Below are 56599 nucleotides of genomic sequence, written 5' to 3' on the forward strand. Positions count from 1 at the left end.
AGCTCTTCTGGAAGAGAAGGCTGGCAAAGTACGTGAATATGCAGGGGATTTGTTCAAGACTGTTGAACTGGATCCAAACCATGTGCCGGCGCAGGTGCGTATCGGCAAATTGATGCTGTTCTCAGGCCGTCTGCCGGAGGCTGAAGAGAAATCCAACATGGCCATGCGTCTGGACCCTTCGAACCCCGATGTGTGGTCCTTGCGGTCAGCGCTTCTACTGCGTCAGGAACAACATGAAGAAGCCACGAAAGCGGCGATGAAGGCGCTTGAGCTTGAAGCCGGTCATGTGGAAGGGTCGCTTATTCTGGCAGCGCAAGCTCTGACAAAAAAAGATGCTGAGACCGCGATCAAATATGTTGAAGAGGCATTGAAAATCCATCCAGACAATGTGTCTTTGCATTTGACCAAAATGCGTTCTTTGGAATCCGTTGGGGATTTGGATGGTATTGAAGCCGTTTTTAGAACGCTGATTGAACAGAATCCGGATAATCGCGAGTTCAGAAATAACCTAGTTCGTTTCTATCTAACGCGGGATGAGAAGGGCAAGGCGGAAGCAGAGGTACGCAAGATCGTTGCGGATAATCCAGATGATCAGGATGCGAAAATTGATTTGATCCGCTTCCTCCAGGTGGTGAACGGAACAGACGACGCCATTGCCGAACTTGATAAAATCATTGCCGCCAACCCAAGCGGGTACGTGTATCAACTTGCCAAAGCGGAACTGGTTCTCTCAACAAGGGATGTTGCTGGGGCAAAAGAGATTCTCAATCAGGTTATTCAACAGGCAGGAACTGAAGAAGATGGTCTTAGTGCGCGTGTGAATTTGGCAGAGATGTTGTTGAGAGAACAGGATCGCGCTGGGGCGGAAAAGCTGATTGAAGAGACTATTGCGGCTGATCCTTTTCACACTAATGCGCTTTTGATCCGCGCCGGTTTGAAACTGGATGACGGTAAAGTAGAAGACGGCATCACAGATCTTAGATCTGCGTTGAAGGATCAGCCGGATTCGGTCCAGGCAACATTATTGTTGGCCCGTGCCCACGAAATGAACGGCGCGGTAGAGCTTGCGGAAGATCGTTTTGATGCAGCTTATAAAATCTCCAACGCTGGTGCGCTGGCTTCTATGCAGTATGCTCAGTTCCTGGGTCGGCGCGGTGAATATGAACGTGCCGAGGATATCTTGAAAAGAGCCCTGCGCGCTTCTCCACGTGATACAGGGCTGCTAACCGCGTTGGCGCAGGCAAAACTCATTCAAAAGGACTGGGACGGCGCTGCGGAGGTTGCGGAACAGTTACGCAAGCTGGATAAAGACAATGTGGTGTCTGACCAGATTCTTGCGCGTTCTTACGCAGGGCAGCAGGATTTCGATAAGAGTATCGAGAGTTTCCGTCAGGCTTATGAAAATGTACCAAACGGGGCCAATACCATTGTCTCCTTGGTGAGGCTCTATATGTCTCAGGGAAAGCCTGAAGAGGCTGAGAAATTCTTGAGAGATATTGTGGCACAGGACCAAGGGAATTTACCTGCCCGTATCCTGTTGGCGCAATTGCTCATCGTGCTGGACCGGGAAGATGAGGCGGTTCAGGAATATGAAAAACTGGTCGCCGAAGCGCCAAAAGAGCAAAATGTCTACTACACATATGTCACCTATAAAATCCGCAAAAAAGATTTTGAGGGTGCAAAGACTGTGTTGGATAAAGGGCGTGCCGTACTGCCCGAAAGCTTCACGCTGTTGCTGACTGAAGCTGGTATTTATGAACTTCTAAAAGACTATCCAAAAGCCATTGCTGTGTATGAAGAAGCATTGAAAACTAGACCGAATTCGGATGTCGTAGCAAATAATCTGGCAAGTCTGATCTCTCAGGTTTATGACGATGAAGAAAATCTGCGTAAAGCGTACACTTATGCGAAGCGCTTCCGGTCTTCTACAGTGCCACATTTTCAGGATACTCTAGGGTGGATCCATTATCGCCTGGGTGAATACCAACTTGCAGTGACGCTTTTGGAAGATGCGGTGGAGAAAGCACCTGACTTTGGGCTTTTAAGGTATCATTTGGGGATGTCTTATAAGGCACAAAATGACAAAAAACAGGCGATTGAACATTTGAGCAAAGCCGTTGAGATTGCGAAACAACGGCCGTTTGAAGAGGCAAAAGAGGCCCAAAAAGCTCTTGATGCCTTGAAAGCGTCTTAAAAAAGTAGTTACCGGTCGTTATTTGTTAACAGATCAACTATATAGCTGGAAGAAGATTTCGTTTGAAGGCGATCGGTAAACCAACTCATGTATGAAGAGTTTTACGGCTTAGAAAACAAGCCTTTTTCAATCCAACCAGACCCCGATTTTCTATATTGGGGCCGCACCCATTCTATGGCTTATGCCATGTTGGAGTATGGGGTGATGAACCACGCGGGTTTTACTGTTATTACCGGTGAGATCGGCTGCGGGAAAACAACACTTATTCGTCACCTCCTTAATCGTTTGGCGGATGAGTATACGGTTGGATTGGTCTCAAATATTCAAGGGGGAGAACTCCTTCAATGGGTTCTGTCCGCCTTTGATCAGCCATATGATGGGCTTAGCCAGGTTGCCTTACATGATCGTCTGCAGGATTTTCTAATCGAGCAATATGCGCTGGGAAAAAGAACGATATTGATCGTTGATGAGGCTCAAAATCTTGGCCCAAAATTGTTGGAACAACTGCGCTTGTTGTCCAATATTAATGCCGATAGCGATCAACTGTTACAGTTGATCCTGGTGGGGCAGCCGCAGTTGAAAGATCTTCTTCAGTCTCCAGAGTTGATCCAGTTTGCACAGCGTGTTGCATCTGACTTTCATGTGGTGCCACTGAGCTTGGAAGATGTGAAAGATTACATCAAGCACCGTTTGGAAGTCGCGGGACGACATGAGCCGTTATTTACCGATGTAGCGTGTGAACATATTCACGAGGCAAGTCGGGGAGTACCACGTATCATCAATATTCTATGTGATACTTGTCTTGTGTATGGTTTTGCTCAGATGTCGGAAGAAATCGACAGTAGTATTGTCGATGAAGTCATTGAAGACAAAAAAGAACATGGCGTTTTCAAGCTGGGGGAAAGCGTCTCCGCACCCAAGACGGCCCCGATAGAGATCCGGGAATCCGAGGAAGAGGCTGCCCTTATCATCCGTGACAAAGATCTAGCCAAAATGTTGTTGGAGAAATTGCAGGGTTGACCGCTGGAGGGTGTATGACTGGTTTCAAAGTGGCTCTAGTTGTTGGGCTTTTTTTATTCTCCACCTTTGCCAATGCAAAAGATATCTATGTTGACCCCTCCGCCACGTCGGGGGGAGATGGCAGTCAAGCACATCCTTTTAATGATCTCAAACGGGTCGTAAAATCGGGTTCCATAATGGATGGAAGGCTTTATTTGGCTCCGGGGAATTATGGAAATTTGGTAATTTCTAAAAAAGTGCCATCTCAAGGCGTAGAGATTATTTCCATACAAAAACACCAAGCCGTGTTTTCTAGTATAAAAATACTTTCATCAAAAAACTGGAAAATTGATGGCGTGAAAGTACGCTACGATAGTGAAACACCAAAAAAAGTTAAGTATCTAGTGGAAGTTGGATACAATTCAAGAAACATTACTGTTCAGAATGTACTTGTCACCTCTTCCGAAAATATTGAAGCTTGGAACAAAAGTGATTGGAATAATAAAACAAAATCTGGAATTGGTTCTTACGCGCCAGGAGTGAAGATTCTTGATAATATTGTCGAGAATATTGACTTCGGTATTCTAGCGCTGGGCCAGAACTCGGTGGTCTCAGGAAACTTAATAAACCATTTTTCTGGAGATGGGTTGCGTGGGTTAGGAGATAATTCACTGTTTGAAAAAAACGTGGTGAAGAATTGCCATGCTGTGAATGACAATCATGATGACGGTTTCCAATCCTGGTCTCTTGGAGACGATCTTAAATCTGGTGGTGGTGTTATCCGAAATGTCAGCCTGAGAGATAACTTATTCATTGGAAATGAAACTGAGGATAATTCACCCAAATGTTACATGCAGGGAATAGGACTTTATGATGGTATGTATGAGGGATGGGAAATATCAAATAACATAGTTGTCGTAGACCATTGGCATGGCATTATTGTGGCTGGTGCTAAAAATGTCAGAATAACGAATAACACTGTGTTTGACCCAACAGGCCGAAAGCCGGGACCAGCGTGGATCAGAGTTGAAGACCATAAGAACGGTAAGAAATCCACAGGTAATCTGGTTGCCAATAATCTCGCAAATTCGTTTCAATTTCCCGATGGGGGTGTTCTGCAGTTACAGAACCAGATTATCCGAAATCCACATTTATTATTTGTCGATCCGGATAATCATGATTACCGCCTAAAGCCAGGCGCCCGGGCGATCGATGCCGGGATGGATGGCGTTGGGCCCAAGGTTGATTTTTATGGCAATCCCCGACCATCTGGTGAGAAAACCGATGTAGGGGCGGCTGAGTTTGTGAAGTAAACTCTAGAAGGTTTTTCGAATGGAGAGAGTGAAAGCATTTTCCTCCACATTGCCACCGATTTTTTCGTCGCGCAGCAAGTAGTTATACGCCGCAGAGGCGGCTAAGCCGCGACTGAACTCATACCGATAATCCACACCAAAACTATATGTTGTTATTTCGTCTGTTGGCAATTGACCGTCAATCACGTCACTGTAATTGCCGGACAGCGAAAGGTCCGCGCGAGGCGTCAGTTGCCGAGAGAAATTACCGCCGATGGAAAGCACTTTATCCTTGGCTCCATCGCTGAGTACTTCTCTGTCAATGAAGCTCACATTGGCACCGTAACTGTTGCGACGACGCTCTCCGCGCCAGGCGAGTGTAAAGCGAGACGACTTGGTGACATCATCAACGTAGGCAGCTGTTGAGAAATCTGGCCGGATAAGTTCATCATCTGCGTTGAGGATATCTGTATTTGCAAGACTTGTATCTGAGTTTTGAATATTCACAGAGTATTCTGCGGTAAGCGTGTCCAGACTGGTTGGAGCATACTCCATCTTCAGATCATAAATCAGATCATCAAAACGATAGCCGATCTGTAAACTTGCATCAGTCCTGGAGTTTGGATGGAAACGCACTCCGCCGCCACCGTAGAAGCCACTAATGGCTTCGTCGTCGACATTATCAATGTCAAAATCGTCATACCCCACGGCACCAATAATGGAAAATAACCGATTTATAGGGATTTCAGCACTCGCCTGCCCATTGAAATGATTGAACTTTTCATCGTCATCGGACTCGGACATTGTATAATTTGCAAGCGTTTGCCATTGCAGATTTGCAAATCTGGATCCGCTATTTGCCTGCACTTCAAACTCATTGGTGCGCTGGTCAGCGGGCGGGTTGCTACCATTACCAACATCTGTTTCGAGGAAACGTGTTTCTGAATATCCGTATCTTGCAACACCGGTTACCCAGTTTCCAAAATTTTGAACAAAATAAGGGCTGATGCGACCGTTAAAGACCTGCGTTCGATCAGTGGACAGGGTTCTGTTGCCGGCAGAAGTCCGTCCTACATCTTCCAGGGTTTCTTCGGTGAAGGTGATGCGACCATCGATAAAGAAGCGATCTTCAAAGATCTCAATTTGTCCGCCACCGACTAGATTTTGTCGAAAACCGTTCAACTCGTCAAAATCCAGATAGATATCCTGTGAAAAATCGTAGGCCAGATTAATTTGTGTACGCCTTGTTTCCCCTGTGATCGCAAAACCTAAATCCAGGCTGGTGACCAGATCACCATCTTTGCCATCACCGGTCGATAGCACATTATCCGTATATTGAATGCTACTGCCAATATAGGGATCAATGGTCCATTCAGCGGCGATTGCTGATGACGAGATCGTTGAAAAAGCGCAAGCGACACCAAGCGCGATGTAGGAACAACGCGACAACGGCCGAAAGCGGGATGCTTGAAACTGCTTTTTCACGAATAAACTCACCTGATAAATCAGAGGATCCTAGAACCAGCTCTCTGGAATAATGATAATGTCACCAGGTAGAAGGGGAACATTCGCGGAGACGTCACCATCTAGCAGAAGATCATCGAGCCTAATCCGATAAGATTTTTCCTGCCCGTTTTCTTTCCTCACGATGATAGACCGATTGCCAGCAGCAAATTCAGTAATACCGCCAACTGCAATCATGGCATCAAGAAGTGTCATCCGGTCATTAAAAGCGATAGCCATTGGTTCTACCGCCTGACCAACAATACGAACCTGTCGGGAGTAGGGGCCTGCAAATCGTGTAACAGAAACGGTTACGACGGGATCCACAATATAGGCGGTCAGCTTCTGAGCAATTTCCTTACCCAGCTCTTCTGGTGTCTTTTGTGCCGCGACCACATCTCCAATAAGAGGCGTAGAGACTTTTCCGTCCGGACGCACTGGAACGGTGACGGAAAGATCGGGGTTTTGCCAGACGAAAACCTTTAATTCGTCTCGGGGACCAATGACGTAGTCCGGCGTCTCTTTCAAGGTTGCCGGAGCGGAGCCAGCAAGTTCCGGCGGTGTGGCGCAAGCGGCCAGCAGAAATACGCTGAGCGCGGCCAGCAGGCTTGCGCCCGTTTTAATAATTGAACGGTTATTTTTCACTTCTGCCTCCCGCAGGAAAAATTCAGCAAAGTTAAAGCAATATTCACTAACGCGAGACTATAACCAAACACAGGAAATTGTAAAAGTTTATGTCCGCACTAAATCAGTTCTTGCAGGAGCCAAGTTGTTAATTGGCAACGACTGATGGAAGGCGAATTAATCATATTTTTTGGGTGCTTTCGCGTAATTCCGGGCCTTCCGGGTAAACAGGACGTTTGATAGAACAGTGAAAGATAAAGGTAAAGACGTACTAAGGGAAACCATTGGTAAGTGTAAGCGTGTCTTTTTGCTTATCGCGATTTTTGGTTTGTGTATCAATATGTTGATGCTGACGGCACCACTTTACATGATGCAGGTGTTTGATCGCGTTATTTCCAGTCACAATACGGACACCTTGATCATGTTGTTTCTGATCGCCACCCTGGCGCTGGTAACCATGGCGATGCTGGAGGGGGTTCGTACGTTTATTCTTGTGCGATTAAGCAGCTGGATTGACCGCCAGCTTGGCCCCGGATCGTTGAATAGCAGTATTTTCTCTCAATTGAAGCAGGGGGAAAATCCCAATACGCAAGGGTTGAGAGATTTAGGTACGTTCCGTGGCTTCTTGACGGGTGCAGGGATTTTTCCGATTCTTGACGCTCCATTTGCCCCGCTATTTTTAGGCATCATGTTTCTCCTCCACCCCCTGTTGGGAGGAATTGCCCTGGCGGGTGCCGGAATACTGTTTTCCTTTGCGCTGATGAATGAGATTTTAACCCGGCGCCCTCTTGCGATGTCAGGGCAATATACGATCAAAGCGATGGAACAGGCAGAAGCCTCAGCAAGAAATGCGGATGTTATTGAGGCAATGGGCATGATGCCGGCCCTGACAGCGCGGTGGAATAAAATCAATCACGAAGCCATGATATTGCAGGCGAAAGCGAGTGACCGTGGCGGTATCATCTCTTCATTCTCAAAATTTTTCCGGATGATCTTGCAGATCGGGATCTCTACCGCTGCAGCTTGGTTGGTGATACAGGGCGACTTAACTGCAGGCGCCATGATAGCGGCATCGCTGATCATGGGGCGGGCGTTGGCGCCCGTGGAACAGGCCATCGGAACCTGGAAAGGATTTGTCGGGGCGCGGGCAGCATATGGGCGTTTGAAAAGCCGGATTGAGAAAGTGGAGGAGGATGAGCCCGGGATGCCGTTACCTCGTCCGAAAGGGGCAATTTCCGTTGAAAATGTGAGTTTTGTCCATCCAGGTGCGAAGAAACCAGTTTTAAAAAATATCAGCTTCAAGATTAATCCTGGTGAAATTGTTGGTCTGATCGGACCAACGGCAGCGGGGAAGTCTACCCTCTCCAGAATTATGATCGGCAATCTCCATCCCACTTCTGGTCATTCCCGATTGGACAATATGGATGTAAGCGAGTGGCCTTCTTCGGATCGTGGACAGTATGTCGGTTATTTGCCTCAGGATATTGAGCTTTTTGCAGGTACCATTAAAGATAACATTTCCCGTATGAGGGAAGGTGATCCTGATCTAGTGGTGGAAGCCGCAAAGAAAGCCGGTGTCCATGAGATGATCCTTCGCATGGAAAAGGGATATGAGACAGAAATCGGTGAAGGCGGGGCGGCACTCTCCGGAGGACAGCGTCAGCGAATAGCCTTGGCACGTGCGATTTATGGGAACCCTTGCCTGCTTGTTCTGGATGAGCCGAACGCCAATCTGGATAGCGATGGGGAAGCTGCCTTGATGAAAGCGATGGACGCCCTCGCTAATGATGGAATGACCATCATAATCGTGGCGCATCGCCCGAATGTTCTAAGATATGCGGACAAGATTATTGTTCTGAGAGACGGAATGCTTGATGATTACGGCTTTAGAGATGATATCCTTGATAAACTTCAGGGAGCGTCCCGGCCGGTTCTGCAAAAACTCACCAAGCCAAGTGAAGAAAAAGTGTCTGCGCAGCCACATGCGCTCCCTTCCGAGAAAGATGATAACCAGAACTCGGAAACGATAAAAACCAAAGAAGAGGGGGTGAACAGTAATATTGCCCGCATTCAAAGGTTGAAATCTATTCAAAACAAAGCAGCGCGACGTTCAAGGCAGGCAGGCAACCTCAAAAATTCCGAAGATAAAGTTGTGGGAATGAAGCCTGAGCAGGAATCCGGAAAAATACGTTCTGAAGAGCGACGGTCATCCACACCACCTCCGATAACCGAGGCGGTGAGGGAAGAGATTATTTCTTTGGCAGATCGTGATCTGAGTGAACAGGAAATTCAAGAGATCTATGGCTTCTACGCTTCTGGAGACAGAAATTCTATGCTGAAAAAACTCAAGGGGCTTGGATAAATGGTGCCACAATCAGGTCTTGCTAAAGATAAAATCGGTATTGGAAAACCTGTGTTTTTCGGCGTTCTTGTTATCGCGTTGTTTTTTGGTGGTCTCGGGGGCTGGGCAGCGTTGGCACCGCTTGGAAGCGCTGCTATAGCCCAGGGCACCGTCAGTGTGGAAGGTAGCAGGAAAACTGTACAACATCTGGAAGGTGGTATCGTTGCCGAAATCCTTGTGAAAGATGGAGATCAGGTCAAAAAAGGAGAGCCTCTGCTCAGATTGGAACGCACTCAGGCAGAAGCCTCGCTTAAACTGATTTATGGCCGCAAAATGATCACGCTTGCAGAAATTGCAAGGCTTACCGCTGAGCAAAATGGGGATGCGACCCTCGTTTTTCCAAAATGGTTGTTAGATCGTAAAGAGGATCCTAGCGTTCAAAAAACGATGGAAAGTCAGCAGAATATTTTCGCTGCCCGTCTGCAGGCCCGCAAAAGTCAGGCAACCATCCTCCAACAAAAAGTCGCTCAGTTGGAGGAGGAGATCAAAGGTTTGTCGGGACAGGTCGCTTCCACACGAGAGCAAATAAAACTGATCCGTCTTGAGCTAAAAGATGTGGAAGTATTGGTGAAGAAAAAACTCGCCAAAAGGACGCGGTTGCGGTCCCTTGAGCGGAATGAGGCTGAACTTGCCGGACGCATCAGCCAAAGTGTGGCACGAATTGCACAATCGCGTCAGGCAATTGGAGAAATTCAGCTTCAAATTGCAGAAATTGATAACGCTGTTCTTAATGAAGCAGTGGCTGGCCTTCGCGATATGCAGGCACAACTCTATGATCTGGAAGAGCAGGAGCGGGCGTCAATCGATATTCTGGAGCGAACGGAAATTCTTGCCCCAACAAACGGCATTATTGTGAATATGCAGGTGACGACAACTGGTGGTGTGATTTCAAGTGGGCAGGAGTTGATGGATATTCTGCCTGTAGACCAGAAACTTATCGTCGAAGCGCAGGTGGATCCATCTGATATTGACGTGGTTAATATCGGTGCTCAGGCGAGAATTACCTTCCCTGCCTTTAGTCAAAGAACAACATCTCCCGCCGTGGGGTCAGTGATCGGAGTGTCGGCAGATAGCCTTGTTAATGAAAGAACCGGGGCAACTTACTATCAGGCGACAGTCCAAATTGACAATCTTGAGCAAGCTAATCTGACCCTTGATCAGCTAAAGCCTGGAATGCAGGCGGATGTCATGATTTCAACAGGTGAGAGAACGGCACTTGAATATATCATGAACCCGGTGATCGCGAGTTTCAATCGCGCCATGACAGAACAATAAACACATAAAAAAGCCGCCAGCTTGGCGGCTTTTTTTACTTGAAATGAAATCCCTCATTCATCTGGTACATATTTCGGAAGGACTTTGAATAGCTCAGTTGCAAAGTCATTAAGGCGTTTGTCTGCAACAACTTCCGACATTTCAGTGTCAACAGGCATGGAGAGGCGGACCAAAGCACCATCAGTTCTGTTCGATGTCAGGCCCCCCAGCAGAAGGTTAAATTTGGCGGCATATTCATTGGCAATAAACTTACCGCGTTGCTGGAACCAGTAATAAACAAGCAGTCTTTGTTCGCCCTTGCCGATCATAACGCGGTTCACAGGGACGGATTGGCCGCCTTTGGTTAGCTGAATGGTCTGCAGATCCTCTATTTGCCAGCCGCCGGATGGGATGCAGACACGAGGGCTATGGGGTGTTTTTCCCGCTGACTGAACGTCATAATATCCAATAAACAGAGAGATCGGTGACAGGCCATCCTCACGGTAATGCCCGAGAAAATAATCTGACATTTGCAGAATTTCCTGCTCGATCCCGGGTATTTGATCCTCTTCCGCAATCATATTGTTAATCTGAAGTGGAAAACTTGCAAAAGATGCGCGCTCGGGGATAACCGGATCAATTGAGCGCAGTAAAAATGTCAGTGGGATCAGAAGAACACATAGACCAACGGCGGCATAAAGCGCCCCTTTTTTTGATGTTCTTCCTGCGGGGTTAGGTTTGGCAGGCGGGTGAGTGACGAGCATCCCGTTACCGACAGTAGCTTTTTCTTTCTTTGTCAGCGTGAGCCAACAAACCCCGAGTGTCACAGCGAACGAAATCAGGAAGAACACCCAACCTTCAAACAAGTGGAAGAAGCCTTCAGAGACGCCCATATCCGTAAACTCAACAAAGGCACCAGTTAGGAAGATACGCACTGAGTTCATAAAGATCGAAATGCCGGCTGCCAGGATAAGGAACAGACCACGTTTCCACATGGGAATGTCAAATAGCATTCCCGACAGGGCACCAAGACCCACCATTGGATAAAGATAACGAAGGCCACTACAGGCTTCCGCAACTTCGAGCTTCATTTTTCCAAGGTCAATGATGTTGCCATCTTGAAAAACGGTTACCCCAATCGCTCTCAGTCCAAAGACACTGACGTCGGTAGAGAATAACTGCAATCCGTATGACAGGTTCGAGTTTAGAAAACTTGGGGGAGGGACCACAAATGGCAACAGGAAAAGCGCAGGAAAGACGTAACGTGCGTAAGTAAACCCGCCAAATGTCAAAAACAGGCCGAAAATAAGGGAAAGCGTCGCGATTTGGCGCATGTTTTGTACGCCAGCCTTGATTGCCAAAGCATAGATCAGGATGCTGACAAAAAGGGTGAGGACACCAAGTGTTCTTCCCCGGTCATCAGGATAATTGAGCAGATCTTTTCTTTTCCACAAAAGAAAAAGAGAGACGGCAAACATTAAAGGACCGTGGCTGAACTCTTCCTGTTCCATCCAGGCTGTCCAGATAAAATCAGCGTCAGGAATATAGAAAATCGCCACAAGTAACAGGCCGAGTGGTAGCAGCCATTTTGATAAATCAAAACCCCCTAAAGGCATGCTTTCAACTTTTGTCACTTTTTAGTCCTTATTCGTTAGCTCATTTTTATTACTTTATACTAAACCATAACCGCATTGAAAATCACATAAACTTGCACTCGTAGATGTTGTTAATAGTAATATCGCTTTTGTTTTTCAGCGGATTTATTAAGAACTACACCAAGAAGATTGGCGGATTGAAGTTGTCGCCTTGCTTCTTTTATTTCAACTGGTTTGGTCTGATTACTGGCGACAACCAGCAGCACACAATCCACTTGAGGCATAAAGGCAATGGCATCATCCCCCGCCATAAGCGGTGGCAGATCAAAGATGATAATGCGCTCCTGATATCTGTCTCTCAAGTCAGATACCAGATTTTTTACCTTACGCGAGGTCAATGTTTCCGCAGAATTTCGAATGGGCACCCGGTTGGGTAACAACACAAGACGAGGGAAGCTCGGATTGACCAGAATATCTTTGATTTCTGTGTCGTGCTCCAGATAATCCACAAGACCTTTTTGTGTTTTAAGGCCCATATAATCGGCGACCTTTGGCTTCTTCAGGTCAAAATCGACAACCAAAGCTGTTTTGTCTGTTTGTTTGGCAATACTCATCGCCAGATTTAAGGACAGAACAGTTTTCCCGCACTCAGGTGTTGGACTTGTAATGGCGATTGTTTTCCAACCATTTTCTTCCATTTTGCTCAAGACCTGAGTTCTTAAGACATCGAAAGAGATTGAGTCAGGATCCTCGCTGTCAAAAGTGACAATGCGATGGGCTTCCAGATGTTTGGTGTCCAATTCAACGACCTGGGTCTGGTCATATGCAATGGGTTCATTTTCCTGCAGCTTCCTGCGAGGAGCTTCGATGTTTTTTCGCGGGCGCGAACCTTCAGGTTTATTCGGCCGTTCCTGTTTGGCTTTGGAAATGGCCTGTTTGATACGTTCCATCTCTCTCTCCTAGTAAGGCAGGACGCCCAATTTTTGTAAGTGGGCCCAGATCTGATAGAAAAGAAGATCCAGTGGTTTGTAAAAACTATGTATGGCGACTAACCCCAGAAGGCCAATCGTTGTAGGGATGGCCAAAACCGCCAAAAGCTTATAGCGTTTCTTTTGGATATCACGCCGCGTCTTGATGTAGGGAATGGTTGCCAAAGGGGGATGCTTTAAAAGCGATTCCAGTTCTCTTGCGGTTCGAACCCTTCGATCTACAAGCTCCATCAAGACAGCGGTTCCAATTCCCATTGCAAAGGCAATGAAAGCGCCAATACCATAGAATTTTGGTTTGTTGGGCCAAACAGGTTCTGTTGGTGCGACAGGGGGTTCCAACAGAATAAAGCGTTCTGCCTTCTTCTCTTCTTCCAGGTTTTGGGCTAGTTGGGCTTTACCTTGCTTTGCTTCCAGTTCTTGGTATTTGGCAAAAATTTCCTGATGGTTTCTGATCAGAACTCTCAAATCCCTCTCAACTTCGGGGGTTTTGAGAATTTGACCTTCAATTTCTAGAGCTTCCTTTTTTAATCGTGCCAGTTCGTTTTGCGCTGTCGCTTGAGCTTTTTCATTTGAACTCATGCGCAATTGCAATTGTTGCACGAGACGTTTCAAGGCCGGGGTCAGGCCAGATGTATTTGGATCAACCTCATCGCCGCTCGCATCTGCCTGTTCCTGCAGTAGTTTTTCTTCTAAAGCCGCGATACGGCGCTTCAGCGCCTTGATATCCGGGTGGCGATCCGTAAGACGTGTTGAGAGTTGAATTAAACTATCTTTTGCTTTTTCAAGTTCAAGTTCAGTCGTGTTGTCTGGAGTTTCTACATTCTTAGTTGTGTCTTGGCCTGAGCGAGCGGATGAAAGTTCAATTTCCAGATAACGCTTTTCATCCCGAAGCGTGGAAATTTGCTGAGTATATCCTTTAATCTCTGCCTTGGTGCGCTCCAAAATACTCATCTTGATTTCAAGCTGCTCAGGCAAACTGTCACGATATTCCTGTTTGAAGTCGGAGATGGCCTTCTCTGCTTTGTCTAGTCCTTCACGAAGTTTCTGGGCTTCTTGCTCCAAAAACTCAGTGGTTTCTGAGGCGCGAGCTGTTCTGGTTTTGACGTTTTCACTCAGAAATAATGTAACCAGCTCATTTGCCACCTTTGCCGCAATTGCTGGATTTTCATGCTGGAAGCCAACTTTAAATGCAATGGTTGTTGCGTTCCTGCGGTGACCGCCAATATTCGCTGTGATGACATCAACCCGGATAAGTTTTTCCATTTCCTCTATCAGTTTGCTGACTGACAGTTTTTTCCGTTCTTCTTTGAAAACCTCGTATTTATCGATGATCTTCAACAGATTGTTTCGTGTCATGACCCGTTGCTTGATAATGGTAATGCGCTGGTTTGGGTCTGAAGTGACGGTTGATTGGACAAGCTCTACAGGGATCTGTTGGGATTCCACCAGGACAGTTGCTAATGACTCATACCGCGGCGGAATGAGATAGACCACAGCCACAGCAATGATGGCTCCCAATATAGTGGGTATAAGGAAAAACAGGAAACGGCGTTTGGCAATATCGATGATCTGAGTCAGATCAAAGCCCTGCCCTTCCTCTTCTTCTTGCTGATAATAGTCCGCGGTCATTGCGATATGCTCTTTTCACTCATCCAGTTTTTGACATTTGTTACGCCGCGATTGTGACGAAACTACGGTTACAGCCCACTGACACTAACTTGCTGGTTGAATGTTTTTACGTTGAATAGGTAAACAAAAGGTGGCTGTACCTGAAGTATTTGCTTTTCACACAAGTCCTTTCAAAAATGAAATACGCTTTAGAAAATATATGATTGCGGTTGAGAACAGGGTTGCAACAACTGCGATTATCAAGTTCGAAGAGAATTCCCCTAAAGACTTAGAAATCACCCAAATGACAGCTGGATGAATCAGGTAAATTCCTAAGGCCAAGTTACTCAATGTTCCTGATTGGCTGAATTTAATGTCAGGCAACAAAAAACATAAAGCAATAACTGCAATGCCAACGTAGTATTGCAAAATTAAGCCACTTCCAAACAACAAAGCAATGAAACAAATTGGAACTTGCACATAAAAAAGGAGCGCCAATAATTTTCTATTGTTTCTAACAAAGTATAACGCCAATCCTGTAATCGTAGATGGCAGAACAGCAAGCCACTGAATGTAAGGGGTAGGTATAGAAAACTTGGAAATGTTAAAGGCGATCAAGCTGGCTAATGCCCCAACGGTCAAGATTGCCATTATCAGGATCGTGTTATTGCCGCTCTTCAGATTTACAATGTCATTGAAGACTTTCATTAAAATCGAGCAGCAAAACGCATAGGGAAGAAACCAAAGGTGAATTGCTGGTCCTGTTAGCAACATCCAAGGTTCAAAAAAATTAAGAGCTTTGCCTTCTATTGCTTTGATAATGATCAATCCGAAAGCGTAGACAATTGACCAAGCTATCCAAGGTAAAACTATTCTGTTAAATCTGTTGAATATAAATTCACCCAGCTTTAGCTTCTCACCTGACACAAGAGAAAAATAAATTGTCAAAGCTGTAAAGGTTTGAAGTGCTGCATATCCAATAAAATCCCCGGGTGCTTGGGCGTGGAACCACAAGATACCGATTGCTCCAACAAAGCGAGCAAGTTCAATATTTAAGTTTCTGTTGTTTGATTTAGTACGCATTCTTGTTCAAGAAACCCACAAATGCAGTCATCACAAGTATTTTCAGATCAAAGAAAAGAGACCAATGTTCGCAATAGTATGAATCATACTCTACACGGGATTCCATCTTCTCCAAGGTATCGGTTTCACCTCTTAACCCGTTCACCTGGGCCCATCCTGTGATACCGGGTTTCATGCGGTGCCGGGCAAAATAGCCGTCGATCAATGCAGAATATTCTTCATTATGGTCAACAGCGTGAGGGCGGGGGCCTACCAATGACATGCTGCCTAAAAACACATTGAACAGCTGGGGGAGTTCATCAAGGCTCGTCCGGCGGATAAACTTACCAACCCGCGTGATGCGAGGGTCATCTTTCGTGGCCTGTACCGTTTTTTTCGGGACCTCTCCATTGTGGTACATGGATCTGAATTTGTAGATCTCGAAAACGTGGTTGTTATACCCATATCGTTTTTGTTTGAACAGCACAGGACCCCGGCTCTCCAGCTTAATGGCAAGGGCTACGCATAATAAGACGGGTCCAAAAATCAGAATAAGGAGGGTGCTGAGGATCCTGTCTTCGAGCCATTTTCCCATGACACTCCAGTCAGAGAGGGGGCTGTCGACCACTTCTATCATGGGCAAGTTGCCAAAATGATCCGGGGATGGTTTGTTTGGAAAGCGAAAACCAACAAGATCTGACACCAGATGGACGTGGGCAGGAAGTTCCCTTAGTTTGGACACCAGATGACTTTGGCGTTCGTCCGCATTCCAGGGTAGGGCGACAATTACATCGTCAACATTGTTCTGACGGCAGAATTTCATCATGTCTTTGAGGTTCCCTTGAACCTCCAGCCCTTCAATTTCGGTCGAGCCACGGGTTTTGCGATCATCAAAGATGCCGACAATCCGGTTTAGTGGCGCGCGGCGACTGTCATTGAGGAGAGTAACAAGGCGTTTGGTTTGCTCACCTGCCCCAAAAATCACAATATTCCGGGAAAAAACTCCCTTTTTTGCAAAGAAATAGATAATCCCAAAGCCGGTCAGGCGAACGGTGAATAAAGATGCAACTGTTATCAGAAAATAGCTGTAAAGCCAAACACGGGAATATTCTTCGGAAATACTGATGGAGAAACCAAGCGCCATAAGTAGTAGAAAAATGGTGAGGACGGCCCCGGCTATTCGGATGAGATGCATCCCCGGTGACATCAGCGCGCTGAAAGTATAGAGGCCCGCGTAACGCCCGATGAAGAAAAAGGAAGTAAACGCAAAAATCATCGCAAAGTAATAAATATCCCGCATATAAAACGGGTTTCCGATGACTATTTTGTAAGCGATAAATCCGGCGATTGCGATCGCAAGCGTATCGAAAATACTGAACAAACCGATGATAACAGGGGAAGAAAGCGGATAGTTGGTTCCAACTTTCCCTGAATGCTGAGTGGTTGCCATTATGTCTGCAGGTTTGTTCATTGCGTAGCTGATGTAGAAATTAGTCCAATCCCCAAAGGTGGATAACTGATGCCATTTAAAAATGAATTTATGATTACCTTAATCCGGTAAAATGATATCAATGTTTCCCAAGGCCCATTGGGTTGAACCTGAACAATACCATGAGAGCGGATAGTTAAGCCAATTCTCAAGCGTGGTGGATCAGAATTAGAGGACAGTGTGACAAAATTAAATCGCTATGCGCTGAATGCCTGGTTGCTGAGTCTGACTGCTGTCGCTGTGGGCTCTTTGCTGCCCCTGAACAAAGTTCCTTCCGATGTCTTTATGTTGGGGGATAAATTTCTCCATGCCGGTGGCTATGCAGTTGTCTCCATTTTTGCCCTTGGAGCCTCAATGAAAAACAGTAGACAAGTTACGCTTCTGCTTGTGACTTTTGGGGCTTCTGTGGTCATTGAATTCCTGCAGCCCTATTCCGGGAGATCCTTTGAGATTTGGGACATTCTGGCAAATGGGTTTGGCGTAATACTCGCTGTTTTCATATTTCAGTATGCTATCTTTCCTTTGGTTGAAAAATATAAATTGAACAAAATCTAAAGTAGATTAAATCCACTCTCCCTATTGCAAAAGGAGAGGGTCGATGAATTTAAAGAAAATGGCCATTGCCGGTTTGGCCTTATTTGTAGTCGTTGCCGGGGGTGGGTCTTATTGGTTTCTCAAAAGTAAGGCGCGTTCCTTTGAGACAGTCGTCCAACAACAGCTGGCGCAAGCAACCGGGCGGAATGTCCAGTTGGAGGATGTTTCCTTTGACATGGCATCGACGACAGGCCGGATTGGAAAGCTGAAAATCTATGACAGCGTTGGTGCTGATAAGCCGCTTTTCACCTTTTCTGATGTGACAGTTGATATCGTGCCCAATACGATTTTTATGGGTGTCGTTCGGGTGAGGAGCATTACCGCCAGTGCCATCGCAGTTAATATCTCCGGGAATGGGGCGCGGGTGCTTGATCTTGCAAAATCAGCTACAAATGCCTCTAAGAATATTTCCACGTTGGCGTCAAAACCTCTTGTTATTGTTGAAAGTGTTTCCTTCCCTGCGGGGGTTGTTACTGTTGGCGGAAGTATGTTTGGTATGTCCGTTGAACAGAAATTTAACTTTGCCCCGTTGAAGATGGCGGCACTCGGTGAAAGTTCCGGCGGTCAACCTCTTCCAAGGATTCTCAACCAGATCACCGGTAATATGACAGGCCGCGTGCTCAGTCTGCCTCATTTCAGATCCATTCTTCGATAACGCATATATCTGGATCGTCAGGGCAATAAAATGGACGGGATATGACCTCACCTCTTGCCCTAACCCACAGAGACCATTAAATGTAGGGGAAACTTACCAACAAGCGGGGTAACTATGGTCTCAGTGGTAACTTTGATCAGTATGATTATCCAGATTTTTATCTGGTTGTTAATTGCAAATGCCATCCTAAGCTGGCTTGTGGCCTTTAATGTGGTCAACACAAGAAACCAGTTTGTCGCAACAGTGGGCACGTTTCTGTATAAAATTACAGAACCCTTGTTGCGGCCGCTTCGAAATATTATTCCCAATTTCGGGGGGATTGATATTTCTCCGATTGTTTTGATTCTGCTACTCATATTTGTGCAGAATCTCATGTGGGAATATTTGGTCCGATGACAAAAACGCCTCTTGATGACATATCAGGGGGCGTTTGTCTTTTTATACGTTTGCAGCCGGGCGCTTCTTCCAACAAATTCGACGGGCTTATGGAAGATGCCTCGGGTAAGGTTTGGTTGAAGGCGCGCGTGACGGCGGTGCCGGAAAAAGGAAAAGCGAACAAGGCTCTTTTGAAGCTGTTATCCAAAAGTTTCAAAATCGCAGCCTCTCATATGAAGATCATCGCCGGTGAGACGGACCGGAACAAAACAATTCTCATCGCGCCGGAGGCGGACAGGGCGCTGATGATGAAAGAGGTGCAGATGTTCGCCAATATTGCGAAGTGAAAGCGAATATAACGAATGTCGGCGCATATTATTGATGGTCGTGAATTTTCGGCAAAAGTGAAAGACACTGTGGCCAAACAGGTTGCGGTTCTGAAAGACAAATATCAGGTGACACCGGGGCTTGCGGTTGTCCTGGTCGGTGAAGATCCTGCAAGTCAGGTCTATGTGCGAAACAAGAACCACTCCACCGTTGAAGCAGGCATGAAATCGGAGGAGATCAAACTTCCTGATACTGCCACAGAAGAAGAAGTTCTCGCGGTGGTCAATCGCCTGAACGAAGATGACAGCATTCATGGCATTCTTGTGCAACTGCCTTTGCCGGATCAAATTGATGAAACAGCGGTTATTGATGCCATTTCCCCGGAAAAAGATGTAGATGGCTTTCATGTCATTAACACGGGTCGTCAGGCCGTGGGATTGCCAGCCATGGTTCCCTGTACGCCGCGCGGCTGCATCATGATGCTGCAGGATTATCTGGGTGATCTGTCTGGATTAAATGCGGTGGTCGTGGGCCGATCAAACATTGTGGGAAAACCAATGGCGAGCCTGCTGCTTGAGCAAAGCTGCACGGTCACCATTGCCCATTCGCGCACAAAAGATTTACCGGACGTTTGCCGTCGGGCTGATATTCTGGTGGCCGCGGTCGGACGTCCTGAAATGATCAAAGGGGACTGGGTCAAGCCGGGCGCGACAGTGATTGACGTGGGGATTAACCGCATCCCGAAAGAGGATGGCAAAACCCGCCTTGTGGGCGATGTGGAGTTTGAAACCGCCAAAGAGGTTGCCGGTGCGATCACACCCGTGCCGGGCGGAGTTGGTCCGATGACAATTGCCTGTTTGCTTGCTAACACAATTACAGCGGCCTGCCGCATCCATGATGTGGATGAGGACGGGTTACTGCTTTAAGGAAAGAGAATGCAGAGACGTACCGTAAATCCGTTTCAATTGTTGAAATCTGCGTCCGTTGGTGCGCTGACCGGTATCGTCTTTGCCATAGTCTTTTTGGCTGTTCCCGGGGCTCTTCTTCTGTTTGTCGCGGGGACGCTGGATCTTGCGTGGGATTTAAGCTGGATCCCGGATGTGATGGATGTGATTTTGATTGGTGCGATTGCAGGAGGGGGGCTTGCAATAGCGCTTTTTATCAAGGATCAGTATGTGCCTTACGTGGAAGAGGTGCAGGACTTTGAAGAAGAAGCCGAAAGAGACATTAAACGGCACTAACAAAAAAACCCGGCAGATCGCCGGGTTTTTCATTGTATATGTTCTGATTAGTTTTTCTGACGGTGCAGAAGACGCAGGCGAAGGGCGTTTAGCTTGATAAAGCCTTCCGCATCCCGCTGGTCGTAAACTGTATCTTCTTCGAAGGTCACATGTTCCATGGAGTAGAGAGAGAATTTACTCTTACGTCCCACAACGGAAACACGGCCTTTGTAAAGTTTCAGGCGAACAACACCGCATACTTTTTCCTGGCTCTTGTCGATCAGGGCCTGCAGCATTTCGCGCTCTGGTGAATACCAGAGACCATTATAGATCAGCTCTGCATAGCGCGGCATGATGTCGTCTTTAAGATGCATCGCACCACGGTCCAGTGTGATCTGCTCAATGCCGCGATGGGCTTCAAGCATAATGGTGCCGCCCGGTGTTTCATAGATGCCACGGGATTTCATGCCCACAAAGCGCCCTTCAACCAGATCAAGACGACCAATGCCGTTTGCACCTGCAAGACGGTTCAGCTCTGTCAGCATTGTTGCCGGGCTGAGACGCTTGCCGTCCAGACCAACAGGATCGCCTTTTTCATATTCGATTTCGATATATGTTGGCTCATCCGGTGCATCTTCTGGGGCAACGGTGCGTGTGTAAACATATTCACCGGCTTCTTCCCATGGATCTTCCAGAGCTTTACCTTCCGCTGAAATGTGCAGCAGGTTCGCATCCACAGAGAAAGGCGCTTCGCCGCGTTTGTCTTTTGGAATTGGAATCTGGTTCTTTTCCGCAAAGTCGATCAGCTTGGTACGGGAGTTCAGATCCCATTCACGCCAAGGAGCAATCACTTTAATGTCCGGGTTCAGCGCGTAGTAGCCAAGCTCGAAACGAACCTGATCATTGCCTTTACCTGTCGCGCCGTGGGAGACGGCATCGGCTCCTACTTCACGGGCGATTTCGATCTGGCGCTTGGAGATCAATGGACGCGCAATGGACGTTCCCAGAAGGTACTGACCTTCGTAAACAGCATTAGCGCGGAACATTGGGAACACGAAATCACGAACAAATTCTTCGCGAAGATCATCAATGAAAATTTCTTTGATGCCGAGCATTTCTGCTTTCTGGCGGGCTGGTTCCAACTCTTCTCCCTGACCGAGGTCAGCGGTGAAAGTAACCACTTCGCAGTTATAAGTTGTCTGCAGCCATTTCAGGATAACGGAGGTATCAAGACCGCCGGAATAGGCCAGAACAACTTTTTTGATGTCTTGTGACATGGCGTGTTCCTTTAATGGAAATCAAATCTCTATGTGAATTAGAAGCGCGCAAAATAGGGGAAAAGGTGCGTCCCTGCAAGGAAAAGACACGCGGCTCAATTGCATCTGAATTTGACGCTAAAAATTACAGCTCTTGCCGACCCTGTGCTTCCATCGTTTTAAGGATCTGGGAGCGAACCGTCAGATAGGCAGAGATGCTGGAGACGAGAAAGGGAACGCAGTAAGTGAGAGCAATTTTAGGCCAATCGATCGGGGCCTCTCCTGTAAGGCCCTGCCACTGATTAATCAGGCAAAGCAGGGTTCCGGCAATAACTGCAACCATCAGAGATCGCTGCATTAAAGGGCGACTGAAATAAAGGCCAAGTCCAGTGTTTGGCATTGTTTGACACTCCGTTCTTACGAATACGGTATTCGATTTCTCAATGTGCCCAAAAACCCGCTCCTGTGACATGATCTCGGTCAACAGTCCTGACTACACTAGATTGGGATGGTCATGTGGAATTCAAGGGAGTGTTTATTTCGGTCTCTGTGAAAAAAGTTTGTTAGACGTATTCTCAGGAATCGTAGTTCGTCGCCAAAGCACCACAATCCAAATGACGAAAGCAATAAACATGATAACTGCCAGCTCCTGCCAGATTTCTAACAAATAGGTTTCAAGTTTGGCCCCAAACAAGTATCCCCCTCCCACAAGAAGACATGCCCAAATAAGAGTGGATAAGGCATTCAACACGGTGAAGTGGGCCCAGGCAATATCTGTGATGCCAATGGGGAGTGCGCCTATTGTCCGCATCCCTTTGGGATAACGGTAGAGAAGAATATAAAGGGCACCATACTTTTCGAACATGGATTGCGCACGAAGAAACATGGATTTAATCCGTGGACGATTATTTACCAAGCTAAGACCATATTTTCGCGACAGATAAAATCGAAGCTCATCTCCAAGATAGCCACCTAGTATGACAGCGGAGATAACAGAGGGAGTGTCCAACCATCCAAGCTGGGCTCCATAACCTGCTAGCAGAGGAAGAAGTCCACTTTTTAAAAAGCAGTAGCCGAAGATTATGAGATATATACCCACCCCGTAATCACGGATGATGTTTTCAATGACGTCCAAAATCCACTCCATGTAACAGGAGAATTTACGATGCAGGGGGGAATTTGGATTTATCGGCACTGCCTTTTAAAATCAATAATGGGGGCAGCCTTACTTTTCCGGTTTTTTTGAACCTTTTCTCTTGAAGCTTCGACCAACCTTTAGACACCCGGTTAGTTGTCATAAACGTATGTTCATATTAAGCTAATATTAGAGGGGTATTGAAGATGAAGAATTACAAGCACATGCTAAAGTGCAGCACTTTGTTGGGGCTGTTATCTCCAGTTTTGTTGTTTTCCCCGAACGCTTATTCAGCTGAATTTCACGACTCTCAAGTGGTGAGGATTCTGACGCCCACAATGACAGTTCAGTCGGACGGAAAAAAGTACACACAAAGCAACGATGGGCATTTTCGAGCTGAAATCGCAGTTGGAATGGCTGCAGGGTTTTCGGGTCGCGTAGAAAGCTGGAAAACCTGGCTGGTTATCAGGCCTCAATATCAGGATTATTCTCGTGAATTTCCTAATGGTGGGTATCAAAAAGTTTATGCGTCTGGTGATCGGCCGAAGGAAGTTGATCGAACCGTACCCGTATTGGCGCCCGCCAATGAAATTGAACAACTGATGTTGGGGCAATGCAATACCCTTGCAAGACGTCTTAAAGATCAGGGCATTAGAGATGAGGTTGTCTTCGGCCAAGATCGCCCTTTGACTTTCTTCGCAACAAGCAAGCTGGATTACTCATTTACCGGTATTAGCGGGACCCATTTTATTGGTGGCCAGCAGGAGAAAGAATTTACGGTTATTTGTAAAAAACACAGGGACTTCTCTGGCTCAGCTACGATCGCACAAGTGCCATCCAAGGTGACAGATGTATCCAACAATCTTATCGAAGGTGACAATCGTCAACCGGGCAATTGCCGCCTTAACATTGCAGGTGTTTTCAGAACAGACCGTGCGAATACGGAAGTGAAATACAAATATGTTTACCGGAAACAAGCAGGCGCTTCGAAACGCTATAGTGAGGTGAAAACGGTAACAACCGATCATTCAAAAGTTGCCATGGTCTCTCATGCCTATGATGTGCCGATCGTTCCGGGAAAAGAACGCGGTCAAATCCGAATTGAAACAACTAGTCCAAATGTAGAGAAAAGCGTCTGGCGTAATTTTGAAATGGATTGTGCCGGTGGGTTATCTGTCGCAACCAATCATCCTATCCAGCGTACTGTAAAATTTGTTCCAAAAACTTTCTCAAGGTTGGGAAATCAATCTTGCCCGATTACAGGCAATATTGTGGTGATTCTGAAATCAACGGGAACTCCATTTGAGGGCACAGGCCGAATTACGGTGAAAGATGAGAAAGGGCAGCTTTTCTCAAGTGGTCCAAATGATGTTTCTTTAACGGCAAATACGACCCGTTTCTTTGGAATGCCGTTTAATCCGAAATGGGGTAACCCTGGAGCGCTTGTGGAAGCTGGCAGCCTCGGCTCCTCCCCGCAGCGGAAGCAGACATTGAAATATGCATTGGCTTTGGCGAAGACAGGACAAGGCACATCCGCATCACCACCTGAAAAAGAGCTGGAAATTGAATGCAGTATGATTGCACAAAGTGTCACAGCAAACACGATGGCTTTGTCGGGTGCGCAGGCCTCCGGAACGGGTGGGGGCAGCAAGCCTAAAACGACAACGGCTTTAAAAGTGGTGGCTTTGCCAGACCTGATTATCAAAAAGGCGGTTCAGTCGGACCCAGATAAGTTAAAAGTTCTGATTGCCAATGTGGGCCAGTCAAATGCCGGGAAAAATCTGCTCAAGATAGATGCCAACCCTGGCAAGAGTAAGTTTAAAACGATTGGTGCGCTGGCAGCTGGCAAGCAAAATTGGGTGACCATTAATCTTCCCAAAGGGGCGAAGACAGTTGATCTGACCATTGATGCCAAGAAAAAAATCAAAGAGAAAAATGAGAGCAACAACCAACTGACACAAAAAGTAAATTAGATCGTTCACTTGCCTTTCTTTCCCGGCCCTGTGCCGGGATTTTTTTTGAACCTCTTGCAGGGCTGGATCGTCTTAACAGTAGAAACCTTAAGAGGAGAGATACATGTTTCTACTGACTAAAAAGGCAACGTTATTCGGCTCAGCCCTTCTGTTCGGTATGTCATTGGCTGGTGACACTTTTGCAGCTCCAAAACGTACTAACCCCACGCATGAGCCTGTCCGAACCAACCCCGCACCGAAGGTCGGTGGCAATGGAACATTTGGAACCCAGTTCCAGCAGACATGTTATCAAGGGTTCTATAAGGGGCCCAAGGTCATGCAAAACTCAGCGATGATTGATCATTATATCTGCTATTCAGACGTGATTTATTGCCCGCCTTATTTCCAGAAAAATGATGGACGATGGGCAAATGTGCATCCGATAGTGATAGTAAAACAGATTGGCGGAAATCCGGAAAGTGGTCAGGCTAAACGTTTTCAAATTCAATATAAATGTGATTACTCACCAAATTACAAACCTGAAGGCTAAGCCATCAGGTTTGAAAATTCAGACTTTTAGCAACTTACCCAGCAGCGCGCTTTCTTTCAGAAGCGCGTTCTTTTGTGCTTTCCGTCTTAAGCTGACCACAAGCGGCCATGATGTCTTCACCGCGCGGAACGCGTACAGGTGATGAATAACCCGCGTCATTGACGATCTTGGCAAAACGGTGGATGGCGTTGTTGCTGGAACGTTTGTAGTTACTGCCCGGCCATGGGTTGAACGGAATAAGGTTCACTTTGGCTGGAATGTTTTTCAACAGGCGGACCAGTTCGCGGGCGTCTGCAGGGCTGTCATTGATGCCATCCAGCATTACATATTCAAATGTAATGCGGCGCGCATTGTTGCTGGCAGGATAATCCTTGCAGGCTTTGAGAAGTTCCTTGATCGGGTACCGTTTGTTGATCGGCACCAGAATATCACGCACATCATCTGTAACGGCGTGTAGTGAAATGGCAAGGTTCACGCCCAGCTCTTCACCACACTGGTAAATCTTTGGAACGACACCGGATGTGGACAATGTAATCCGGCGCTTGGAAAGGGAAATGCCTTCTCCGTCCATGATGATTTTCAGCGCTTTGGACACATTGTCATAATTCAGAAGCGGCTCGCCCATACCCATCATAACAATGTTGGAAATCATGCGATTGCCTTTAGGGCTCGGCCATTCATTGATCGTGTCGCGGGCAACCAGCATCTGGGAGATAATCTCTCCCGCGGTGAGATTGCGAACGAGCTTCATTGTACCTGTATGACAGAAGCTGCAGGTCAGGGTGCACCCCACCTGACTTGAGACACAAAGAGCCCCGCGATCTTCTTCCGGAATATGAACCGATTCGACTTCCTGTCCGTCTGGAAATTTCACCAACCATTTACGTGTGCCGTCCGTTGATTTCTGAAGGCTCGTAATTTCAGGGCGGGCAACGGTGAAATGTTCAGGCAGGCTGCTGCGCATATCCTTGGAGATCGACGTCATGTCTCCAAAGTCACTGGCCCCACGATAATAGAGCCAATGAAAGAGCTGTCTGGCTCTCATTTTGGCAGATTTCTCCGGTTGTCCGGCCTCAATCAGGGCCGCAGCGATATCCGCACGGTCAAGCCCAACAAGGTTTTTCCGAATAGCCAACAGTTCAGGCTGCCGGTCCACAGCCTCTACATCGGGAATCAAATGATCCATGGGTACTATACTTCTGTCCATCACACCCGCCGACATGTCAGGCAGGTTCCATTATCCACTGATATTGTGGATTTCGACTAATTGCAGCTTTTTCTAATCTGCTTATGCGCAGCTGTAAAGCCTTGTAATGAATATGTGTCCGTTGTTTTTGTCCCGCGAGAGGAAATTCCATCTACCGACATCTTGGATCCGCGGCGCATTGCGTTGACCATTTTGGCATCCATATCCGTGCCCGGCAGCCAGGCAGCGTCTCCATCGGTTGCCATCTTGAATTTTTGTTTGTCGATGGTCACATCCACAACGGATTTGTTTTTATACGGATACCCGGTAACGTGACTCACCTCTTCTTTTAGGCGGGCTTTCGGGCGATATGTGATCATCATATAGATGTCCCCGCGACGGACATTTTTAGGTAGAGACTTAGTCGGACGTGACAGCATGTAGCAGATTTTCTGCCCGTTTTCGACCCAGGTGTAAGCGCTCCAGTCTTTAAAAACACCAAGGGCACGGGGGTCGCCTTTTGCAGCGTCAGCAGTTGCAGCGGTGAGGAGAAGGCCACTTGTCAGGCAAGCAGCAAAACAGGTCTTCACTTTTGAAAATGTCATTACGCTAATCTTCTATCCCTTATCCGTTACACGGTTTATTCTTCCAGATTTCGCAGTTTTCGGCTCAGTGGTTTGCCCTGAATATGATCAGGAAGCGGCACCGCTTTGCCAAGTTCACTTGTTGGGCGGGTCGCAAATCGACCATGTGCCACGATCCGATCATACATGACAATGGCACCCGCAGTTGCAACATTCAAACAGAATTTTGTCGGAATTTTGATGAAGTAATCACATTTCTCCCGCATAGCAGGAGAGAGGGAGCCTCGCTCCCGCCCCAGAACGTAGACGGCGCTCAAGGGATGAAAAAAGCTGGGCAGCTCTTCTGCTTCATCCAACAATTCCACACCTACGACCTTGCAATGCTTCGGGAGCAGCATGTCGTCAACAGTGTCATACTCATACCAGGGAATGTTTTTTGGTGCGAGTGAGGTGTCGGATTTCGCTTTGCGAACGGCATATTCTGCATTGATTGTGAAAACAAAACTAGCACCAAAGGCGTGGGCTGTGCGGAACAGGTTACCCGCATTCATGGGTTTACTGACCCCTTCAATTCCAATACCAAAAAAGCCTCTTGAAGACATTAAACCTATTCACCTTCACCTTAAACACAGATAATGTACGCGCGTGTGGCGCACTATATATGCAGGATGATATAAATGACAAAAACTTCCGACACCTTTATCTCGGAAAATCCGCTAACGATTGATGTTTGGCGTGGAAATATGGTGGAAAGCCGCCATCAGGTTCACGCTGTGGTCACTGATGCGGACGGTGGTCTATTGCGTCAGTGGGGCACCATTGATGATCCCGTTTATTTGCGTTCCGCCATCAAGCCTGTGCAAGCCCTTCCCCTTATTGAAAGTGGGGCAGCCGACGCGTTTTCAGTGAGTGAAAAAGAACTGTCATTAGCCTGTGCCTCCCATACGGGTGAGGATATTCATGTAGAAGCCGTGACAGCCTGGCTGGATCGCATTGGATTGTCCGTTAATGATCTGGAATGTGGTGCTCACTGGCCGTCTTACCGTCCTGCAGAACGTGCCCTCGCCGCAAAAGGGCAGGAGCCAACGGCAGCGAACAATAATTGCTCAGGTAAACATACTGGCTTCCTTACTACGTCTGTTCATCTGGGCGAAAATCCCAAAGGCTATATCAATCTGGATCATCCGGTTCAGAAGCGTATCCAGAAAATTCTGGAAGACTTTACCGATTTGGATTTATCGAACGCGCCAATGGGGATTGACGGCTGTTCCATCCCGACTTTTGGTGTGCCTTTGAAAAATGCAGCCATGGCAATCGCCCGATTTGCAAATCCTGAAAAACTTGGCGCGGATCGTGCGGCAGCTTGTCTTCGTATCCAGAATGCGATCGCGGCTTATCCTGAAATGATTGCCGGATCTGACCGTTTATGCACTGCGCTTAACGGATCGGCAAAAGGAACTGTCATTGCGAAGGTCGGGGCGGAAGGGGTGTATCTTGCCGCGCTCCCGACACTTGGCCTTGGCATTGCCATGAAAACGGCTGATGGCAATACGCGCGGTGTTGAGGCGGCGCTTGGCAGTCTGCTTGATCATTTTGGTTTGATGACTGATGAGATGAAAGCGGCTATGAGCGAATTTACAAATCCGGTGCTGGAAAACTGGAATAAGTTCAAGGTTGGCAAAATCGAGACCCATCTTGAGGGCAGTGGTCTTTGAAAATTTGACCTTTTGCCTAGGGTTGGACTATTTTATTGCAGCGCAAAATAAATAACCCCGTCAGGGACACAAACAAAACGGAAAAATAATAAAATGAAAGCACTACTCTGTAAGGAATTTGGGGGTCCAGATGATCTGGTCCTTGAGGATATCCCGGAACCTAAAGTTTCCGCCGGCATGGTCAAAATTGAAATTCACTCTGTTGGTTTGAATTTCCCTGACACGCTTATCATTGCGGGTAAATATCAGTTTAAACCTGAATTCCCATTTGCCCCTGGTATGGAAAGCTCCGGCATTATTACTGAAGTTGGTGAAGGCGTAACTGACCTTAAAGTTGGTGATCGTGTCATGTCCAACCATGGTCATGGTGGCTTCGCTGAATATGTGGTGGCGCCCGCAGAAGCAACTTACAAAATCCCTGATAACATGCCTTATGATCAGGCGGCAGGTTTCCCTGTAACATACGGTACAACCTACCACGCTCTGGTTGATCGCGGTGAACTGAAGAAAGGCGAAGTTCTTCTGGTTCATGGCGCCGCCGGCGGTGTTGGTCTCAACGCAGTTGAACTTGGTAAGGCGCTGGGGGCAACTGTAATCGGTACTGTTGGTTCTGACGAGAAAATGGATATTGTTCGTCAGTACGGTGCGGACCATGTGATCAACTATTCCACTGAAAGTATTAAAGACCGCGTTAAAGAACTGACCGGTGGTAAAGGCGCAGACGTCATTTATGATCCGGTGGGCGGTGATGCCTTTGATCAGTCCATGCGCTGCATTAACTGGGAAGGTCGTCTGTTGGTGATCGGTTTCGCATCCGGCCGGATTGCGGAGCTTCCAACTAACCTGACATTGCTTAAAGGCTGTTCTGTTGTGGGTGTGTTCTGGGGTGAATTTGCCCGCCGGACACCTGAAAAGAACCGTGCAAATTTCCAGACCATGCTGGATATGGTTGAGAAAGGTGAGATCAAGCCTCACGTGTCAGCAAACTTCCCGCTTGAAAAAGGTGGGGATGCGATGAAGGCGCTGCTTTCACGTAAATACACAGGTAAGATCACAATCACTGTGAAGGACTAATTATCTATGGCACGGGGGAGAGAGAAGCGGGATCGCGCGGTCAAAAACCAGTATGAAGATTTCCCCTATCCTCCCCGTAATCCAGAAGATGAACGTCATCGCCTCATCACGGGTAGCCCAAGCCATCTGGATGAGGTGAACCACTATATCTATGCGGGACGGCGCGATTATTCGAAGCCGTTTCGCGCCCTTGTCGCTGGGGGCGGCACTGGTGATGCAGTGATCATGCTGGCACAGCAGCTAGCCGATCGATGTGCTGACAGCACGGTGACCTACGTGGATATGTCCTCCGCCAGCCGCAAAGTCGTAGAAGCCCGCGCCAAGGTCCGCGGCCTCACCAATATCGAATTTCACACAGCCTCACTGCTTGAACTTCCCAATATGGGGTTTGAACCGTTCGATTATATTGATTGTTGCGGTGTTCTTCATCATCTGGAAGACCCCGAAGAGGGGCTTAAATCCTTAAATGCAGTCCTGAAAGAGGATGGCGGTATGGGATTGATGCTGTATGCGACGCTAGGGCGCATAGGGGTCTATTCTACGCAGCGTGCTTTGAAATCATTGGTGGGTGATCTGCCACAGAAGAAACAGGTCCCTCTTGCCAAAAAATTTGTAGATCAACTACCGCAAACCAATTGGCTGGTGCGAAACCCGTTTGTAGGCGACCATAAAATGGGGGAGGATGCCGCCTTTTTTGATCTGCTTCTGCATCCCCGGGATAGAAGTTATCTGGTCCCTGAAGTTGTTGATTTCTTGGGCGCTGCCGACATGGAAGTCGCCACTTTCATTGAGCCGGTAAAATATGATCCTGCAGTTTTCTTAAAAGATCCGGATCTTATCAAGAAAGCGCGGGCGCTGGATCCCATGGATCAGGCCGCGCTTGCGGAAAATATCACCGGTAGCTTGAAAACACATGTTTTCTACGTGAAGAAGGCCGGAAAAGGTGCGGGAGCGGCGAAGCTTGCCCCCAATATGATTCCGATCTTGAAAGAGGGTAATCCGCCTGACCAATTGGCAAAAGCCTTCAAAGGCCGGAAGAGTTTCGAGGTGTCGTTCGATGGCGTGAAAATAGATTTCCCGTTGCCCGCGCGCGCCTCAGAGATGGTGGCCTTGATGGATGGTACGCGAACTTTTGCGGATATTCAGGCGGAATTTGGCATGAGTTGGAATGATTTCAGGCAGCTCGCTGCAGCCCTGTTAAAAGTGATGAGCGGGTGGAATATCCTGTGGCTAAAAGACGCAGGGGCATCCTGATATTTGGTGTGTTAGAGAGACATAACAGCAAATTGAAAAAGATATGACAAATTGCATTTCCTAATGTGGCGAATGCCGCTATGATCCCGGCGAATTTCAAGTCTGCCGGGTCAGCCAAAGGGAACAATTTGACAACCCGAGTGGTTCTTCATTGAAGGGCCGTTGACTAAACCTTTAAGACGAGAAAAGGCAGGAGTCATATAAATATGGCAAACAAAGTTTACTCCGACGCATCCGCAGCACTGGAAGGGTTGCTTTTTGATGGAATGACCATCGCCGCTGGCGGTTTTGGTTTGTGTGGTATTCCAGAAAATCTAATCACCGCAATCCGCAATTCAGGCGTCAAAGACCTCACCGTATATTCCAACAACGCTGGCGTTGATGATTTCGGTCTGGGTGTTCTTCTTCAAACCCGTCAGGTTAAGAAGATGGTTTCTTCTTATGTGGGTGAAAACGCGGAATTTATGCGTCAGTATCTCTCCGGTGAGCTGGAACTTGAATTTAATCCGCAGGGCACATTGGCGGAGCGTATGCGTGCTGGCGGTGCAGGTATTCCGGGCTTCTATACAAAAACAGGTGTTGGAACGCTGGTTGCAGAAGGTAAGGAAGAAAAAGAATTTGACGGAGAGCGTTACATTCTTGAGCGCGGCATCGTTGCTGACCTTGCCATCGTGAAAGCCTGGAAAGGTGATAATCACGGTAATCTTGTATATCGTAAAACGGCTCGTAACTTTAACCCAATGGCCGCAACATGTGGCAAGGTCACTGTGGCGGAAGTTGAAGAAATGGTGCCACTTGGAACACTGGATCCAGATAACATCCATACACCAAGCGTATACGTGCAGCGCATTATCAAAGGCGAGCATGAAAAACGCATTGAGCAACGCACTATTCGGGAAGCCTGAGAGAAGGAGATAGATTATGGCTTGGGATCGTAATCAAATGGCTGCCCGCGCAGCGCAAGAACTGGAAGATGGAACATATGTGAACCTGGGTATCGGTATTCCGACACTGGTTTCCAACTACATTCCTGAAGGTGTAGATGTGACCCTGCAGTCTGAAAATGGCATGCTGGGTATGGGCCCTTTTCCAACAGAAGACGAAATTGACGCTGACCTGATTAACGCAGGTAAGCAGACAATTACGGAACTTGACCGCACCAGCTATTTCAACTCAGCAGACAGCTTTGCCATGATCCGCGGCGGTCATATTGCCCTGTCCATCCTGGGTGCCATGGAAGTATCCGAAGAAGGCGATCTTGCCAACTGGATGATCCCTGGCAAGCTTGTGAAGGGTATGGGCGGTGCCATGGATCTGGTAGCCGGCGTGAAGCGTGTGGTTATCATCATGGACCACACAAACAAAGCTGGTGAAACCAAAGTTCTGAAGAAATGTACATTGCCACTGACCGGTATCAAGGTTGTGGATCGCATTATTTCAAATCTGGGTGTGTTTGACGTTGTTGAGGGCGGCCTCAAGGTTGTTGAAATGGCACCGGATGTGACACTGGACGAAATTCGCGAAAAAACAGACGCGACTTTGGTCGAATAACGCAAATTATCTTGTGGTGAAAAGGGTCGCTTTTGCGGCCCTTTTTTTGTGCCCGCGTTTTCTGCAACGCTGCGTTGCAAATAATTGGCTTTCCATTCATGAGTATGCGAACTAATGTAAACTAATGTCCTATTCTCGCACGCTTTTTAAGCCTCTATCTACTCTTCCAGTTGCCTTTCAAGCTGCCCTTCTGATGGTGGTTGGTTGCTTTTTTCTGGCAGCTTTAGGGGGCTTTATTCGCGAGCTGTCCAATAGTGGTATGCATGTTTTCGAAATCGTTTTCTTGCGAAATGTCGCAGGCTTTGCGGTTCTTCTGCCATGGTTGATGAAAAGTGGTCCGTCCGTTCTTAAAACCAATCGGCCGGGTCTTTATCTGGTCCGTGGCCTGTTTGGTTTTGTGTCTATGGTGGCGTGGTTTTACGCGGTGACGGAGATCCAACTCGCCGAAGCAGTTGCGCTTAACTTTACGGCCCCAATTTTTGGCACCTTGCTGGCGATTATCTTTTTGCGAGAAGTTGTACGCTTGCGACGTTGGGCCGCTGTGATTGTCGGTTTTGCCGGCGCCATGCTGATCCTTCGTCCGGGAGCTATTGAAATGAGCCCGGGGGCTTATGCTGCGGTTTTCTCGGCCGCGACCATGGCGTGTTCGATCACATGTGTGAAATTGCTGTCGCGCACGGAAAGTACGCCGGCTATTGTTGCCTGGACGCAGATTATCATTATGCCCATGTCCTGTTTGCCAGCTCTATATTACTGGACCATGCCGACCATGGAGCAGCTTTACTATGTTGTCGCCATGGGTATTTGCGCCACATTAGGTCATCTTCTCTTTACCAAAGCCTATTCCATCGCGGACGCGACCTATGTGATGCCGTTTGATTTCTCCCGACTTGTCTTCTCAGCCATCATTGGTTTCATTTTCTTCGCGCAGGAGCCTGATATCTTCGTCTGGATCGGTGCGGCGGTTATTTTCGGATCAGCTGTCTACATTGCCATGCGAGAAGCCAAAGCGGGTCAGGAAAGCGAAAAACTGGCGTCCTCTACTCCAAAAGCCAACTGATCATGTCAACTGAGCCTGCAGGCCTTCACCAAAAACTAGCGAGCCTTCCTGCGAATGTGCAAGGAGCCTTGTGGATGCTTGTGGCCTGTGTTGTGTTTTCGGCCATGGGACTTGGCGTCAAATATGTCGGAGAGGGGATGGACAGTTTTCAGATCGGCTTTATCCGTGCCTTGTTTGGATTGATCTTCGTGATCCCCATAATCCTTTATCGCGGAGTTGGGCAACTTAAGACCAATAGAATGGGCCTTCATATTACCCGGTCGATTTTTGGCATCACGGGTATGTTATCGGTCATGTATACACTGACCAATATGCCGCTGGCAGATTCTGTTGCTCTTACATTTACCCGCCCTTTGTTCGTTATCGTGTTGGCGGTCATTTTCTTGGGCGAAGTGGTGCGCTGGCGGCGCTGGATGGCAACCATTGTTGGGTTTGGTGGCGTCTTGCTTATGGTGCAGGCGTCCGCTGAAATCGGTTTTGCAACGGCGGTTGGTTTGTTTGGTGCGTTGATGGTGGGCTGCGTTTCGGTGTTTTTGAAAAAGCTCAGCAGCAGTGAAGCCCCGACCACTATCATGTTCTATTTTGGCCTCTACGGATCATTGATTGCGGCGGTGCCGGCCTATTTTGTGTGGCAAACCCCATCCGTTGAACAAGTGTTTCTATTAGGCCTGACAGCCGCGGCGGGAACCTGTGGCAACTACTGTGTGATCCGCGCTATCAGCGTGGGCGAGACTACCGCCGTTATGCCTTATGATTATACACGCCTTATTTTCTCGGCGATCATGGCGTATTTCGTCTTTGGAGAAATCCCAACCATGGGCATGGTGGCCGGTGCGTGCGTGATCGTGGCCTCCAGCCTCTACATCATGCGACGTGAAGCGGCATTGAAGAAAAAAGGCGCGCTCTAGGCCACTTATTTATTCAAAAACTCCCGCGCTTTGTCGCGGTGGCTATCATTGATGTGAGATCTAACCGCAGCGATGGCTGCGGCAATGACGCTGGCATCATCGGTAAATCCAAGGCCAACAATAAAATCAGGGACCACATCTGCCGGCATGATGAAATAAGCCAGTGCCCCAAACAGGATCGCCTTGACCGATGCAGGGGTACTGCCATCCATAGCACAATAAAAAGCAGCGGTTACTTCATCGGCAAAAGGGATTTTACCAATGTTGGTTTTCAGCTTGTGCGCAAATTCCCGCATGACAAGTTTCTTGTCGGCTTGCATTTTGTCCGCATCAAATGCTGAAATATCTTCGTCATCAATTGTCATGACCTGTATATGAGCAAAGCGCCGGAAAAATGCAACGCAAGACTTTTCTTTTGATGGTTCACAGTGTATGCAGTAAGCAGCTAAACATAACGTTTGTTAGATTTTGGGAGAAGTGAAATGGATATCAGTGGTAAGGCTGCTATCGTAACCGGCGGTGCTTCCGGTCTGGGCGCTGCAACAGCCCGTGCATTGGCAGAAGCTGGTGCCAAGGTTGCTATTTTTGACATGAACGAAGATGCTGCGAACGCAATGGCGTCTGAAATCGGTGGTGTTGCATGTGTGACCAACGTTGCGGATGATGCGTCTGTGGAAGCTGCATTTGACAAAGCACGTGATGCCCACGGTGCGGCACGTATTCTGGTAAACTGCGCAGGCATCGGCCCAGCTGCAAAAACTGTTTCCAGCAAAGGTATGCACCCACTGGATAAATTTCAGCAGGTGATTAACGTAAACCTGATCGGTACTTTTAACTGCATCCGCCGTGCATCTGCCGACATGATCGAACAAGAGCCAATGGAAAGCGGTGAGCGCGGTGTTTGTATCAACACAGCATCTGTAGCCGCATTTGACGGCCAGATCGGCCAGGCTGCTTATTCCGCATCCAAAGGCGGTATCGTTGGCATGACACTCCCGATTGCCCGTGATTTGGCGAATGTTGGTGTTCGTATCATGACAATTGCCCCAGGTCTGTTCAAAACACCACTTCTTCTGGGTTTGCCACAGGAAGTACAGGATAGCCTTGGCGCGTCTGTTCCTTTCCCAAGCCGTCTTGGCGATCCATCTGAATATGCGGCACTTGCCAAGCATATCGTGGAAAACCAGATGCTGAACGGTGAAGTGATCCGCCTTGATGGTGCGATCCGTATGGCACCAAAATAAGAAATACTGACGAGATAAGCGCCGACTATTCGGCGCTTATTTTTTCCATGAGTGCCGCCAATTGCAGGTCAAGCGAACTGACCCCGCCCACGTCATGGGTAGCCAGGGTAACATCAACTCGGGCGTAGACATTGAACCACTCTGGATGATGGTTTATTTGCTCCGCATATAAGGCGACCCGGCTCATAAATCCGAAGGCTTCGTTGAAATCCTTGAAAGTGAATGATTTCCGGATGGCATCACGGTCTTCCTGAAGGTGCCACCCGGGTAATTCCAGAAGAAGTGTTTCAATATCTTCCCGGCTTAATTTTTCTGTCATTTTTTCGTCGTCTCCCAGCCCCTTAAAGAGTATATGTGGCGCAAGGACTGCAAATCCAGCTAAAGGAAGTTTTGATGACCCGTGTCCTTTTTGTTTGCCTTGGTAATATCTGCCGCTCTCCCTCTGCCGAAGCTGTCTTTCGCGGACTTGTCCGTGAACGGGGATTGGAAGATACCATTCTGACCGACAGCGCCGGAACGGGCGCGTGGCATGTGGGCAATCCACCGGATGAGAGGGCCCAACTTGTAGGTCGCCATTATGGGTATGATATGTCTGATCTTCGGGCGCGAAAAGTGGAAGACACTGACTTTGCGGAATTTGACTATATCCTTGCAATGGACAATAGCAATTTCCGAAACCTGGAACGAATGCGCCCATCTGCATATGCCGGTACTTTGGCGATGATGATGGATTTTGCCGGGCGAAATGGGGAAGAGGTTCCAGATCCTTATTATGGGGATCTCTCTGATTATGAAACTGTATTTGATATGCTAAAACCCGCCGCAGAAGGCCTGCTGGCGCATATCCTTGATGAGATGAAGAAATGACGAAAATCAGCGAACTTAGCCGAAACTGGTGGCATGAAGAGACCGAAGGCGTTGCCTTTACCCATGCGCTGGATATGAAGAAGTTGCATGAGGAGCAAAGCCCTTACCAGAAGATCGAGATTTTCGAACATGAGACTTTTGGTCGGGTTTTGACGCTGGATGGATTGGTTCAGGCATCCGAGGCTGATGAATATATGTATCACGAGATGGCGGTTCATGTTCCACTTCTGGGCCGTGATTGGGATGATGTGAGTGTTCTGATTGTCGGTGGCGGGGATGGCGGTATCCTTCGTGAAGTGCTGGTCCATGACTTTGTCAGCCGCGTCGTGATGGTGGAAATTGACCAGCGTGTTGTTGAATTGTCCCAGGAATATCTGGGGATCAATGGGGATTACAATGACCCTCGTGCCGAACTGATCATCGGTGATGCCGCAGACTATATGCGCCGTGCACGGGCGCGAAGCGATAAGTTCGACCTGATCATTCTGGATTTGAGTGAGCCTGTAGGTCCTTCCTCCACGGTGTTCACAGAAGAGTTTTGCGAGAATTTCTCCAACTGCATTACGGATCGTGGTGTGGTTCTGGATAGCGACAGTATTTTTGTTGGCAAAGACCGCGCCTATTTCCTTCAGGAGCTTTGCGGTGATAAGGACCAGAACTTGGTCAGCATCATGCAGAATAAACAATTGCTGCCCCATGTATCAGGATATCGCTCCATTGTGCAGCTATATCCCGCGGCGGAGTTTGGTTTTTTCCTTTATAGTCGTGATGGGCATAGCTATTCCCATCCTGTGAAATCCCATACAGGACGCCATTACAATCCTGACCTTCATACAGGATCTTTTGCGCTGCCGACCTGGTGGCGGACAAATCTGGGATTTTAAGACGGAGCGTCTTCGGTGGAGAGGGGTTCCAGATCGAAGATGAACTCTTCTTCGTAGTGGGGCCCACCATGTCCAAGCTGACTGGAAAATAATGTAAAATATTCCATGAGGATCGGTCTGGTTTTAAACAATCCATGATCCATCAGAAAGCCACGAACACTGTCATATGGACTGTTATGGACGCGGCCAAGTGTGATATGAGGTTTAAACTTCCGATCTTCAAGTTTGATGCCGTGACGGCTGGCTATGGTGGCGATCTTCTGTTGAAGATGAGTAATCTCAGGTGTCTGTTTCACACCTGCCCATAAAATACGGGGCCGTTTGGCGTTGCCAAAGACCCCGACCCCTTCGATTTTTACTTCAAAGGCGGGGCAGTTGATCTTTCCCAAGGCAACGCCGAGGTCGATCATCTCGGCCTCGGGTAGGTCACCTAGAAAGCAAAGGGTGATATGGGCGTTTTCAGGCTTGCTCCAATAGGCGTCCTGCAAGCCAAATTGCAATGCGCCAAGTTGCTGCTTGATGTCGTCGGGTAAATCAAGGGCAACAAAAAGGCGCATAACACATTCCTTTACGGACAAGGGTAGGGATGTTCGCTGTGAATATCCTCTATAGACTTAAGAATGTCTTCTGACAGTTGGATGTCAATACTTCCGATATTTGTCTCCAACTGTGCCATTGTCGTGGCGCCGATGATATTTGAGGTTACAAAACGGCGGGAATTGATAAAGGCCAGCGCCATCTGCGACGGATCAAGTCCGTTTTCCTTGGCGAGCGCGACATATTTTTCCGTCATCTTGTAGGCGACTTCTGTTGTGTAACGCTGAAAGCGTGTAAACAGTGAAAAACGGGACCCTTCAGGCATCTGACCGCCCAAGTATTTCCCGCTCAGCATCCCCATGGCAAGCGGGGAATAGGCGAGCAGGCCGCATTCTTCACGAATGGAAACTTCAGCAAGACCCACTTCGTAGGAACGATTGAGCAGGTTATACGGATTTTGAACGGAGGCCATGCGGGGCAGGCCCAGTTTTTCTGAAAGAGCCAGATATTTCATGGTGCCCCAGGCACTTTCGTTGGAAAGGCCTACGTGGCGGATTTTGCCAGATTTCACCAGACCATCCAACGCCTCCAGTGTTTCCTGAAGCTCAATCGTGTCTTCGTCTTCAACGTGGTTGTAACCCAGCTTTCCAAAGAAGTTGGTGCTGCGTTCTGGCCAGTGAAGTTGATAAAGGTCGATATAATCTGTCTTTAGACGCTTAAGGCTTTTATCAACCGCATCGGTGATGTGACGGGCATTCATACGGGACACTTCGCCATTCCCGCGGAAGTAGGTGCTTTCAGATTTGCCGACGACCTTTGTTGCCAGAATGACCTTGTCACGGTTCCCTGTTTTTTCAAACCAGGTACCGATATATTCTTCGGTTCTGCCTTGCGTTTCTTCTTTTGGTGGGACGGGATATAACTCAGCGGTATCTAAGAAATTGACGCCTTGATCCAATGCATAATCCATCTGCTCATGGGCTTCTACTTCGGTGTTTTGTTCACCCCAAGTCATGGTGCCAAGGCAAATGACGCTGACATCCAGACCTGTGCGGCCCAGTTTACGGTATTCCATATTCATATCCTGAAGAGTTAATTTTTAATGCGCCCCGGAATTTATTTCGGGTTATTGAGAAACTCGATAAGGGAAGGAAGCATTTTTTCGACGATTAATGCAACCCCTTCTCGGTTTGGATGGATGGCATCCTCTTGATTTAACTCTGGCATCGCGGCAACACCGTCCAGAAAGAAGGGGTAAAAGGCGACGCGGTGTTTTTCCGCAAGTTCAGGGAAAATACCGTCAAATTCAGTTTGGTAATCAATACCCATATTGGGTGGCGCCCGCATACCTGTAAGAAAAACGGGAATGCTTTTCTCTTTCAGGCGCTTTAAAATTTCATCCAGATTTTGCTTGGTGACAGATGGTTCAATCCCGCGAAGGGCGTCATTTGCCCCAAGCTCCAGAATGACGGCATCAGCACCGCCCGCGATAGCCCAATCAAGACGTTGTAAACCCCCTGTTGAGGTGTCGCCAGAAACGCCAGCATTTTCAATGCGGATCTGATGTCCTTTTTCGGCAAGAGCAGCTTCTAACTGAACGGGAAAGGCATCACTTTGCGGAAGGCCATATCCGGCGGTCAAACTGTCCCCTAAAGCGACAATTTTTTTGATCTCGGCGGCGCTGAATGACGTATGAGTGAACAAAATCACGAAAACGAGACTGAAAATATTGAAAGTCAGCCGTCTTTTGCCATATGCCTTTAATGTCAAACTCTTGAAATGCATTGGAATCTAAATTGCCCCCGTCACCCATTATCTCGCTTGAGAATATTCATCTTACACTTAATTCAGATGCGGGCCCTGTCAATATCCTGCGTGGTATGGACTTGCAAATACAAGAGGGACAAACGGTGGGTATTGTGGGACCATCTGGTTCGGGCAAATCTACCTTAATGTCAATCATGGCGGGTCTTGAAAAGCCAAGCAGTGGCAATGTGAATATCTGTAATGAAAAGATTAATGGCATGACAGAAGATGAATTGTCAGCCTTCAGACGCGACCATATCGGTATCGTTTTTCAATCATTCCATCTGGTCCCCACTATGACGGCCCTTGAAAATGTAGCGATCCCGCTAGAGCTTGCAGGTCGTTCCGATGCATTTGATGTGGCACGTCAAAAACTGGAAACTGTGGGGCTTGGGGAGCGGACCAGCCATTATCCAACGCAGCTATCCGGCGGGGAGCAGCAGCGTGTGGCCCTGGCCCGCGCCGTGGTGACGGAGCCTCACATTCTTCTGGCAGATGAGCCGACGGGTAATCTGGATGGCTCCACGGGGGATGTGATTATCAACCAGATGTTTGATCTGCATGATGCCCATGACACCACGTTGGTCCTGATTACCCACGATGAAAAACTTGCTGCAAAGTGCGATCGCACCATCCGGATCGAGGATGGATTGATTGTTTCCGATACTGGCGCTACTGCCAAATCTGAAGCAGCGGCGGAGTAAGTGGTTTGAGCGGGGCGCAGACAGAGAGCTTAGGGCTTGCCATTCGATATGCCCGCCGCGAGATGCGCGGGGGTCTAAAAGGATTTCGTATTTTTATTGCCTGCCTGATTTTGGGTGTGGCGGCGATTGCGGGGGTTGGAACTCTCTCCAGTTCCATTAATGAAGGGCTTCGTTCCAATGGCCGTGTGATTTTGGGCGGCGACATTGATGTTCGTCTGACTTCTCGGGCCGCGACTGCCGATGAATTTAAATGGCTGCAAAGCCAAGGGGAGGTGAGCCGCATGCATATCATGCGTGCGATGGTACACGCCCCGAAAACAGATCAACGTCTCCTCAGTGAGATGAAAGCTATTGGGGATCTCTACCCCCAATATGGCGGGCTGACCCTAGAGGGCGGAGAGGCGACGGATGTTGCCGCAATAACCGCCATGAAAGATGGCTATTACGGCGCGCTGGTTGAGCGGGTGCTGTTGGATCGCCTCAATGTTGAGGTCGGAGACCGTCTTGTTGCCGGTACCTTGCCTGTTGAAATCCGCGGTGTCATTGAACATGAACCGGACAAAGCGAGTCAGGGGATGGCGCTTGGTCCCCGTGTGATTATTTCCAATGATGCGCTGATGCAAACGGGATTGGTGCAACCGGGTAGCTTGGTGCGCTTCCATTACCGTCTCAAACTGAACGAAGATCTTTCGGCTGATGATTTTCGCAATAACGCAAAATTGGATCAACCAGATGCAGGTTGGCGGATTACAGATGCCACCAACGGGGCACCGGGGATCAAGCGGTTCGTTGAACGGGTCGCTATGTTCTTGACCCTTGTAGGGCTGACAGCCCTTGTGGTGGGCGGTGTTGGTGTTGGAAATGCCGTTCGTGCATATCTCGATGGGAAGACCGAAACCATCGCAACCTTGAAATGCCTCGGGGCGAGCAGCCAGCTGATTTTCCGCATCCATTATTTCCAGGTGATGGCACTTGCACTAATCGGATCGGTTATCGGCCTGTCTTTGGGATATGGCGGTGCCTTTGTGGCGTCACAGTTCCTGGCGCAGGCCTTACCGGTCCCCGCGGTTGTGTCCTTCCAGCCTCTGCCTATGTTATTGGCCGCGGCTTACGGATTGTTGACGGCGACACTGTTTGCTGTGTGGCCCCTTGCCGCCGCGCGGGAGACCCCAGCGGCGTCTTTGTTCCGGGATTACACCGGCAATAAACATCGTCCAAAGCCTTTTTTCTTAGGTGTGACAATTCTGACTTTTGTAGCGCTTGTTGGATTGGCCGTCTTTACGGTGGAAGAGAAATTTTTCGCGGTTGTTTTTGTTCTGGCGGCCATTGTGATGTTTGCAGTGCTTTATGTTGTCGGAAAATTGGTGCAGGCAGGGGCTAAATCCATGCCCCGCTCCCGCATTCCAACGTTGCGACTGGCGCTTGCCAATTTGCACCGTCCGGGATCCGCCACCGCAAGTGTGGTGCTATCTATGGGGTTGGGGCTGACGCTTTTTGTTACCGTGGCGCTTATCGAAGGAAACCTTCGTGAGCAGGTGCAGGATCAGTTGCCTGAAAATGCACCGGCTTTCTTCTTCATTGATATTCAGAATACTCAGCTTGATGATTTCCGTGCCTCTGCCGAAGGGGTCACAGGGGTATCAGATGTCAACCATGTACCGAACCTTCGTGGACGCATTGTGCGGGTGAATGATATTCCGGCGTCTAAAGTGGCGGTCTCATCTGATGTGAAATGGGTGCTGCGGGGAGATCGGGGCCTGACATATTCGCAAGATCTTCCGGTAAATGCGGTTGTGGTTGAAGGGGAGTGGTGGCCTGCCGATTACACAGGAAAACCCCTCATCAGCTTGTCTGATGACGCTGCGAAAGGCATGGGCATTGGTATTGGCGATGAAATGACCATTAATGTGATGGGACGGGAAATTACCGCAGAAATTGCCAACCTTCGCAAAGTGGATTGGAGCAGCCTTGCCATCAATTTTGTGATTGTCTTTGACCATCATACTTTGGCGGCAGCCCCACATAGCCTGCTTGCCACCGCGAAAGCGACGGATGAGGCGGAGGTCGGTTTGTTCCGCGCGATCACCAGTAAGTTCCCAAATATTTCTGTGGTGCGCATGAAGGAAGCGTTACAGACAGTTTCCAAAATTCTGGAACAGTTGTCGTCCTCTGTGACAGCAACAGCGTCTGTGACATTGGTATCTGGTATTCTTGTGCTGGCAGGGGCGTTTGCGGCCGGGCATCGGAAACGGGTTTACGATTCTGTGATTTTGAAAGTCTTGGGCGCAACACGACGCGATATCTTCAAGATTTTCCTCACCGAATATGCGCTTTTGGGGCTGGTAACGTCTGTTATTGCATCGGCGGCGGGATGGATTGCTGCCTATTTTGTCATCACAGATGTGTTGGAGGCAAAATGGACTAACTTGCCGATTACGGTTCTTGGAACCGTGGTGATCAGTGTTGGGGTAACCATCCTATTTGGCCTTTATGGATCGTGGCGCGCGTTAGGTGAAAAAGCCGCCCCAATTTTACGTTCGGAATGACTATTGATTTCACTTGAAATATGATAGAGTTCCACCAATATTTAGACCAATTCTAAAACTTAAGGGTAATGGATAAATGGCGACCGAATATTCAAGAATGAATACTTCAACACGGACTGTGGACCAGGCCGCCTTGGATGAGGGCCTGCGCAGCCATATGCTGAAGGTATTCAACTACATGGCATCTGGCTTGGCATTGAGTGGTGCCGTAGCAGCATTCACAGCAAATACACCTGCTGTATATAACGCTGTGTTTGGTACACCGCTGCAGTGGGTAGTAATGCTGGCTCCGCTTGGACTGCTTTTTGCGATGTCACGTACAAGTGTCTCAACAACCAAGGTTCTGTACTGGGTCATGGTGGCAACATTTGGTGTCTCCATTTCCTATATCTTCCATGTCTACACAGCTGAAAGCGTGGTCCGGGTGTTCTTTATCACCTCGGCGACCTTCGGCGCGGCAAGTCTTTACGGTTATACAACTAAAAAAGACCTGACCGGCATGGGTACATTTATGATGATGGGCCTGATCGGTATCATTATCGCATCTGTGGTCAATATCTTCCTTGGATCAAGCGCACTACAGTTTGTAGTTAGCATCCTTGGTGTGATCATCTTCACAGGCCTGACAGCCTTTGACACACAGCGTATCAAGTCTGAATACTACCATGGCCATGACGCAGAAGTTCTGGAAAAAGGCGCCATCATGGGTGCGGTTTCCATGTATTTGAACTTCCTGAACCTGTTCATGATGCTGCTAAGCCTGCTTGGTAATCGCGAATAGATCAAGATTTCTACTTAAGTAGATTTAAGAAGCCCGGCCTCATCCGCCGGGCTTTTGTTTTATCGTACGCAGTGAAACCAATTCAGGGCGAGACTGAGATCCCTATTTCACAAGGCTGTTCTTGACGAGTTCGGCATTCATCCAATGTGTTTCGCTCTGCACATGGCCCGGACGAACATATTTTCCCAACTTTGTTGGCATGAACTTTTCTGCAAAGGAAGACACAGTGCGTATGACGAAACCTTCCTGGGAGGAAAAATCCATCTTTGATACCAATCCGTCAACTAACCGATCGGAAAATTTTCCACGAAATAAAACCGGTACGCTGCATATCCCTAGCTCTTGGAACCTCGCCTGTGTGTCATCCCAAGATTGCACTTCGTCTCCAAGTACCCATGCGAAGCCCATGAAATATGACGGTAGAGAACTATATCCAATTGAATGCCGTGCAAATAAATACTCACCGATGATCCGTTCATCACTGGAGAGCATTGGAGAGATCCCCGCTGCAAAAGCCTTCATCCAATCTCGAGATGGATGATATCTCGCATCGAGGCTACGGGGGTGACAACCTTTGGAGAAAATGGTTGTATTTTCACCATCCATTTTCTCAGTTGCAATTACCTCAGGTGCTGCTGAAAGGTCAGACAGATCGTTCATGATCTTGTCATCATTTGTTGCACCGGGTGAGCTTGGTAGGTGAAAGGTTCGCCCATATTTTCTAGACATTTAGGCAAAGCCTTATTTCTGTATATGTGTGGAATAATGAGAAATACCGCGATTTTTGTGAAGCGGCCAGAATAAAGCTAGCCGGAAATCTTCAGAATTATAGAAACTATTACCGAGAAATCACATGAATCTCTTTCGTGGATCATTGGTTTGTTTTTACTTGGCAGATGGAGGCTTCGTGCTAAAATAGTTTGAAAGCAAACTAAGTAATTTTATTTGGGGTAGATATTTAGATGCGCATCCTGATTGCAATGATGAAGCACGAAACCAACACGTTTTCACCAATTCCGGCAAATTGGCAACGATTTGAAGATTGGGGTGTACATTTCGGCGAAGATGCGCGTGCAGCCTATGAAGGCACGGCGATGCCTATGGGTGCCTATATCGAACTTGCTAAATCCATCGGTGCGGAAATTGTCACCCCGGTCGCGGCAGAAGCTATGCCATCCGGTCTTGTCACCGAAGAAGCTTATGAAAAATTGGCTGGTGCCATTTTGGATGAAGTTCGAAATGGCGTTGATGCCGCCATGCTCGATTTGCACGGTGCCATGGTATCCGAAGTCACACCAGACGGGGAAGGCACACTGCTGGAGCGTATTCGTGAAATCGATCCAGATCTTCCTATTGCGGTAACCCTTGATCTGCATTGTAACCTCACCGAAAAAATGGTGAGCAACTGCACCACGTTGATCGGCTACAAAACGTATCCTCATGTGGATATGTATGAGGTCGGCACCCAAATCGGTCAGGCGCTGCTGGACAGCCTTGATGGAAAAGTTGATCCGGTTATGTCTTGGGGGAATGTCCCACTTCTTAGCCAAACTCTATGTCAGGGCACCGATGATGAACCTATGGCAACCCTGATCCGTATGTGTGTCGAGGCCGAAAAAGAGCCAGGTGTACTGGCAGCGACTGCTTTTGGCGGATTCGCATTGGCAGATATGCCAGATTCCGGTAACTCCGTGATTATTGTTACTGATGGCGACAAAGCCAAGGCCGACGAAGTGCGTGATCGCATTCTCGCCGCCGCGTGGGACCGCCGCGAAGATTTCATCTATAAACACGCCCCGTTGGCTGACAAAATCGCCGAAGCCAAAGCCATTGAAGAAGGTCCGGTCATTCTTCTGGATCACGCTGATAACTGTGGATCTGGCGCAACGCAGGATGTCATGACAGTTATTGGAGAGCTGCATCGTCAGCAATTGGAAGATGTTGCCGTTGGTGCGGTTTGGGACCCGGTCGCCGTTCAAGAAATGCAGAAGGCCGGCATCGGTAACAAGGTCACTTTGAAACTTGGCGGTAAGACGGATATGCCATCTATCGGTGAAGTGGGCGAGCCGCTTGAAATTACTGGTACGGTGAAGGTCCTGACCAATGGCGAATGGACCGTTCACGGCCCTATGTATACTGGTGTGAAGGTGTTTATGGGACCGTCGGCGGTTCTGGATACTGGACGGATGGAGATCGTGATTGTCTCCAACCATCATGAACCATGGGATGTGGGGGTATTCACCTCCATGGGTATCCAGCCAGAGCACAAAAAATACATAGTTCTGAAAAGCCGTATTCATTACCGCGCAGGCTTTGCAGGCCTTGCCAAAGCGACCCTGACACTGGACGGTAAAGGGGTGACCACATCGGATAATAACCTTCTTGAGTATAAGAACGTGCGCCGCCCGATTTACCCACTGGATCTGATTAACGAGGCGTGACCATATGAAGGATCTTTACGGAAACGACGTTACGACGCAATCTGAGAAAACCATTGATGCGATTAATCGCTTCACCACCAGCCTGATCGGTTATGGGACAGATTTTGCGGCAATATTTGAAGCTTCCGATGAAGATCCAAATTGTGCAGTGGCCGCCACTTTAGGCGGCATTCTGGGCCTGTTTATCGAAACACCAGACCGTCTTGAAATTGCCGACAAGTATTTTAATCGCGCCCTTGAAGCGGCCGCCATGTCAACCGAGCGCGAGCAGCTGCTGGTGGAGGCTATGTGGGCGTCTCGCCAAGGGGATTTGAAAAAATCGCTTGGCTGTTTTAGAAAACTGGCCGCTTTGTATCCACGGGATTTGTTGTCTGCGAAAATGGGCCAAACCCATTATTTCAATCTTGGGGATGATGAGGGCATGCTCTGGCTTGCTGATCAGGTCATCGACGCCCATCAAGAGACTGCCTACGCCCATGGGATGCGTGCCTTTGGTCTTGAGCAGATGAGCCAGCTTGAAGAGGCAGAAGAAGCGGCCCGCCGGGCTACAGAGATGCAGCGATGTGAGCCATGGGCCCATCACGCGGTTGCCCATGTAATGGTAACGCAAGGCCGCCATGAGGAAGGGATTGACTGGATGTCTTCCTTGTCTGGTGAATGGGACGGCTGCAATTCCTTTATGTATACCCACAACTGGTGGCATCTGGCGCTGTTTCATCTGGAACGGGAAGAGTTCAAGAAAGCGCTCACCCTTTATGACACCCATGTATGGGGGCGGGACAAAACCTATAGTCAGGATCAGATCAACGCCATATCCCTCCTCTGGCGATTGGAAATTGCAGGTGTTGATGTAGGGGATCGTTGGACGGATGTGGCGAATTATGTGTCCGACAGAAGTTTCGTTCAGGATCAACCCTTCCTTGATATGCAATACGCCTTTGCCCTCGCACGTGGCGGTAAAGAGTTGGAGCTGAACAATCTTCTGGCTGGAATGGAAATGATGACAGTGGATGCGCCCCAAATGACCAGAGGCGCATGGGAAGATGTGGCGATCCCAGCAACACGTGCCTTTGTGGCTTACGCAGATGGAGATTATGCCGGGGCGGAGGAGTTGTTGGCACCCGCACGGGAAAATATGCAGTCCATTGGTGGTAGTCACGCCCAACGCGATTTGTTCGAGCAGGTCTGGATCCAAAGTCTGCTGCGACAAAACAAATTTGATGAGGCGTTACCGTTGCTGCAGGCGCGCGTAGATTTCAGGAAAGCCCCTGAACTGGATCTGCATTTATTTGAAAAAGTAAAAGCTGCTGCGAGCGCTTAATCAACCGTTTCGAAACGTTTCTTGTCGAACAGGCGAAGAACCTGTTCCAGTGTTTTGCCGCGCTTCAGGATCCGACCGTTTTGCCCTTCTATGGAAAAGGCACCTTGTTTGTTGGCAAGTTTGGGTTCTTTGAAGATTTTATAGAGTGGTTTTTCGGTGGTTCTATGAAACACCGCGAAAGAACAGGTCGTTTTTGTCTGGCCAATAGCATAGTCACGCCATTCGGATTTGGCGACCATTCGACCATAGACCTGCAAGATCATTCCAAGTTCACGGCGATTAAAGAAAACAGGGGCTGGTGTGCGGCTGCCATTTATACTGCGTCCCGCATCATGAGGCTGGTACTGGTTTAACTGTATAATGTCGCTCATATGCCATTCCTGTTCACGTGATTGTCACCTGATGAGGCCTTGCCGTCAAGTTTTGTGACATTAAATAGACGGATTAGCGTATAATATGGTGAGTGGAGTGAAATCATCAATTGGGAGATTGAAGATGGATAAGGTCGTCAAAACCGATGCTGAGTGGAAAGCACAGCTGAACCCGGAACAATATAAAGTCACCCGTAAAAAAGGGACGGAGCGGGCGTTTACCGGCAAGTATCACGATAACAAACGCAAAGGCGTCTACAACTGCCTTTGCTGTGGGGAGCCGCTATTTTCCTCAGAAACAAAGTATGAATCCGGAACAGGTTGGCCGAGCTTTTATCAACCACTGAACCAGGAAATGATCGGCGAAGTGGATGATCGGAGTTTCTTTATGCGCCGCACGGAAGTGATCTGCAATCGCTGCGATGCCCATTTGGGGCATGTCTTCCCGGATGGGCCAGAGCCAACGGGCCTTCGGTATTGCCTGAATTCTGCAGCGCTGGATTTTGAAGAAAGCGGGGAAGACTAGGCCGTCTTCCCAAGATCTTTCACTTTATCGGAAAAATGACAGGCGGCCAGATGGTCGCCTTTTACCGTGGACAAGGTCGGGGTTTCCCGGCGGCAGCGATCTTCCACCATGGGGCAGCGATCCTGAAACGCGCATCCATTGCGTTTTTCGGTCTGACCCGTCACTCCACCATCAAGGCGAATGCGTTTCCGGTTCTTACCAGCGGCTGGATTTGGAACAGCATCAAGCAAAATACGTGTATAAGGATGCGCCGGATTGGCATAGAGATCTTCTGTGCGACCTTTTTCAACGATAGATCCCAAATACATCACCGCCATTTCATCACAGAGATATTCCACCACCGCCAGATCATGGCTGATGAACATATAGGTCACACCAAATTCATCCTGAAGATCGCGCAACAGATTGAGCACCTGCGCTTGAACCGATACGTCTAGGGCAGAAACCGGCTCGTCGGCAACAATCAATGATGGCCGTGTGATCAATGCGCGGGCAATGGCGATACGTTGACGTTGTCCGCCTGAAAACTCATGAGGGTATTTCTCCGCATCTGTTGGTTTGAGGCCTACAGATGACAGAACTTCTGCAACCCGCTTCTCTTTTTCCGCTTTATCCAGCGACCCAATAACGGTGAGCGGTTCCGCAACGATGCGACCAACTGTGTGATGGGGATCTAGGGATCCATAAGGGTCTTGAAACACCATCTGGAAATGCTCTCGCAAGGGGCGGAGCTCAGAAAAAGATTTTCCAACCACTTCATTGCCGAGGATTTCTACTGATCCGGAGTCTGTGTCTTCCAAGGCCATCACGTTACGCGCAAGTGTGGATTTACCGCAGCCACTTTCGCCGACGATGCCAAAACTGCTGCCTTCCTTGATTTCAAAACTGACGCCGTTCAAGGCGTAGACAAAGCGTGGGGCCGCAAACAGGCTTTCCTTTGGAAGTGGATAATGGCGGACAAGATCGGTGACTTTAAGAACTGTTTTTGTCATTGATACAGCCCCCCTGATTTACGGGCCTCTTCGGCCTTCTCCATATTGTGACAGGCGACAGAGTGACTCTCTGACATGGCGTCATGGGTGGGAACAGTATCGCGGCATGTATCTGACGCCAGCGGACAGCGATCCGTAAATGTACACCCTGTTGGCAGGTTGATCAGATCAGGAACCGTGCCGGGAATGGTGGTGAGGCGCTTATTTCGGCCCATGCCGACCTTCGGCATGGCAGCGAAAAGCCCTTGTGTATAGGGATGGGTCAGTTCATCAAAGATCTTGTCTGTCTCGCCGCTTTCCACAACTGTTCCGCCATACATCACCATCACTTTTTGGGTGTTTTCTGCAATCACGCCAAGATCGTGGGAGATAAGGACAAGCGACATGCCTTCTTCCTGAACCAGAGACTGGATGAGATCTAGGATCTGATCCTGAATGGTCACATCCAAAGCTGTGGTTGGCTCGTCCGCGATCAGAATATCTGGCGCGCAGGAAAGTGCTAATGCGATCATGACACGCTGACGCTGACCACCGGATAGTTGGTGTGGATAGTTGCGCACCCGTTCTGCCGGATTTGGAATACCCACGCGATCGAGAAGACGAATGGTCTCTTCCAGCGCCGCTTTTTTATTCAGACCGCGATGAAGCCGCAGCGGTTCCATGATCTGCCGGCCGATGGTGTGAACCGGGTTCAAAGACGTCATGGGTTCCTGGAAAATCATGGCAATCCGGTTGCCGCGGATTTTGCACATGTCCGCTTCGGACTTTTGCAGCAAATCTTCACCGGCCAAACGAATGGCACCAGTGGAGGTTCCATTTTCAGGCAGCAGTCCCATCAAAGCAAGGGCTGTCATGGATTTACCGCAACCGCTTTCCCCAACAATGCCAAGGGTCTCCCCCTTGTTCAGCTGGATGTTTAGATTGCGCACAGCACGGGCAGGGCCCCTTGCCGTTGCCAGATCCACATTTAAATTTTCGACATCAAGAAGCAACATATTACCGTTTCCTGCTGAGACGTGGATCAAGAACATCACGAAGGCCATCACCCAACAGGTTCAGTCCGAACACTGCAAGGGCAATTGCCGCACCCGGATAAACCGCCTGCATGGGCTGCAGGAACATGAGCGTTTGCGCTTCGTTCAGCATGCGCCCCCATGAAGGATGCGGTGGTTGTGTGCCAAGACCCAGATAGGAAAGCGCAGCCTCCGCCAAAATGGCGATCGCAAACTGAATGGTTGCCTGCACGATAATGATGGACAGGATATTGGGTAGGATATGTTCGATAGTAATCCGGAACTTGCCCTTACCTGACGCTCGGGAGGCCATCACATATTCCCGGGTCCAGATGGCGTTAGCAGAACCGCGGGTCAAACGGGCGAACACAGGGATATTGTAGATGCCGATGGCGATGATGGAGTTGACGCCGCCCGGACCCAAAATCGCCGTGATCATAATCGCCGACAGGATGGCTGGAAAGGCGAATGAGAAATCGCTGAGCCGCATGATAAGCTCTTCCGTCCAGCCCCGCTTGGCGGAGGCGTAAAGGCCAAGCGCCACACCTGCAAACAAACCGATAGAGACCGCCACAACACCAACCGTGATTGAGTTCTGGGTCCCTGTCATCAACATGGACATGACATCACGGCCAAACTGATCGGTTCCAAGCCAATGCTCAAGCGAAGGACCTTTAAAGCGATCTTTAACAGTGATGACGATCGCCTCACCCGGGGTCCAAAAAAGCGAAACCGCGGCGTTGATTAAGAGAAAAATCGTAATCAGGCCGCCAACCAGAAAGCTGCGACTGCGCATACAGCGGGCGGCAAATGATTGAGACGTAGCAATACTCATATGTCGTGCGCCTTCAATCGTGGGTCAACTACAGCATACAAAATGTCGACAACAAAGTTGGTGACAACCACCATGGCCGCGAGCAACAGCACCACATTTTCAACAACGATGGTATCGCGGTTATTGATGGCTTTCAGAACTGTGGAGCCAAGGCCCGGCATGTTAAACACATTTTCCACCACGACGGCACCGACCAGCAGGTTGCCAAATTGAAGTCCCATGACGGTGAGGACCGGGATCATTGCGTTTCTTAAAACATGTGTCCAAAGGGTCGCCTGACGGCTGAGGCCTTTGGCACGGGCGGTTCTGACAAAATCCTCACGATAGACTTCCAAAACGGAGGAGCGGGTAATACGAGCAAGGATCGCGCCTTGCACCGTTGCCAAAGCTACCGCTGGCAAAATCAGGGCGCGAATGGCAGGCCAGATACCATCTTCCCAACCGGGGAAACCACCTGGTGGCAGCCAGCGCAGATTAACGGCAAAGAAAAGGATCAAAAGAACTGCAAGCCAGAAGTTTGGAACTGAGATCCCCAATTGGCTGATCCCCATCAATGTGACATCACTTGCCTTATTATGATGGGCCGCAGCATATAGACCGATGACCAAGGCGATGGTCACGCTTAGGATCATGGACATGATGGCCAATGGAATTGTGATCTTGAGCGCACTTTCCACCAGTTCGGTAACCGGAACCTTGTAAGCGTAGCTGTTACCAAGCTCACCAACCAGCAGGCCGCTGATCCAGGTGAAATACCGTTCTATTGCGGGGCGATCCAGCCCCAGCTCTTTTGTAAGTGCAACGACCGCATCCGGGGTCGCATCAACGCCTAATATAACCAGTGCGGGATCACCGGGAAGGATTTCCATCACTGTAAAAATCACCACCGAGGCACCGATCAAGGTCGCCAGTAGCGTTAAAAACCGTTTCGCAAAGAAAACACTCATACTTTTGTGCTCAGACTGCCCTGTTAATTGCCATAAAGGCCCGTTCTCTTTTGTTGGGTCGACTGTATGCAAATAAATGTTTGAAGTCAATCATTTGCCTAAACCCGCAAAAGTCTTGTTGATTGTTGCCCTAATGACGCCTTTTTAGCAATGATAATTCTCTTGCAGCAAAAGGGGATGTGAATTAGTGTCCGGGCATGTCCAACGTCGCTGAAATAGGGCCTCATAAACCTTTAAAGCACACCTTTAACGAAAGCAGAAAAGGTGTCTGGGGACGTGTATTTGCGTTCCTCGCGATTTTGGCAATTTCCCTGAATTTGATGGTTCCCATGACGCACAGTGCTTACGCTGCGGCGGCGTCAGGGTCAGACTTTATTGAAGTTTGCACTAAGAACGGGATCGAGCTTGTCTCAGCGAAAGAGATATTTGGGGAAGAGCAACAGGCCGCAGCGGACGCGGAACCATGTGATGCATGCCCTGATTGCCCGCTTTGCTGGTTCGGAGGCAATGTTGGCGTAAATAATGTTGCCGTAGTTGCGCTAGCGCAAAAACAGCTTATCAGTTCAGGCATATCATTATCGGAAGAAATCGGTTTTTCTTCCCCGCCCTTTTGGGGCTATCCGGCTTTGAGGGCGCCACCAGAAACCGTTTGACTGTCAATTTAAATGATTGGTGGGATACCCCCACCAGTTCGTCAAACACCGATTTCTTTCGGTTGATGTTTATGGTGATAAAATGAACAAGATCTTTGCATATTCCGTCGCAGCCCTCGTCCTTGTTGGTGTGGTTATTACAGCATTGGTGCTTACAGGCGCCTTGCCGGAACCTAACAGTTCCCGTCAGCGCTCCGGTACGATTGTTGGGGCACCTCAAATCGGGGGCGCTTTTACACTGACCAATAACAAAGGGCAGGTGGTAACGGCAGAAGATTTCAAAGGCAAACTGATGCTGGTCTTCTTTGGTTACACTTTCTGCCCGGATGTGTGCCCAACAGAAATGAACGTTTATGCGCAAGTTATTCAAGGTTTGGGTGATAAGGCAGATGGTGTGACCCCTGTCTTTATTACAGTGGACCCTGAACGCGATACAGTTGAAGTTATGGACGAGTTCGTAAATGCTTTTGACCCACGCATTGTGGGGCTTACAGGCACAAACGAACAAATCGCCGAGGTGAAGAAAGCTTACCGTGCATACGGTCAAGCAGTGAACAAGGAAGATGACCCGGATTACTATCTGGTAGATCATACCTCCTTCAGCTACCTGATGGATAAAGAAGGTAACCTGAGCACTGTCTTCTCCTATGGAACATCCCCGGAAGAGATCATTAAGAAAATTAGTGAACAACTTTGAGAATGAGGGATGATCTCATGATGAAAATGACAAAACGCGCTGTTATGGCAACCGTAGCAGCAACCATGGCACTTGGTCTGATGGGTGGAACTTCTTTTGCGGGAAGCCACGGCACGCATTCTACACACGGTAAATTGGAAGTAAGCGATGCCTGGGCACGTGCACGGACAGCTACAGCCAAAGTTGCGGGTGCCTTTATGAATATCCATAACATGGGCAAAGAAGACGATCGTCTTGTGTCAGCAACTTCCAGCATTTCAGAGCGTGTCGAAATTCACACCACCAAAATGGAAAAAGGTGTGATGCGTATGATGCAAATGAAAGAAGGCATCGACGTTAAAGCCGGCGAAATGCTGGAGCTAAAACCAGGTGGATATCACGTGATGTTCTTGGGTCTGAAGCAGAAGCTGGAGGAAGGCACCGAGTTTCCTGTGAAACTACAGTTTGAAAAAGCAGGCGCCGTGGACATTATGGTCAAAGTGAAAGCGTCTGGTGCCATGGGCGATATGAAACACGGTCATCATGGCGACATGAAACATGACGGCATGAAGAAAATGAAATCCAACTAATCGGATTTAAGAAAATGGGAAGCCTTGGCTTCCCATTTTTTTCCTAAAACTTGGCGGTTGCAAAAACCGCAAGTTCGCCGTCCGGGCCTTTGGCCCAAACTTCACAAGTGTTCTCATCCACTTTCCGGCCGCAAAGGGTGAAACTGTTGATGTCGAACACCGGGTTCGAATTTCTGAAATCAAATTGCTTCAGGCTTTTACCGGGCATCTTTTCGGTCGCCAGTCTCATCAGCAATGTACCGATTAGTGGTCCGTGTACCAGAAGACCCGGATAACCTTCTTCCTGAGTGACATAATCCCGATCATAATGAATACGGTGACCATTATAGGTGAGGGCTGAGTAGCGGAACAGCATCACTGGATCTGGTGTGATAACCTCTTCCCAATCCGTATCAGTTGGGGCCATTTCAGGGGCTTTTTTAGGGGCTTTTGGATCTGGTGCATCGCGATAGACAATATCAGTCTCTTCTTTGATATAGCTGCCATCAGGATCACTAAGACCATGTTCAACCGTGACAAAAATGAGCTTTCCTGTACGCCCTTCTTTTTCAGTTACGGACCGGACGGTGGAGGTTTTTGTTACTTTATCACCGCTCTCCAGAGGCCGGAAAAAATGAATGCGTCCACCTGCCCACATGCGGCGGGGAAGGTCCACAGGGGGCAGAAACCCGCCTTTGTAGGAATGACCGTCAATCGCAAGATCAGACTGTTTCGTTTGCGGTGTAAAATACATCCAATGCCCACCCGGTGGGACAAATGTAGAGGCGGGAACATCTTCGTCCATAAGGGCGGCAAAACCGTCCAGAGATTGTTGGTGAATGATTTCAACGCGCGTTTCTGAATTTCCAACCCAGTCTTGAAGATTTTTTTTCATTTTTCTTGTGCTTCTCTTGCGTTTTCTTTCGTTTATATTTTAGCATAAGGAACTATATATAGTGTTATACACTATTCCAGCCGTCTATGGGACGGGAATTTGGGGCAACAGGCGCGATGAAAATGGAAGTTTATAAACTGCCAGAATTAAATATGAAACTCTGTGAGACTGTTGGAGACGCGGCCCAGCAGGTATTCAAAGAGTGCGCGGCCCACTTGTTTATCAACTTTGAACGCTTTCGGGATAACCATGATGAAGCGTCATTGATGCAGATCCGCATTGGGATGCGGCGCACACGTGTTGCCATGCAGATCTTTAAACCCATTATCCCGCCTGAAATTCAAAAACGGATCACTAGAGAGTTTCGATATTTTGGAAATCTGCTAGGTGAAGCCCGTGATATGGATGTGTTTTTATCCGGTATGCTGGACGAAAACTGCCCCCTTGAGGAAATGAAGGCGGATTACGCCCATCTTAGGTATCACGCAGAGCTGATGCGCGAAGATGAGTATCAGATTATTGAACAGGAGCTTATGGGCGGGCGCTTCGAAAAAACCTTCAAGCGGTTCGATAAATGGAGGCTTTCGGACTGGTCGTCGCATTTAGGGCGTACCGGTAACAAGCTCTTGAGCAGTCCGCTAAAGCCATTTGTTCTGGATGTTCTGGAAGACGGACGCATGAACCTTTTGAGCAAGGGCGCGTATATCGAGGAACGTTCAACGCAGGAGCTGCACCGGGTTCGAAAATATGTGAAACGTTGCCGATACCATCTTCGGTTTTTCTCATCTCTCATCCACGAAGGTAAGCTGAACGAAGGCTATGACATACTGGTTGAGATGCAGGATACGTTGGGTCATGTGAATGATGTAAAAGAAGGAATGTTGCTTCTTAGCCGCCTGTCCGCGGATGTAAAAGCGGAGCATGTGGCCAATATTCTGACCCTGATGTCGGTTAAAATTAACGCGGCCAGTGATCAGGTGGCAGACCAGCTTCACGCCTTCCAACAAAGCTGGCATCGCTTTGAAGATTACGCTATCCAAAGTGACGATCTTCTCTAACGTTTAAACGGCAGCAAGATCATCCAGAGGATACTTTGCTTTAGATCTTTCTGGTACTTTTCCAGCCCAATGGTCATACCCAATTGACCGTCATCAGGCGCTTTTTTGTAAGTGCCGAAAATCCGATCCCAGATGGACAGGTTAAATCCGAAATTGTGATTAAACTCCGGGTAATAGGCTGAATGATGCACCCGGTGCATGTCTGGCGTCACTACAAACAACCGGACGATTTTATCAATTGGACCCGGCAATGTTGCATTGGCATGATTGAACATGGCCATGGAGCTTAGCAGGATTTCAAAAATGATAACTGCAATGACGGGCGGGCCCAATAGGAAGACAACACCCAGCTTGATACCCATGGACAGGCAAATTTCGATCGGGTGGAAACGGGCGCCTGTGGTCACATCGTAATCTGGATCTGCATGATGCATTTTATGAAGGCGCCACAAAATCGGAACATGGTGAAAGATAACATGTTGCCCGTAAATAATCAGATCCTGAACAATTACGGCAATAATAACAGA

General features: G+C 48.4%; 59 protein-coding genes (2 of these 59 running past the window's edge). 33 read left to right on the forward strand and 26 right to left on the reverse strand.

Going from position 1 to position 56599, the window contains the following annotated elements:
* From GUA87_RS06070 to GUA87_RS06080, 3 genes are all read left to right on the forward strand, one after another.
* On the forward strand, positions 1-2194 hold the 3' portion of the coding sequence (locus tag GUA87_RS06070; protein WP_193715599.1) for a tetratricopeptide repeat protein. It extends 227 nt beyond the left edge of the window; only the last 2194 of its 2421 coding nucleotides appear in the window; its start codon lies off the left edge, out of view; the stop codon is at positions 2192-2194.
* A gap of 87 nt (positions 2195-2281) precedes the next feature.
* Positions 2282-3214, forward strand: a complete 933-nt coding sequence (locus GUA87_RS06075) for an ExeA family protein (RefSeq protein ID WP_193715600.1) — start codon at positions 2282-2284, stop codon at positions 3212-3214.
* Between the two features lie 14 nt (positions 3215-3228).
* Positions 3229-4506, forward strand: a complete 1278-nt coding sequence (locus tag GUA87_RS06080) for a choice-of-anchor Q domain-containing protein (RefSeq protein WP_193715601.1) — start codon at positions 3229-3231, stop codon at positions 4504-4506.
* Between the two features lie 3 nt (positions 4507-4509).
* Here the strand turns inward: GUA87_RS06080 and GUA87_RS06085 are convergent, their stop codons facing one another.
* Positions 4510-5970 carry a TIGR03016 family PEP-CTERM system-associated outer membrane protein gene (locus GUA87_RS06085; RefSeq protein WP_193715602.1) on the reverse strand — a complete coding sequence of 487 codons (1461 nt, stop codon included), beginning with the start codon at positions 5968-5970 and terminating at the stop codon, positions 4510-4512.
* A 30-nt stretch (positions 5971-6000) separates the two neighbouring features.
* The gene (locus tag GUA87_RS06090; RefSeq protein WP_193715603.1) at positions 6001-6633 is read right to left on the reverse strand and encodes an XrtA/PEP-CTERM system exopolysaccharide export protein; all 633 of its coding nucleotides are present in this window, start codon (positions 6631-6633) and stop codon (positions 6001-6003) included.
* A 226-nt stretch (positions 6634-6859) separates the two neighbouring features.
* On the opposite strand from GUA87_RS06090, the gene GUA87_RS06095 reads away from it, so the two are divergent.
* Together GUA87_RS06095 and GUA87_RS06100 are read left to right on the forward strand one after the other, a co-directional pair.
* Positions 6860-8974, forward strand: a complete 2115-nt coding sequence (locus GUA87_RS06095; protein WP_193715604.1) for a type I secretion system permease/ATPase — start codon at positions 6860-6862, stop codon at positions 8972-8974.
* Positions 8975-10288, forward strand: coding sequence for an HlyD family type I secretion periplasmic adaptor subunit (locus GUA87_RS06100; protein WP_193715605.1), 1314 nt, complete (start codon positions 8975-8977; stop codon positions 10286-10288). It begins immediately after the preceding gene.
* Between the two features lie 53 nt (positions 10289-10341).
* Here the strand turns inward: GUA87_RS06100 and xrtD are convergent, their stop codons facing one another.
* The 5 genes from xrtD to GUA87_RS06125 form a co-directional block, all read right to left on the reverse strand.
* Entirely contained in the window at positions 10342-11901 is a 1560-nt protein-coding gene (xrtD, locus tag GUA87_RS06105; protein ID WP_193715606.1) for a VPLPA-CTERM-specific exosortase XrtD, read from the reverse strand.
* A 92-nt stretch (positions 11902-11993) separates the two neighbouring features.
* Entirely contained in the window at positions 11994-12812 is an 819-nt protein-coding gene (locus tag GUA87_RS06110) for a CpsD/CapB family tyrosine-protein kinase (RefSeq protein ID WP_193715607.1), read from the reverse strand.
* Positions 12813-12821: 9 nt separating this feature from the next.
* On the reverse strand, positions 12822-14480 hold the full coding sequence (locus tag GUA87_RS06115) for a GumC family protein (protein ID WP_193715608.1): 1659 nt from the start codon (positions 14478-14480) through the stop codon (positions 12822-12824).
* A 156-nt stretch (positions 14481-14636) separates the two neighbouring features.
* On the reverse strand, positions 14637-15542 hold the full coding sequence (locus tag GUA87_RS06120; protein WP_193715609.1) for an acyltransferase family protein: 906 nt from the start codon (positions 15540-15542) through the stop codon (positions 14637-14639).
* A complete protein-coding gene (locus tag GUA87_RS06125; RefSeq protein ID WP_193715610.1) occupies positions 15532-16992 on the reverse strand; it encodes an undecaprenyl-phosphate glucose phosphotransferase in 1461 nt (486 codons plus the stop codon). Before GUA87_RS06125 ends, GUA87_RS06120 begins: the two co-directional genes overlap by 11 nt.
* A gap of 198 nt (positions 16993-17190) precedes the next feature.
* On the opposite strand from GUA87_RS06125, the gene GUA87_RS18180 reads away from it, so the two are divergent.
* From GUA87_RS18180 to GUA87_RS06155, 6 genes are all read left to right on the forward strand, one after another.
* The gene (locus GUA87_RS18180; protein WP_193715611.1) at positions 17191-17565 is read left to right on the forward strand and encodes a VanZ family protein; all 375 of its coding nucleotides are present in this window, start codon (positions 17191-17193) and stop codon (positions 17563-17565) included.
* A 43-nt stretch (positions 17566-17608) separates the two neighbouring features.
* Complete coding sequence (locus GUA87_RS06135) at positions 17609-18259, forward strand: hypothetical protein (protein ID WP_193715612.1); 651 nt, start codon at positions 17609-17611, stop codon at positions 18257-18259.
* Between the two features lie 114 nt (positions 18260-18373).
* Positions 18374-18655, forward strand: coding sequence for a YggT family protein (locus tag GUA87_RS18330; protein ID WP_193715613.1), 282 nt, complete (start codon positions 18374-18376; stop codon positions 18653-18655).
* Complete coding sequence (locus GUA87_RS06145) at positions 18652-18981, forward strand: DUF167 domain-containing protein (protein ID WP_193715614.1); 330 nt, start codon at positions 18652-18654, stop codon at positions 18979-18981. Before GUA87_RS18330 ends, GUA87_RS06145 begins: the two co-directional genes overlap by 4 nt.
* 15 nt (positions 18982-18996) lie before the next feature.
* On the forward strand, positions 18997-19887 hold the full coding sequence (folD, locus tag GUA87_RS06150) for a bifunctional methylenetetrahydrofolate dehydrogenase/methenyltetrahydrofolate cyclohydrolase FolD (protein ID WP_193715615.1): 891 nt from the start codon (positions 18997-18999) through the stop codon (positions 19885-19887).
* Between the two features lie 9 nt (positions 19888-19896).
* Positions 19897-20202 carry a hypothetical protein gene (locus GUA87_RS06155; protein ID WP_193715616.1) on the forward strand — a complete coding sequence of 102 codons (306 nt, stop codon included), beginning with the start codon at positions 19897-19899 and terminating at the stop codon, positions 20200-20202.
* A gap of 47 nt (positions 20203-20249) precedes the next feature.
* On the opposite strand, the gene GUA87_RS06160 is transcribed toward GUA87_RS06155, so the two are convergent.
* From GUA87_RS06160 to GUA87_RS06170, 3 genes are all read right to left on the reverse strand, one after another.
* Entirely contained in the window at positions 20250-21458 is a 1209-nt protein-coding gene (locus GUA87_RS06160) for an argininosuccinate synthase (RefSeq protein ID WP_193715617.1), read from the reverse strand.
* A gap of 124 nt (positions 21459-21582) precedes the next feature.
* Positions 21583-21837 (reverse strand): hypothetical protein, encoded by a 255-nt coding sequence (locus tag GUA87_RS06165; protein ID WP_193715618.1) that lies wholly within the window; start codon positions 21835-21837, stop codon positions 21583-21585.
* A 135-nt stretch (positions 21838-21972) separates the two neighbouring features.
* Entirely contained in the window at positions 21973-22572 is a 600-nt protein-coding gene (locus tag GUA87_RS06170; RefSeq protein WP_227711695.1) for a DedA family protein, read from the reverse strand.
* A gap of 338 nt (positions 22573-22910) precedes the next feature.
* Between GUA87_RS06170 and GUA87_RS06175 the strand changes: the two genes are divergently transcribed.
* Both GUA87_RS06175 and GUA87_RS06180 read left to right on the forward strand, forming a co-directional pair.
* Positions 22911-24545 (forward strand): CARDB domain-containing protein, encoded by a 1635-nt coding sequence (locus GUA87_RS06175; protein ID WP_193715620.1) that lies wholly within the window; start codon positions 22911-22913, stop codon positions 24543-24545.
* 103 nt (positions 24546-24648) lie between these two features.
* Positions 24649-25074 carry a hypothetical protein gene (locus GUA87_RS06180; RefSeq protein WP_193715621.1) on the forward strand — a complete coding sequence of 142 codons (426 nt, stop codon included), beginning with the start codon at positions 24649-24651 and terminating at the stop codon, positions 25072-25074.
* 34 nt (positions 25075-25108) lie between these two features.
* Here the strand turns inward: GUA87_RS06180 and rlmN are convergent, their stop codons facing one another.
* The 3 genes from rlmN to GUA87_RS06195 all read right to left on the reverse strand — a co-directional run bounded on the left by rlmN (position 25109) and on the right by GUA87_RS06195 (position 27446).
* Positions 25109-26260, reverse strand: coding sequence for a 23S rRNA (adenine(2503)-C(2))-methyltransferase RlmN (gene rlmN / locus GUA87_RS06185; protein ID WP_193715839.1), 1152 nt, complete (start codon positions 26258-26260; stop codon positions 25109-25111).
* 77 nt (positions 26261-26337) lie between these two features.
* Positions 26338-26865, reverse strand: a complete 528-nt coding sequence (locus GUA87_RS06190) for an invasion associated locus B family protein (RefSeq protein WP_193715622.1) — start codon at positions 26863-26865, stop codon at positions 26338-26340.
* Between the two features lie 35 nt (positions 26866-26900).
* Positions 26901-27446 (reverse strand): RNA methyltransferase, encoded by a 546-nt coding sequence (locus GUA87_RS06195; protein ID WP_193715623.1) that lies wholly within the window; start codon positions 27444-27446, stop codon positions 26901-26903.
* A gap of 75 nt (positions 27447-27521) precedes the next feature.
* On the opposite strand from GUA87_RS06195, the gene GUA87_RS06200 reads away from it, so the two are divergent.
* From GUA87_RS06200 to GUA87_RS06230, 7 genes are all read left to right on the forward strand, one after another.
* On the forward strand, positions 27522-28559 hold the full coding sequence (locus GUA87_RS06200) for an asparaginase (RefSeq protein ID WP_193715624.1): 1038 nt from the start codon (positions 27522-27524) through the stop codon (positions 28557-28559).
* A 93-nt stretch (positions 28560-28652) separates the two neighbouring features.
* Entirely contained in the window at positions 28653-29633 is a 981-nt protein-coding gene (locus GUA87_RS06205) for an NADPH:quinone oxidoreductase family protein (protein WP_193715625.1), read from the forward strand.
* 6 nt (positions 29634-29639) lie between these two features.
* Positions 29640-30887, forward strand: coding sequence for a class I SAM-dependent methyltransferase (locus GUA87_RS06210; protein ID WP_193715626.1), 1248 nt, complete (start codon positions 29640-29642; stop codon positions 30885-30887).
* Between the two features lie 206 nt (positions 30888-31093).
* Positions 31094-31792, forward strand: a complete 699-nt coding sequence (locus GUA87_RS06215; RefSeq protein WP_193715627.1) for a CoA transferase subunit A — start codon at positions 31094-31096, stop codon at positions 31790-31792.
* A gap of 16 nt (positions 31793-31808) precedes the next feature.
* A complete protein-coding gene (locus GUA87_RS06220) occupies positions 31809-32438 on the forward strand; it encodes a CoA transferase subunit B (RefSeq protein ID WP_193715628.1) in 630 nt (209 codons plus the stop codon).
* Between the two features lie 124 nt (positions 32439-32562).
* Complete coding sequence (locus GUA87_RS06225; RefSeq protein WP_193715629.1) at positions 32563-33498, forward strand: DMT family transporter; 936 nt, start codon at positions 32563-32565, stop codon at positions 33496-33498.
* Positions 33499-33500: 2 nt separating this feature from the next.
* Positions 33501-34406, forward strand: a complete 906-nt coding sequence (locus GUA87_RS06230) for a DMT family transporter (RefSeq protein WP_193715630.1) — start codon at positions 33501-33503, stop codon at positions 34404-34406.
* A gap of 5 nt (positions 34407-34411) precedes the next feature.
* On the opposite strand, the gene GUA87_RS06235 is transcribed toward GUA87_RS06230, so the two are convergent.
* Positions 34412-34771: a YkvA family protein gene (locus tag GUA87_RS06235; RefSeq protein ID WP_193715631.1), complete on the reverse strand. Its 360-nt coding sequence runs from the start codon at positions 34769-34771 to the stop codon at positions 34412-34414.
* A 117-nt stretch (positions 34772-34888) separates the two neighbouring features.
* Here GUA87_RS06235 and GUA87_RS06240 point away from each other — a divergent pair, with 117 nt between their 5' ends.
* Positions 34889-35650, forward strand: coding sequence for a 3-hydroxyacyl-CoA dehydrogenase (locus GUA87_RS06240; protein WP_193715632.1), 762 nt, complete (start codon positions 34889-34891; stop codon positions 35648-35650).
* Positions 35651-35675: 25 nt separating this feature from the next.
* Here GUA87_RS06240 and GUA87_RS06245 read toward each other — a convergent pair whose 3' ends face one another.
* Positions 35676-36134: a 4a-hydroxytetrahydrobiopterin dehydratase gene (locus GUA87_RS06245; protein WP_321575883.1), complete on the reverse strand. Its 459-nt coding sequence runs from the start codon at positions 36132-36134 to the stop codon at positions 35676-35678.
* On the opposite strand from GUA87_RS06245, the gene GUA87_RS06250 reads away from it, so the two are divergent.
* Positions 36044-36517 carry a low molecular weight protein-tyrosine-phosphatase gene (locus tag GUA87_RS06250; RefSeq protein WP_193715634.1) on the forward strand — a complete coding sequence of 158 codons (474 nt, stop codon included), beginning with the start codon at positions 36044-36046 and terminating at the stop codon, positions 36515-36517. The genes GUA87_RS06245 and GUA87_RS06250 overlap by 91 nt on opposite strands.
* Positions 36514-37401: a polyamine aminopropyltransferase gene (locus GUA87_RS06255; RefSeq protein ID WP_193715635.1), complete on the forward strand. Its 888-nt coding sequence runs from the start codon at positions 36514-36516 to the stop codon at positions 37399-37401. Before GUA87_RS06250 ends, GUA87_RS06255 begins: the two co-directional genes overlap by 4 nt.
* Here the strand turns inward: GUA87_RS06255 and thpR are convergent.
* From thpR to GUA87_RS06270, 3 genes are read right to left on the reverse strand one after another with little or no spacing between them, the layout of a single operon-like run.
* Positions 37398-37958 (reverse strand): RNA 2',3'-cyclic phosphodiesterase, encoded by a 561-nt coding sequence (thpR, locus tag GUA87_RS06260; protein WP_193715636.1) that lies wholly within the window; start codon positions 37956-37958, stop codon positions 37398-37400. The genes GUA87_RS06255 and thpR overlap by 4 nt on opposite strands.
* Positions 37959-37969: 11 nt before the next feature.
* Positions 37970-39013 (reverse strand): NADP(H)-dependent aldo-keto reductase, encoded by a 1044-nt coding sequence (locus GUA87_RS06265; RefSeq protein WP_193715637.1) that lies wholly within the window; start codon positions 39011-39013, stop codon positions 37970-37972.
* A gap of 41 nt (positions 39014-39054) precedes the next feature.
* Positions 39055-39723: an arylesterase gene (locus GUA87_RS06270; RefSeq protein WP_193715638.1), complete on the reverse strand. Its 669-nt coding sequence runs from the start codon at positions 39721-39723 to the stop codon at positions 39055-39057.
* 11 nt (positions 39724-39734) lie between these two features.
* Here GUA87_RS06270 and GUA87_RS06275 point away from each other — a divergent pair, with 11 nt between their 5' ends.
* The 3 genes from GUA87_RS06275 to GUA87_RS06285 all read left to right on the forward strand — a co-directional run bounded on the left by GUA87_RS06275 (position 39735) and on the right by GUA87_RS06285 (position 43775).
* On the forward strand, positions 39735-40448 hold the full coding sequence (locus GUA87_RS06275; RefSeq protein WP_227711697.1) for an ABC transporter ATP-binding protein: 714 nt from the start codon (positions 39735-39737) through the stop codon (positions 40446-40448).
* Between the two features lie 5 nt (positions 40449-40453).
* Positions 40454-42994 carry an ABC transporter permease gene (locus GUA87_RS06280; RefSeq protein WP_227711698.1) on the forward strand — a complete coding sequence of 847 codons (2541 nt, stop codon included), beginning with the start codon at positions 40454-40456 and terminating at the stop codon, positions 42992-42994.
* Between the two features lie 97 nt (positions 42995-43091).
* Positions 43092-43775 carry a Bax inhibitor-1/YccA family protein gene (locus tag GUA87_RS06285; RefSeq protein WP_227711699.1) on the forward strand — a complete coding sequence of 228 codons (684 nt, stop codon included), beginning with the start codon at positions 43092-43094 and terminating at the stop codon, positions 43773-43775.
* Between the two features lie 102 nt (positions 43776-43877).
* Here GUA87_RS06285 and GUA87_RS06290 read toward each other — a convergent pair whose 3' ends face one another.
* The gene (locus GUA87_RS06290; protein ID WP_193715640.1) at positions 43878-44504 is read right to left on the reverse strand and encodes an RNA ligase family protein; all 627 of its coding nucleotides are present in this window, start codon (positions 44502-44504) and stop codon (positions 43878-43880) included.
* Between the two features lie 233 nt (positions 44505-44737).
* Here GUA87_RS06290 and GUA87_RS06295 point away from each other — a divergent pair, with 233 nt between their 5' ends.
* Together GUA87_RS06295 and GUA87_RS06300 are read left to right on the forward strand one after the other, a co-directional pair.
* On the forward strand, positions 44738-46216 hold the full coding sequence (locus tag GUA87_RS06295) for a M81 family metallopeptidase (RefSeq protein WP_193715641.1): 1479 nt from the start codon (positions 44738-44740) through the stop codon (positions 46214-46216).
* A 4-nt stretch (positions 46217-46220) separates the two neighbouring features.
* Entirely contained in the window at positions 46221-47537 is a 1317-nt protein-coding gene (locus GUA87_RS06300; RefSeq protein WP_193715642.1) for a tetratricopeptide repeat protein, read from the forward strand.
* Here the strand turns inward: GUA87_RS06300 and GUA87_RS06305 are convergent.
* Positions 47534-47908, reverse strand: coding sequence for a DUF2794 domain-containing protein (locus GUA87_RS06305; RefSeq protein ID WP_193715643.1), 375 nt, complete (start codon positions 47906-47908; stop codon positions 47534-47536). The two genes, GUA87_RS06300 and GUA87_RS06305, sit on opposite strands and share 4 nt — an antisense overlap.
* 124 nt (positions 47909-48032) lie before the next feature.
* Here GUA87_RS06305 and msrB point away from each other — a divergent pair, with 124 nt between their 5' ends.
* Entirely contained in the window at positions 48033-48434 is a 402-nt protein-coding gene (msrB, locus tag GUA87_RS06310) for a peptide-methionine (R)-S-oxide reductase MsrB (RefSeq protein ID WP_193715644.1), read from the forward strand.
* Here msrB and GUA87_RS06315 read toward each other — a convergent pair.
* Genes GUA87_RS06315 through GUA87_RS06330 form a run of 4 tightly spaced genes read right to left on the reverse strand, consistent with a single transcriptional unit; the run spans position 48431 to position 52221 of the window.
* Complete coding sequence (locus GUA87_RS06315; RefSeq protein ID WP_193715645.1) at positions 48431-49426, reverse strand: ABC transporter ATP-binding protein; 996 nt, start codon at positions 49424-49426, stop codon at positions 48431-48433. The genes msrB and GUA87_RS06315 overlap by 4 nt on opposite strands.
* Positions 49423-50421 (reverse strand): ABC transporter ATP-binding protein, encoded by a 999-nt coding sequence (locus GUA87_RS06320; RefSeq protein WP_193715646.1) that lies wholly within the window; start codon positions 50419-50421, stop codon positions 49423-49425. Before GUA87_RS06320 ends, GUA87_RS06315 begins: the two co-directional genes overlap by 4 nt.
* Before the next feature lies 1 nt (position 50422).
* Positions 50423-51274 carry an ABC transporter permease gene (locus tag GUA87_RS06325; protein ID WP_193715647.1) on the reverse strand — a complete coding sequence of 284 codons (852 nt, stop codon included), beginning with the start codon at positions 51272-51274 and terminating at the stop codon, positions 50423-50425.
* Positions 51271-52221: an ABC transporter permease gene (locus GUA87_RS06330; protein ID WP_193715648.1), complete on the reverse strand. Its 951-nt coding sequence runs from the start codon at positions 52219-52221 to the stop codon at positions 51271-51273. The genes GUA87_RS06325 and GUA87_RS06330 overlap by 4 nt, the downstream gene beginning before the upstream one ends.
* A 197-nt stretch (positions 52222-52418) precedes the next feature.
* Here GUA87_RS06330 and GUA87_RS06335 point away from each other — a divergent pair, with 197 nt between their 5' ends.
* The 3 genes from GUA87_RS06335 to GUA87_RS06345 all read left to right on the forward strand — a co-directional run bounded on the left by GUA87_RS06335 (position 52419) and on the right by GUA87_RS06345 (position 54140).
* On the forward strand, positions 52419-52874 hold the full coding sequence (locus GUA87_RS06335) for a DUF2946 family protein (RefSeq protein WP_193715649.1): 456 nt from the start codon (positions 52419-52421) through the stop codon (positions 52872-52874).
* 82 nt (positions 52875-52956) lie between these two features.
* On the forward strand, positions 52957-53571 hold the full coding sequence (locus tag GUA87_RS06340; RefSeq protein ID WP_193715650.1) for an SCO family protein: 615 nt from the start codon (positions 52957-52959) through the stop codon (positions 53569-53571).
* Between the two features lie 17 nt (positions 53572-53588).
* A complete protein-coding gene (locus GUA87_RS06345; RefSeq protein WP_227711700.1) occupies positions 53589-54140 on the forward strand; it encodes a copper chaperone PCu(A)C in 552 nt (183 codons plus the stop codon).
* A gap of 43 nt (positions 54141-54183) precedes the next feature.
* Here the strand turns inward: GUA87_RS06345 and GUA87_RS06350 are convergent, their stop codons facing one another.
* Positions 54184-55014 carry an FAS1-like dehydratase domain-containing protein gene (locus GUA87_RS06350; RefSeq protein WP_193715651.1) on the reverse strand — a complete coding sequence of 277 codons (831 nt, stop codon included), beginning with the start codon at positions 55012-55014 and terminating at the stop codon, positions 54184-54186.
* Positions 55015-55136: 122 nt separating this feature from the next.
* Between GUA87_RS06350 and GUA87_RS06355 the strand changes: the two genes are divergently transcribed.
* Positions 55137-56072, forward strand: coding sequence for a CHAD domain-containing protein (locus tag GUA87_RS06355; RefSeq protein WP_193715652.1), 936 nt, complete (start codon positions 55137-55139; stop codon positions 56070-56072).
* Here GUA87_RS06355 and GUA87_RS06360 read toward each other — a convergent pair.
* Positions 56069-56599, reverse strand: the 3' portion of a protein-coding gene (locus tag GUA87_RS06360) for a sterol desaturase family protein (RefSeq protein WP_193715843.1). The gene runs 270 nt beyond the window's last position; the window shows 531 of its 801 coding nt (coding positions 271-801); its start codon lies off the right edge, out of view — the gene reads right to left on this strand; it ends in the stop codon at positions 56069-56071. The genes GUA87_RS06355 and GUA87_RS06360 overlap by 4 nt on opposite strands.

The sequence above is a fragment of the Sneathiella sp. P13V-1 genome, from assembly GCF_015143595.1.
In the GTDB taxonomy this organism is placed as follows: Bacteria; Pseudomonadota; Alphaproteobacteria; order Sneathiellales; family Sneathiellaceae; genus Sneathiella.

Excerpts from the sequence above, each read along its gene's own strand:
- GUA87_RS06330 (WP_193715648.1), bottom strand. The coding sequence starts at position 52,221 with ATGAGTGTTTTCTTTGCGAAACGGTTTTTAACGCTACTGGCGACCTTG.
- GUA87_RS06135 (WP_193715612.1), top strand. The coding sequence starts at position 17,609 with ATGAATTTAAAGAAAATGGCCATTGCCGGTTTGGCCTTATTTGTAGTC.
- GUA87_RS06220 (WP_193715628.1), top strand. The coding sequence starts at position 31,809 with ATGGCTTGGGATCGTAATCAAATGGCTGCCCGCGCAGCGCAAGAACTG.
- GUA87_RS06290 (WP_193715640.1), bottom strand. The coding sequence starts at position 44,504 with ATGTCTAGAAAATATGGGCGAACCTTTCACCTACCAAGCTCACCCGGT.
- GUA87_RS06355 (WP_193715652.1), top strand. The coding sequence starts at position 55,137 with ATGGAAGTTTATAAACTGCCAGAATTAAATATGAAACTCTGTGAGACT.
- GUA87_RS06165 (WP_193715618.1), bottom strand. The coding sequence starts at position 21,837 with ATGCCAAACACTGGACTTGGCCTTTATTTCAGTCGCCCTTTAATGCAG.
- GUA87_RS06250 (WP_193715634.1), top strand. The coding sequence starts at position 36,044 with ATGACCCGTGTCCTTTTTGTTTGCCTTGGTAATATCTGCCGCTCTCCC.
- GUA87_RS06175 (WP_193715620.1), top strand. The coding sequence starts at position 22,911 with ATGACAGTTCAGTCGGACGGAAAAAAGTACACACAAAGCAACGATGGG.
- GUA87_RS06240 (WP_193715632.1), top strand. The coding sequence starts at position 34,889 with ATGGATATCAGTGGTAAGGCTGCTATCGTAACCGGCGGTGCTTCCGGT.
- GUA87_RS06320 (WP_193715646.1), bottom strand. The coding sequence starts at position 50,421 with ATGTTGCTTCTTGATGTCGAAAATTTAAATGTGGATCTGGCAACGGCA.
- GUA87_RS06080 (WP_193715601.1), top strand. The coding sequence starts at position 3,229 with ATGACTGGTTTCAAAGTGGCTCTAGTTGTTGGGCTTTTTTTATTCTCC.
- GUA87_RS06205 (WP_193715625.1), top strand. The coding sequence starts at position 28,653 with ATGAAAGCACTACTCTGTAAGGAATTTGGGGGTCCAGATGATCTGGTC.
- GUA87_RS06215 (WP_193715627.1), top strand. The coding sequence starts at position 31,094 with ATGGCAAACAAAGTTTACTCCGACGCATCCGCAGCACTGGAAGGGTTG.
- GUA87_RS06300 (WP_193715642.1), top strand. The coding sequence starts at position 46,221 with ATGAAGGATCTTTACGGAAACGACGTTACGACGCAATCTGAGAAAACC.
- folD (WP_193715615.1), top strand. The coding sequence starts at position 18,997 with ATGTCGGCGCATATTATTGATGGTCGTGAATTTTCGGCAAAAGTGAAA.
- GUA87_RS06145 (WP_193715614.1), top strand. The coding sequence starts at position 18,652 with ATGACAAAAACGCCTCTTGATGACATATCAGGGGGCGTTTGTCTTTTT.
- GUA87_RS06100 (WP_193715605.1), top strand. The coding sequence starts at position 8,975 with ATGGTGCCACAATCAGGTCTTGCTAAAGATAAAATCGGTATTGGAAAA.
- GUA87_RS06285 (WP_227711699.1), top strand. The coding sequence starts at position 43,092 with ATGAATACTTCAACACGGACTGTGGACCAGGCCGCCTTGGATGAGGGC.
- GUA87_RS18330 (WP_193715613.1), top strand. The coding sequence starts at position 18,374 with ATGGTCTCAGTGGTAACTTTGATCAGTATGATTATCCAGATTTTTATC.
- msrB (WP_193715644.1), top strand. The coding sequence starts at position 48,033 with ATGGATAAGGTCGTCAAAACCGATGCTGAGTGGAAAGCACAGCTGAAC.
- GUA87_RS06120 (WP_193715609.1), bottom strand. The coding sequence starts at position 15,542 with ATGCGTACTAAATCAAACAACAGAAACTTAAATATTGAACTTGCTCGC.
- GUA87_RS06270 (WP_193715638.1), bottom strand. The coding sequence starts at position 39,723 with ATGCATTTCAAGAGTTTGACATTAAAGGCATATGGCAAAAGACGGCTG.
- GUA87_RS06345 (WP_227711700.1), top strand. The coding sequence starts at position 53,589 with ATGATGAAAATGACAAAACGCGCTGTTATGGCAACCGTAGCAGCAACC.
- GUA87_RS06125 (WP_193715610.1), bottom strand. The coding sequence starts at position 16,992 with ATGAACAAACCTGCAGACATAATGGCAACCACTCAGCATTCAGGGAAA.
- GUA87_RS06350 (WP_193715651.1), bottom strand. The coding sequence starts at position 55,014 with ATGAAAAAAAATCTTCAAGACTGGGTTGGAAATTCAGAAACGCGCGTT.
- GUA87_RS06210 (WP_193715626.1), top strand. The coding sequence starts at position 29,640 with ATGGCACGGGGGAGAGAGAAGCGGGATCGCGCGGTCAAAAACCAGTAT.
- GUA87_RS06190 (WP_193715622.1), bottom strand. The coding sequence starts at position 26,865 with ATGACATTTTCAAAAGTGAAGACCTGTTTTGCTGCTTGCCTGACAAGT.
- GUA87_RS06115 (WP_193715608.1), bottom strand. The coding sequence starts at position 14,480 with ATGACCGCGGACTATTATCAGCAAGAAGAAGAGGAAGGGCAGGGCTTT.
- GUA87_RS06340 (WP_193715650.1), top strand. The coding sequence starts at position 52,957 with ATGAACAAGATCTTTGCATATTCCGTCGCAGCCCTCGTCCTTGTTGGT.
- thpR (WP_193715636.1), bottom strand. The coding sequence starts at position 37,958 with ATGCGCCTTTTTGTTGCCCTTGATTTACCCGACGACATCAAGCAGCAA.
- GUA87_RS06235 (WP_193715631.1), bottom strand. The coding sequence starts at position 34,771 with ATGACAATTGATGACGAAGATATTTCAGCATTTGATGCGGACAAAATG.
- GUA87_RS06295 (WP_193715641.1), top strand. The coding sequence starts at position 44,738 with ATGCGCATCCTGATTGCAATGATGAAGCACGAAACCAACACGTTTTCA.
- GUA87_RS06200 (WP_193715624.1), top strand. The coding sequence starts at position 27,522 with ATGACAAAAACTTCCGACACCTTTATCTCGGAAAATCCGCTAACGATT.
- GUA87_RS06335 (WP_193715649.1), top strand. The coding sequence starts at position 52,419 with ATGTCCAACGTCGCTGAAATAGGGCCTCATAAACCTTTAAAGCACACC.
- GUA87_RS06110 (WP_193715607.1), bottom strand. The coding sequence starts at position 12,812 with ATGGAACGTATCAAACAGGCCATTTCCAAAGCCAAACAGGAACGGCCG.
- GUA87_RS06315 (WP_193715645.1), bottom strand. The coding sequence starts at position 49,426 with ATGACAAAAACAGTTCTTAAAGTCACCGATCTTGTCCGCCATTATCCA.
- rlmN (WP_193715839.1), bottom strand. The coding sequence starts at position 26,260 with ATGGATCATTTGATTCCCGATGTAGAGGCTGTGGACCGGCAGCCTGAA.
- GUA87_RS06225 (WP_193715629.1), top strand. The coding sequence starts at position 32,563 with ATGTCCTATTCTCGCACGCTTTTTAAGCCTCTATCTACTCTTCCAGTT.
- GUA87_RS06325 (WP_193715647.1), bottom strand. The coding sequence starts at position 51,274 with ATGAGTATTGCTACGTCTCAATCATTTGCCGCCCGCTGTATGCGCAGT.
- GUA87_RS06195 (WP_193715623.1), bottom strand. The coding sequence starts at position 27,446 with ATGTCTTCAAGAGGCTTTTTTGGTATTGGAATTGAAGGGGTCAGTAAA.
- GUA87_RS06230 (WP_193715630.1), top strand. The coding sequence starts at position 33,501 with ATGTCAACTGAGCCTGCAGGCCTTCACCAAAAACTAGCGAGCCTTCCT.
- GUA87_RS06255 (WP_193715635.1), top strand. The coding sequence starts at position 36,514 with ATGACGAAAATCAGCGAACTTAGCCGAAACTGGTGGCATGAAGAGACC.
- GUA87_RS06075 (WP_193715600.1), top strand. The coding sequence starts at position 2,282 with ATGTATGAAGAGTTTTACGGCTTAGAAAACAAGCCTTTTTCAATCCAA.
- GUA87_RS06265 (WP_193715637.1), bottom strand. The coding sequence starts at position 39,013 with ATGGAATACCGTAAACTGGGCCGCACAGGTCTGGATGTCAGCGTCATT.
- GUA87_RS06160 (WP_193715617.1), bottom strand. The coding sequence starts at position 21,458 with ATGTCACAAGACATCAAAAAAGTTGTTCTGGCCTATTCCGGCGGTCTT.
- GUA87_RS06180 (WP_193715621.1), top strand. The coding sequence starts at position 24,649 with ATGTTTCTACTGACTAAAAAGGCAACGTTATTCGGCTCAGCCCTTCTG.
- GUA87_RS06155 (WP_193715616.1), top strand. The coding sequence starts at position 19,897 with ATGCAGAGACGTACCGTAAATCCGTTTCAATTGTTGAAATCTGCGTCC.
- GUA87_RS06305 (WP_193715643.1), bottom strand. The coding sequence starts at position 47,908 with ATGAGCGACATTATACAGTTAAACCAGTACCAGCCTCATGATGCGGGA.